General features: G+C 63.2%; 50 protein-coding genes, 1 tRNA gene and 1 pseudogene (2 of these 52 running past the window's edge). 25 read left to right on the top strand and 27 right to left on the bottom strand.

Annotated elements, in window-relative coordinates; genetic code table 11:
- The 4 genes from HOP53_RS16340 to HOP53_RS16325 all read left to right on the top strand — a co-directional run.
- On the top strand, positions 1-1,303 hold the 3' portion of the coding sequence (locus HOP53_RS16340; RefSeq protein ID WP_234271006.1) for an indolepyruvate oxidoreductase subunit beta family protein. Its footprint begins 281 nt before the window's first position; only the last 1,303 of its 1,584 coding nucleotides appear in the window; its start codon lies beyond the left edge, outside the window; the stop codon is at positions 1,301-1,303.
- 107 nt (positions 1,304-1,410) lie between these two features.
- The gene (locus tag HOP53_RS16335; protein ID WP_234271005.1) at positions 1,411-3,696 is read left to right on the top strand and encodes a bifunctional salicylyl-CoA 5-hydroxylase/oxidoreductase; all 2,286 of its coding nucleotides are present in this window, start codon (positions 1,411-1,413) and stop codon (positions 3,694-3,696) included.
- Complete coding sequence (locus HOP53_RS16330; RefSeq protein ID WP_234271004.1) at positions 3,693-4,109, top strand: acyl-CoA thioesterase; 417 nt, start codon at positions 3,693-3,695, stop codon at positions 4,107-4,109. The genes HOP53_RS16335 and HOP53_RS16330 overlap by 4 nt, the downstream gene beginning before the upstream one ends.
- A gap of 12 nt (positions 4,110-4,121) precedes the next feature.
- The gene (locus HOP53_RS16325; RefSeq protein WP_234271003.1) at positions 4,122-4,535 is read left to right on the top strand and encodes a RidA family protein; all 414 of its coding nucleotides are present in this window, start codon (positions 4,122-4,124) and stop codon (positions 4,533-4,535) included.
- Between the two features lie 61 nt (positions 4,536-4,596).
- Here the strand turns inward: HOP53_RS16325 and HOP53_RS16320 are convergent, their stop codons facing one another.
- Entirely contained in the window at positions 4,597-6,552 is a 1,956-nt protein-coding gene (locus tag HOP53_RS16320; protein WP_234271002.1) for a methyl-accepting chemotaxis protein, read from the bottom strand.
- Positions 6,553-7,131: 579 nt separating this feature from the next.
- Here HOP53_RS16320 and HOP53_RS16315 point away from each other — a divergent pair.
- The 8 genes from HOP53_RS16315 to HOP53_RS16280 all read left to right on the top strand — a co-directional run bounded on the left by HOP53_RS16315 (position 7,132) and on the right by HOP53_RS16280 (position 14,279).
- On the top strand, positions 7,132-8,130 hold the full coding sequence (locus HOP53_RS16315) for a DctP family TRAP transporter solute-binding subunit (RefSeq protein ID WP_234271001.1): 999 nt from the start codon (positions 7,132-7,134) through the stop codon (positions 8,128-8,130).
- Positions 8,131-8,191: 61 nt separating this feature from the next.
- Positions 8,192-8,704 carry a TRAP transporter small permease gene (locus HOP53_RS16310; protein ID WP_234271000.1) on the top strand — a complete coding sequence of 171 codons (513 nt, stop codon included), beginning with the start codon at positions 8,192-8,194 and terminating at the stop codon, positions 8,702-8,704.
- Positions 8,705-8,706: 2 nt separating this feature from the next.
- Positions 8,707-9,975 carry a TRAP transporter large permease gene (locus HOP53_RS16305; protein ID WP_234270999.1) on the top strand — a complete coding sequence of 423 codons (1,269 nt, stop codon included), beginning with the start codon at positions 8,707-8,709 and terminating at the stop codon, positions 9,973-9,975.
- Positions 9,976-9,996: 21 nt separating this feature from the next.
- Positions 9,997-10,770: an SDR family oxidoreductase gene (locus HOP53_RS16300; RefSeq protein WP_234270998.1), complete on the top strand. Its 774-nt coding sequence runs from the start codon at positions 9,997-9,999 to the stop codon at positions 10,768-10,770.
- A 19-nt stretch (positions 10,771-10,789) separates the two neighbouring features.
- Positions 10,790-11,725 carry a 3-hydroxyacyl-CoA dehydrogenase gene (locus HOP53_RS16295; RefSeq protein WP_234270997.1) on the top strand — a complete coding sequence of 312 codons (936 nt, stop codon included), beginning with the start codon at positions 10,790-10,792 and terminating at the stop codon, positions 11,723-11,725.
- A gap of 29 nt (positions 11,726-11,754) precedes the next feature.
- Positions 11,755-12,687 (top strand): 3,5-dioxohexanoate:acetyl-CoA acetone transferase, encoded by a 933-nt coding sequence (gene kce, locus HOP53_RS16290; RefSeq protein WP_234270996.1) that lies wholly within the window; start codon positions 11,755-11,757, stop codon positions 12,685-12,687.
- A gap of 88 nt (positions 12,688-12,775) precedes the next feature.
- Positions 12,776-13,801: a LacI family DNA-binding transcriptional regulator gene (locus HOP53_RS16285; RefSeq protein WP_234270995.1), complete on the top strand. Its 1,026-nt coding sequence runs from the start codon at positions 12,776-12,778 to the stop codon at positions 13,799-13,801.
- Positions 13,802-13,814: 13 nt separating this feature from the next.
- Complete coding sequence (locus HOP53_RS16280) at positions 13,815-14,279, top strand: glycerate kinase (protein ID WP_338073306.1); 465 nt, start codon at positions 13,815-13,817, stop codon at positions 14,277-14,279.
- Between the two features lie 46 nt (positions 14,280-14,325).
- On the opposite strand, the pseudogene HOP53_RS16275 reads toward HOP53_RS16280, so the two are convergent.
- The 3 genes and pseudogenes from HOP53_RS16275 to HOP53_RS16265 all read right to left on the bottom strand — a co-directional run bounded on the left by HOP53_RS16275 (position 14,326) and on the right by HOP53_RS16265 (position 15,858).
- Positions 14,326-15,404 (bottom strand): annotated as a pseudogene (locus tag HOP53_RS16275) (IS3 family transposase).
- 40 nt (positions 15,405-15,444) lie between these two features.
- A complete protein-coding gene (locus HOP53_RS16270; RefSeq protein ID WP_234270994.1) occupies positions 15,445-15,618 on the bottom strand; it encodes an Arm DNA-binding domain-containing protein in 174 nt (57 codons plus the stop codon).
- 163 nt (positions 15,619-15,781) lie between these two features.
- A tRNA-Ile gene (locus tag HOP53_RS16265) sits at positions 15,782-15,858 on the bottom strand.
- A 144-nt stretch (positions 15,859-16,002) separates the two neighbouring features.
- Between HOP53_RS16265 and HOP53_RS16260 the strand changes: the two genes are divergently transcribed.
- Positions 16,003-16,596 (top strand): hypothetical protein, encoded by a 594-nt coding sequence (locus HOP53_RS16260; RefSeq protein ID WP_010629576.1) that lies wholly within the window; start codon positions 16,003-16,005, stop codon positions 16,594-16,596.
- 167 nt (positions 16,597-16,763) lie between these two features.
- Complete coding sequence (locus tag HOP53_RS16255) at positions 16,764-17,024, top strand: hypothetical protein (protein WP_234270993.1); 261 nt, start codon at positions 16,764-16,766, stop codon at positions 17,022-17,024.
- An 11-nt stretch (positions 17,025-17,035) separates the two neighbouring features.
- Here the strand turns inward: HOP53_RS16255 and HOP53_RS16250 are convergent, their stop codons facing one another.
- Positions 17,036-18,847: an ABC transporter ATP-binding protein gene (locus HOP53_RS16250; protein ID WP_234270992.1), complete on the bottom strand. Its 1,812-nt coding sequence runs from the start codon at positions 18,845-18,847 to the stop codon at positions 17,036-17,038.
- A 136-nt stretch (positions 18,848-18,983) separates the two neighbouring features.
- Between HOP53_RS16250 and HOP53_RS16245 the strand changes: the two genes are divergently transcribed.
- The 4 genes from HOP53_RS16245 to HOP53_RS16230 all read left to right on the top strand — a co-directional run bounded on the left by HOP53_RS16245 (position 18,984) and on the right by HOP53_RS16230 (position 24,014).
- Positions 18,984-19,859 (top strand): AEC family transporter, encoded by an 876-nt coding sequence (locus tag HOP53_RS16245; protein WP_234270991.1) that lies wholly within the window; start codon positions 18,984-18,986, stop codon positions 19,857-19,859.
- 92 nt (positions 19,860-19,951) lie between these two features.
- Entirely contained in the window at positions 19,952-21,106 is a 1,155-nt protein-coding gene (locus tag HOP53_RS16240; RefSeq protein WP_234270990.1) for a PQQ-dependent sugar dehydrogenase, read from the top strand.
- A 65-nt stretch (positions 21,107-21,171) separates the two neighbouring features.
- The gene (locus tag HOP53_RS16235) at positions 21,172-22,629 is read left to right on the top strand and encodes a sensor histidine kinase (protein WP_234270989.1); all 1,458 of its coding nucleotides are present in this window, start codon (positions 21,172-21,174) and stop codon (positions 22,627-22,629) included.
- Positions 22,626-24,014, top strand: coding sequence for a sigma-54-dependent transcriptional regulator (locus HOP53_RS16230; protein WP_234270988.1), 1,389 nt, complete (start codon positions 22,626-22,628; stop codon positions 24,012-24,014). The genes HOP53_RS16235 and HOP53_RS16230 overlap by 4 nt, the downstream gene beginning before the upstream one ends.
- 251 nt (positions 24,015-24,265) lie before the next feature.
- Here the strand turns inward: HOP53_RS16230 and HOP53_RS16225 are convergent, their stop codons facing one another.
- The 6 genes from HOP53_RS16225 to HOP53_RS16200 form a co-directional block, all read right to left on the bottom strand.
- Positions 24,266-24,892, bottom strand: a complete 627-nt coding sequence (locus HOP53_RS16225; RefSeq protein ID WP_234270987.1) for a hypothetical protein — start codon at positions 24,890-24,892, stop codon at positions 24,266-24,268.
- 107 nt (positions 24,893-24,999) lie between these two features.
- Entirely contained in the window at positions 25,000-25,434 is a 435-nt protein-coding gene (locus tag HOP53_RS16220; RefSeq protein ID WP_234270986.1) for a hypothetical protein, read from the bottom strand.
- Positions 25,435-25,692: 258 nt separating this feature from the next.
- Entirely contained in the window at positions 25,693-26,544 is an 852-nt protein-coding gene (locus HOP53_RS16215) for an ABC transporter permease (RefSeq protein ID WP_234270985.1), read from the bottom strand.
- A 3-nt stretch (positions 26,545-26,547) separates the two neighbouring features.
- Entirely contained in the window at positions 26,548-27,801 is a 1,254-nt protein-coding gene (locus HOP53_RS16210; RefSeq protein ID WP_234270984.1) for an ABC transporter permease, read from the bottom strand.
- A gap of 79 nt (positions 27,802-27,880) precedes the next feature.
- Positions 27,881-29,002, bottom strand: coding sequence for an extracellular solute-binding protein (locus HOP53_RS16205; RefSeq protein ID WP_234270983.1), 1,122 nt, complete (start codon positions 29,000-29,002; stop codon positions 27,881-27,883).
- Between the two features lie 49 nt (positions 29,003-29,051).
- A complete protein-coding gene (locus HOP53_RS16200) occupies positions 29,052-30,197 on the bottom strand; it encodes an ABC transporter ATP-binding protein (protein WP_234270982.1) in 1,146 nt (381 codons plus the stop codon).
- 588 nt (positions 30,198-30,785) lie between these two features.
- Between HOP53_RS16200 and HOP53_RS16195 the strand changes: the two genes are divergently transcribed.
- Together HOP53_RS16195 and HOP53_RS16190 are read left to right on the top strand one after the other, a co-directional pair.
- Positions 30,786-32,465 carry a BCCT family transporter gene (locus tag HOP53_RS16195; protein WP_234270981.1) on the top strand — a complete coding sequence of 560 codons (1,680 nt, stop codon included), beginning with the start codon at positions 30,786-30,788 and terminating at the stop codon, positions 32,463-32,465.
- A gap of 242 nt (positions 32,466-32,707) precedes the next feature.
- Positions 32,708-34,492, top strand: coding sequence for a putative bifunctional diguanylate cyclase/phosphodiesterase (locus HOP53_RS16190; protein ID WP_234270980.1), 1,785 nt, complete (start codon positions 32,708-32,710; stop codon positions 34,490-34,492).
- Between the two features lie 31 nt (positions 34,493-34,523).
- On the opposite strand, the gene HOP53_RS16185 is transcribed toward HOP53_RS16190, so the two are convergent.
- The 3 genes from HOP53_RS16185 to HOP53_RS16175 all read right to left on the bottom strand — a co-directional run bounded on the left by HOP53_RS16185 (position 34,524) and on the right by HOP53_RS16175 (position 37,683).
- Positions 34,524-35,249, bottom strand: a complete 726-nt coding sequence (locus HOP53_RS16185) for a 3'-5' exonuclease (RefSeq protein ID WP_234270979.1) — start codon at positions 35,247-35,249, stop codon at positions 34,524-34,526.
- Between the two features lie 3 nt (positions 35,250-35,252).
- On the bottom strand, positions 35,253-37,172 hold the full coding sequence (locus HOP53_RS16180; protein ID WP_234270978.1) for a DUF294 nucleotidyltransferase-like domain-containing protein: 1,920 nt from the start codon (positions 37,170-37,172) through the stop codon (positions 35,253-35,255).
- Positions 37,173-37,293: 121 nt separating this feature from the next.
- Positions 37,294-37,683: a DUF4168 domain-containing protein gene (locus HOP53_RS16175; RefSeq protein ID WP_234270977.1), complete on the bottom strand. Its 390-nt coding sequence runs from the start codon at positions 37,681-37,683 to the stop codon at positions 37,294-37,296.
- A 212-nt stretch (positions 37,684-37,895) separates the two neighbouring features.
- On the opposite strand from HOP53_RS16175, the gene HOP53_RS16170 reads away from it, so the two are divergent.
- Complete coding sequence (locus tag HOP53_RS16170) at positions 37,896-38,810, top strand: DMT family transporter (protein ID WP_234270976.1); 915 nt, start codon at positions 37,896-37,898, stop codon at positions 38,808-38,810.
- A gap of 56 nt (positions 38,811-38,866) precedes the next feature.
- On the opposite strand, the gene mtgA is transcribed toward HOP53_RS16170, so the two are convergent.
- The 3 genes from mtgA to HOP53_RS16155 all read right to left on the bottom strand — a co-directional run bounded on the left by mtgA (position 38,867) and on the right by HOP53_RS16155 (position 41,718).
- The gene (gene mtgA / locus HOP53_RS16165; RefSeq protein WP_234270975.1) at positions 38,867-39,580 is read right to left on the bottom strand and encodes a monofunctional biosynthetic peptidoglycan transglycosylase; all 714 of its coding nucleotides are present in this window, start codon (positions 39,578-39,580) and stop codon (positions 38,867-38,869) included.
- 24 nt (positions 39,581-39,604) lie between these two features.
- A complete protein-coding gene (gene fghA / locus HOP53_RS16160) occupies positions 39,605-40,459 on the bottom strand; it encodes an S-formylglutathione hydrolase (protein WP_234252759.1) in 855 nt (284 codons plus the stop codon).
- Positions 40,460-40,608: 149 nt separating this feature from the next.
- Positions 40,609-41,718 (bottom strand): S-(hydroxymethyl)glutathione dehydrogenase/class III alcohol dehydrogenase, encoded by a 1,110-nt coding sequence (locus HOP53_RS16155; RefSeq protein ID WP_234270974.1) that lies wholly within the window; start codon positions 41,716-41,718, stop codon positions 40,609-40,611.
- 129 nt (positions 41,719-41,847) lie between these two features.
- Here HOP53_RS16155 and HOP53_RS16150 point away from each other — a divergent pair, with 129 nt between their 5' ends.
- Positions 41,848-42,753 (top strand): LysR family transcriptional regulator, encoded by a 906-nt coding sequence (locus HOP53_RS16150; protein WP_234270973.1) that lies wholly within the window; start codon positions 41,848-41,850, stop codon positions 42,751-42,753.
- 63 nt (positions 42,754-42,816) lie between these two features.
- On the opposite strand, the gene HOP53_RS16145 is transcribed toward HOP53_RS16150, so the two are convergent.
- From HOP53_RS16145 to HOP53_RS16120, 6 genes are all read right to left on the bottom strand, one after another.
- Complete coding sequence (locus HOP53_RS16145; protein WP_234270972.1) at positions 42,817-43,800, bottom strand: branched-chain amino acid ABC transporter permease; 984 nt, start codon at positions 43,798-43,800, stop codon at positions 42,817-42,819.
- 4 nt (positions 43,801-43,804) lie between these two features.
- Positions 43,805-44,692, bottom strand: coding sequence for a branched-chain amino acid ABC transporter permease (locus HOP53_RS16140; RefSeq protein WP_010629602.1), 888 nt, complete (start codon positions 44,690-44,692; stop codon positions 43,805-43,807).
- 60 nt (positions 44,693-44,752) lie between these two features.
- Positions 44,753-45,973, bottom strand: a complete 1,221-nt coding sequence (locus HOP53_RS16135) for an ABC transporter substrate-binding protein (protein ID WP_234270971.1) — start codon at positions 45,971-45,973, stop codon at positions 44,753-44,755.
- 99 nt (positions 45,974-46,072) lie between these two features.
- The gene (locus tag HOP53_RS16130) at positions 46,073-46,825 is read right to left on the bottom strand and encodes an ABC transporter ATP-binding protein (protein WP_010629604.1); all 753 of its coding nucleotides are present in this window, start codon (positions 46,823-46,825) and stop codon (positions 46,073-46,075) included.
- Complete coding sequence (locus tag HOP53_RS16125) at positions 46,822-47,595, bottom strand: ABC transporter ATP-binding protein (RefSeq protein ID WP_234270970.1); 774 nt, start codon at positions 47,593-47,595, stop codon at positions 46,822-46,824. The genes HOP53_RS16130 and HOP53_RS16125 overlap by 4 nt, the downstream gene beginning before the upstream one ends.
- Before the next feature lie 277 nt (positions 47,596-47,872).
- Positions 47,873-49,252 (bottom strand): L-serine ammonia-lyase, encoded by a 1,380-nt coding sequence (locus HOP53_RS16120; protein WP_234270969.1) that lies wholly within the window; start codon positions 49,250-49,252, stop codon positions 47,873-47,875.
- Positions 49,253-49,413: 161 nt separating this feature from the next.
- Here HOP53_RS16120 and HOP53_RS16115 point away from each other — a divergent pair, with 161 nt between their 5' ends.
- On the top strand, positions 49,414-50,343 hold the full coding sequence (locus tag HOP53_RS16115; RefSeq protein ID WP_234270968.1) for a LysR substrate-binding domain-containing protein: 930 nt from the start codon (positions 49,414-49,416) through the stop codon (positions 50,341-50,343).
- Between the two features lie 68 nt (positions 50,344-50,411).
- On the opposite strand, the gene rpoD is transcribed toward HOP53_RS16115, so the two are convergent.
- From rpoD to rpsU, 3 genes are all read right to left on the bottom strand, one after another.
- Positions 50,412-52,280, bottom strand: a complete 1,869-nt coding sequence (rpoD, locus tag HOP53_RS16110; protein WP_234270967.1) for an RNA polymerase sigma factor RpoD — start codon at positions 52,278-52,280, stop codon at positions 50,412-50,414.
- A 228-nt stretch (positions 52,281-52,508) separates the two neighbouring features.
- On the bottom strand, positions 52,509-54,332 hold the full coding sequence (gene dnaG / locus HOP53_RS16105; protein WP_234270966.1) for a DNA primase: 1,824 nt from the start codon (positions 54,330-54,332) through the stop codon (positions 52,509-52,511).
- Between the two features lie 143 nt (positions 54,333-54,475).
- Entirely contained in the window at positions 54,476-54,691 is a 216-nt protein-coding gene (gene rpsU / locus HOP53_RS16100) for a 30S ribosomal protein S21 (RefSeq protein WP_010629611.1), read from the bottom strand.
- A 194-nt stretch (positions 54,692-54,885) separates the two neighbouring features.
- Here rpsU and tsaD point away from each other — a divergent pair, with 194 nt between their 5' ends.
- A complete protein-coding gene (gene tsaD, locus HOP53_RS16095) occupies positions 54,886-55,923 on the top strand; it encodes a tRNA (adenosine(37)-N6)-threonylcarbamoyltransferase complex transferase subunit TsaD (RefSeq protein ID WP_234270965.1) in 1,038 nt (345 codons plus the stop codon).
- A 47-nt stretch (positions 55,924-55,970) separates the two neighbouring features.
- Here tsaD and plsY read toward each other — a convergent pair whose 3' ends face one another.
- A complete protein-coding gene (plsY, locus tag HOP53_RS16090) occupies positions 55,971-56,558 on the bottom strand; it encodes a glycerol-3-phosphate 1-O-acyltransferase PlsY (protein ID WP_234270964.1) in 588 nt (195 codons plus the stop codon).
- Between the two features lie 143 nt (positions 56,559-56,701).
- Here plsY and folB point away from each other — a divergent pair, with 143 nt between their 5' ends.
- On the top strand, positions 56,702-56,955 hold the 5' portion of the coding sequence (gene folB, locus HOP53_RS16085; protein ID WP_234270963.1) for a dihydroneopterin aldolase. The gene runs 112 nt beyond the window's last position; only the first 254 of its 366 coding nucleotides appear in the window; it begins with the start codon at positions 56,702-56,704; its stop codon lies beyond the right edge, outside the window.

Raw genomic sequence — 56,955 nt, 5'->3', positions numbered from 1 at the left:
CATGGAAGCGGGCCGCGCGCTGGAGCGCGGGCTCGTCACCCCGGACCGCACCACGGTGATTGCCTCGAGCCATCGGGTCTACGGCATCACCGAGAAGAGCGCCATGGGCGACGGCATCCTCGACCCAGAACCGGTGCGTGAACAGTTACGGCAGAATGCCCTGCGTTTCATCGAGTTCGACATGGAAGCCACGGCGAGGCGACAGGGGAGCGTGATCAGCGCCGTGCTGCTCGGTGCCTTGGCCGGCAGCCAGACGCTGCCCTTCCCGCGTGAAGCGTTCGAACAAGCGATACGCGACGGCGGCATAGGCGTCACGGCCAGCCTGCGCGCTTTCGAAGAAAGCTATCGCCAGGCTCAAGGCAGAGCGCCACACGCTCAGCCAGACACCACCTCCCCCCGGCCTGGCGAGGCAGCGCCCCGACCAGAGGCATCCGAGCTCGTCGCCTTGAAGGCCGAGATCGATGCCTGCTTTCCCGAGCCGGCACGCGAGGTGATCCACCAGGGCGCACTGCGCCTGATCGACTATCAGGATGCCGCCTACGCCAGCGAGTATCTCGCTCTGCTGCAGCAGCGCCTGCCATTGCTTCAGCAAGAAGCCTGCGATCACAACCTGCTGCGAGAGCTGGCTCGCCACCTCGCCCTGTGGCTGAGCTACGAGGACACCATTCGCGTCGCCGACCTGAAGATCCGTCGCGACCGCGCGGATCGGGTGCGCAGCGAGGTCAAGGCTGATCCGGACCAGATCGTCTATACCGCCGAGTTTATGCATCCGCGGGTCGAGGAGATCTGCGATACCCTGCCGCCGGGCCTCGGGCGCTGGGTGCTGCGTACCGGCTGGGTGCGCCGTCCGCTGGCGAAGCTGACGGAGCGTGGGCGTCGCATCAGCCCGCAGAAGCTGAGAGGCTTTCTGCTGCTGATGAGCGTGGCGAGCCTGCGCCGTTGGCGGCGCAAGACTCTGCGCTACCGTGAGGAGCGTGAGCGCATCGATGCCTGGCTGTCAGCTGTCGACCGCGCGCTTGCCATCTCCCCCGAGGTCGCTACGGAGGTGATCAAGGCCCAAGGACTGATCAAGGGCTATGGCGACACCCACCTCCGCGGCCTGAAGAATTTCGACACCGTGATGCAGGCCTTTGAGCACCACGGTGACGCGTCCGACGCCGCAACACGCCTGCGCCAGTTGCGCAGTGCCTCCCTCGCCGACGAAAAGGGGGAAACCCTCAAGCAAAGGGTTGGCGAATGGCAGCCGACAAAGCCAGGGCAAAGCGAGGAGGATCCGGCGCGGATCACCATCAAGCAGCTCTAGCTGCGCCTTGAAGATTCCAGCTCCACGCATGGGTGGTATGAGTGCCTGAAATGCGCGCAGGTGCTTCAAGCTTAAATATTTCAGGCTTAAGAAAACGGAGAGCAATCATGAGAATCGCCTGCCTGGGCGGTGGCCCCGCCGGCCTCTACTTCGCCATCAGCATGAAGCGCCGCGACCCGGCACACCAGGTCGTGGTGATCGAGCGCAACCGCCCCGACGACACCTTCGGCTGGGGCGTGGTGCTCTCCGACGAGACGCTGGACAATCTGGCCGCCAACGATGCCGTGAGCGCGGCGCGCATCCGCGAACACTTCGCCTACTGGGACGACATCGCCGTGATCCATGACGGCGTCAAGACCGTCTCCACCGGTCACGGCTTCTGCGGTATCGGCCGCCGCCAGCTGCTGCTCCTGCTGCAGGAGCGCGCCCGGGAGCTCGGTATCGAGCTGCGCTTCGAGAGCGACGTGCCGGACGAGCGCATCGACGAGCTGCGCCGCGAGTTCGACCTGGTACTGGCCGCCGACGGCCTCAATTCACGTACCCGTCAGCGCTATGCCGAGCACTTCCAGCCCGACATCGACGTGCGTGCCTGCAAGTTCGTCTGGCTCGGCACCCGTCAGACCTTCAACGACGCCTTCACCTTCATCTTCGAGAAGACCGAGCACGGCTGGGTGTGGGCTCACGCCTACCAGTTCGACGCCGATACCGCGACCTTCATCGTCGAGTGCAGCGAAGCCACCTGGCGCGCCTTCGGCTTCGGCGAGATGAGCCAGCAGGCGTCGATCGCGGTATGCGAGCGCATCTTCGCCAGGCACCTCGACGGCCACGCGCTGATGAGCAATGCCAACCACATTCGCGGCTCGGCGTGGATCAACTTCCCCCGGGTGCTGTGCGCGCGTTGGAGCTTCGACAACGTGGTGCTGATGGGCGACGCCGCGGCCACCGCCCACTTCTCCATCGGTTCGGGCACCAAGCTGGCGCTGGAGAGCGCCATCGCGTTGGCCGACTACCTGCACAGCGAGCCCGACATGGCCAGCGCCTTCGCCCGCTACGAGGAGGAACGCCGCACCGAGGTGCTGCGCCTGCAGTCGGCGGCGCGCAACTCCACCGAGTGGTTCGAGCAGGTGGAGCGTTACCTGGACCTCGACCCGGTGCAGTTCAACTACTCGCTGCTGACCCGCTCCCAGCGCATCAGTCACGAGAACCTGCGCCTGCGCGACCCGGCCTGGCTCGAGAGCGCCGAGCGCTGGTTCCAGGCCCAGGCCGGCAATGAGGGCAGCGCGCGGGCGCCGATGTTCGCCCCCTACCGGCTACGCGACATGCAGCTGATCAACCGGGTAGTGGTTTCGCCCATGGCCCAGTACAAGGCAGTGGACGGTTGCCCCAGCGACTGGCACTTCGTGCACTACGCCGAGCGCGCCAAGGGCGGCGCCGGGCTGGTCTACACCGAGATGACCTGTGTCTCGCCGGAGGGCCGTATCACCCCCGGCTGCCCCGGCTTCTACGCCCCCGAACACGAGGCGGCATGGCAGCGGTTGTGCGACTTCGTCCACGCCGAGACGCCGGCCAAGCTGTGCGCCCAGATCGGCCACTCCGGACCCAAGGGCTCGACCCAGCTCGGCTGGCAGGAGATGGACGCGCCGCTGCCCGAAGGCAACTGGCCGATCATGGCGGCTTCCGCCGTGCCCTGGTCGGCGCGCAATCAGGTGCCCAGGGCCATGGATCGCGCCGACATGGAGCGGGTGCGCGACGAGTTCGTCGCCGCCGCGCAGATGGCCGAGCGTGCCGGCTTCGACATGCTCGAGGTGCATGCCGCCCACGGCTACCTGCTCTCCTCCTTCATCACGCCGCTGACCAACCGCCGCGACGACGACTACGGCGGCTCGCTCGAGAACCGCATGCGCTATCCGCTGGAGGTGATCCGCGCAGTGCGCCAGGTGTGGCCCGCGCACAAGCCGCTCTCGGTGCGCATCTCGGCCAACGACTGGGTCGGCGACGAGGGCGTCACCCCCGATGAGGCGGTCGAGATCGCCCGCCTGCTCCAAGCCGCCGAGGTGGATATCGTCGACGTCTCCGCCGGGCAGACCTCGACCCGAGCGCGGCCGGTTTACGGACGCATGTTCCAGACACCCTTCTCGGATCGCATCCGCAACGAGACCGGCATGGCGACCATGGCGGTAGGCAACATCTACCAGGCCGACCACGTCAACTCGATCCTGATGGCCGGTCGCGCCGACCTGGTGTGTCTGGCTCGCCCCCACCTGGCCGACCCCTACTGGACGCTGCATGCCGCCGCCGGCATCCAGGATGGCGAATGCGAGTGGCCGGCCCCCTATCGGGCCGGGCGCGATCAGCTACAGCGCCTGGCCGAGCGCGGCGAGGGATGGACATGAGTAACAATCACTATTTCACAACTCAACGCAAAGTACGCTTCGAACACTGCGACCCGGCAGGCATCGTTTTCTATCCACGCTATTTCGAGATGATCAACGCCGTCGTTGAGGACTGGTTCAGCGAGGCATTGAATTGCAGCTTTGCCGAGCTGATCTCGTCGGGACGAGGCGTGCCGACGGTATCGCTGCAGACCCAGTTCCACGCACCCAGTCGTCTGGGGGAGATCCTCTGTTTCAGCCTGGTCCCCCAGGCGCTCGGCCGAACCAGCCTGACGTTGGAAATCATTGCCACCCATCAAGACCAGCGCCGCCTGACGGCGCAGGTAACGCTGGTGCTCATCGACCTGCGAACCGGACGCCCGCTGCCCTGGCCCGACCCAATCCGTCAATTCATTTCACCCGACGAAACCTGAAGGAAAATAACCATGAACACCGCGCCCGCTCATCAGCTCCTCCACCCCGCCAACTGGAAACCCGCTGTGGGCTACGCCAATGGCGTCATCGCCTCGGGCCGCACCCTGTATGTGGGCGGCCAGATAGGCTGGAACGGCGACCAGATATTTGAAAGCGACGACTTCGTCGACCAGATCCACCAGGCACTGACCAACATCGTCGAGGTGCTGCAGGAGGCCGGTGCCGGACCGCAGCACCTCGTCCGACTGACCTGGTACGTGATCGACAAGCGGGAGTACCTGGCGCGCCTGAAGGAGGTTGGCTCCGCCTACCGGGAAGTCCTGGGCAAGCACTTCCCGGCCATGACCATGGTCCAAGTCGCCGACCTGATCGAGGATCGCGCCAAGGTGGAAATCGAGGCAACGGCAGTGGTGCCGGGCGAGTGACACTACTCCGAAACTGCCAAGCGAAGTCCCAGGGTGAGCGCGAGACGCCCACCCCTACCCGCTAAGTGAGAATGCTGCAGTCAGTACTTCCTTCCTCGACCTTGAAGCGCTGCACCAGCCTAGCCAGCTCGCGTGCTTGATCACTCAAGGAGTGGCTGGCAGCGGTGGCCTCTTCCACTAGCGCGGCGTTCTGCTGGGTGACCTCATCGAGCTGGCTGACTGCCATGTTGATCTGCTCGATGCCCGACGATTGCTCGGTAGATGCCGTGGCAATCTCGCTGATAAAGCTCGAGACCCGCTTCACCCCCTCGACGATGGTTCCCAATTGATCGCTCGCCGTGCGCACAAGGCGCTCCCCCTCATCGACACTCGCTACGCTGGAGTCGACCAGCTGGCGAATCTTGCTGGCCTCGGCCGCGCAGCGCCCCGCCAGCTGCCGAACCTCGGTGGCGACCACGGCGAAGCCGCGACCATGTTCACCGGCCCTGGCCGCCTCGACCGAAGCATTCAGAGCCAGCAGATTGGTCTGGAAGGCGATGCCGTCGATGGCCTCCACGATGCTTTCGACCCGCCGATTGGCCTCCTTGATGGCGCCCATGGAGTGAGCTGCCTGCTGCCCCACCCCGCTTGCATCGCGAGCCTGCTCGTCAAGCTCGAGGGTCAGCTCACGCGCCTGGGTCGATGATTCCGCCGTCTGTCTGACGGTAGCCGTCATCTGTTCCAGGCTCGAAGCCGTCTCCACCAAAGACGAGGACTGCTCCTCGGTACGACTGGCCAGGTCCTCGTTGCCCTGGGCGATCTCGTTGCTGGCCACGCTGACCGACTCAGCGGTGCGTTTGATATCGCCCATCATGGCTTGCAGATTTCGCTGCATCTCGTGCATGTGGGCCAGCAGGCTGGTGGTGTCTCCCGCCTTGACCGGTACACGCATGGTCAGGTCGCCTTGCACCACGCGGCGCACCACCTCGGCAGCGCGCTCGGGGTCTCCGCCCAGGGTCGTCACCACCGAACGCACCACGCCAAGACTCACCAGCAAGGCAACGGAGACGATGACCGCAGTGATGCCCACCAGGATCCAGAACAGACGTGAGACCTCAGCCAAGGCCTCGCGCTCGGGCACCTCCACCACCAATCCCCAGTTCAATAGTGGCAGGTAGGTGAAGCTGCCGATCACCGCGGTACCGCCAACGTCGGCATAGCGGCCGACGCCGCTCTCGCCGGCACCAATGGCTAACGACGCACGGGTATCAAGTACACGGCTCTCACCAGCCAGTGCCGCCACCGGCGTCACCGGCATGCCGTCGGCCCCCAGCAGATAGGTATCCGAGCTTCCGCCCAGCGACATCTCGGCCATACGCTCGAACAACACGTCGAGACGCACTGCGGCACGCACGACACCCACTACCTCTCCGCTTTCGGCAAACACCGGCGCCACTACGTTGCTCACCTGGTTGCCGGTAGCACGGGAGACCAACGGCTGGGAGAACACCGGCCGGCCCTGGATTGCCTCCCGGAACCAGGCGCGATCCGCCACCTGGAACTCGGCAGCCTCGGTGGAAGACATGATGGTTGCACTGCCATCGAAGCTCACCCCGGCCACCCCCATGCCGTCGGGGCCCACGAAGAAGATCGTATCGTAGTAGCCGTTCTGCTCGGCGAGGCGCGTCAGCAGGTGCTGCAGCGGCTCGATCTCGACCTGGCGCACCGAGTCGAGCCCGGCTACAAAGGCGATCTCGTCCTGGCGGGCATCGAGCCACTGGGTAAAGGTGCCAGCCATCATCTCGCCGGTTCCCTGCAGGCGATCAACCGTCGCCTGGGTAAACGACTGACGGTACTGGACATAGACCAACCCCGCCACCAGCATCACCGAGATCAGCACCAGCGAGACGATCATCAGCGTCAGGCGGCGGCTGAAGCCTAGCCGCTCACGCTTAGGCTGAGAAGGAGAAAGCGTCACATCCTGCGGATCATCCGCATCGAGCGACCCCTGGGTCCTGCTATAGACAATCGAGTTCATCGTACCACCCCTGCTCAAGGTGCCGCGGCGAAAGGCAATGCCAAGCGGCGAAGCGTTTTCATTGTTCTCGGCACGAGAGACGTGCCTCATGATCGTATCGGCACAAATTCGAGGAGTTTGAGGGTAAGAGATGTGAAGCTTGATAAATGTCAAATTTTCATTGCTTCCACCTTGCTCCGTCCCAGCTCGCTGTCCAGTCAAGTTCACCCCGCCGGGCAGATGACCCGCGAGCAACTCGGCCTCGCCCTGTCAACGTATTCAACATCAAGGGAAACGCATAGATGAATGGGCGCCTGGAAAGCGCCACTAGGCCTAGAGTGACACAGCGTCACTAGGTCCAGATTGTGAATACGTATTCATTAATACGACTAAAGTATATTTACATTATTTTCAATTACTTGAAATACCACCTCGGCACCGAATCTCTATGATTAATTGCATACGTATGCCATCTGAACTAGAACTTGCTCTGGGCTTGGCTTATTGGACGGACAAAGACTGCTGAGCCCCCATCGATGCAGATGACAGACACAACGACAACGCGCTCAGCGCAAACGCTGGCTTGATCAGGAGTTTTTCATGAACCGCTTGCAGACCAAGACCCTCACCCTCACCTCCTTGGCAGCCGCCGTCGCCTTGGCCACTTCAACAACCGCTCTTGCCCAGCCAGAGCGAGTCATCGACGTCAGCCTTCCGCTGGGCCCGGAATCCCAGCAAGGCGTTGGCGTTCTCAAGTTCGGCGAGGAGCTGGAGCGCCTCTCGGAAGGCCGCTTGGCTATCGAACCCCACTACGACAACGCCCTCGGTGCAGAACGAGAAGTCGTGGAAGGCATGGGCTTTGGCATCATTGACGCCGGCATCTCTTCCACCGGACCGATGGGGGGCTTCGTCGACCAGTTCATGCTCTTCGACCTGCCCTATGTGTTCGAGAATCATGAGCATGCCTATGCCTTTCTGGACAGCGAGCACGGTGAGTATCTCGCTCAGTTGGCCGAGGAGCACATGAACGTGAAGTTCCTGGCATGGATGGAGAATGGCTTCCGACACAATACGAATTCGGTCCGTCCCCTCGAACATCCCAGCGATCTACGGGGGATCAACCACCGTACCCAGGAGAGCCGCGTTCAGGTCGACACCTGGGAAGCACTGGGTGCCAATGCCACGCCCATGGCCTGGACGGAGGTCTACACCGCGCTGCAGCAGGGAGTGATGGACAGCCAGGAGAACCCTCTGCCCACCATCTACGACGTGAATTTCTATGAAGTTCAGGACTACCTGAACATGACTCAGCACGTCTACTCACCGGCTCCTCTGATGATGAGCCTGGACCTCTTCAACTCATTCAGCGAAGAAGATCAGGCCATCATTATCGAGGCTGCGCAGATAGCGCTTCCCATCCAGCGTGAAGCCAGCCAGGAACTGGAGCAGCGTTACGTCGTGCAGCTTGAAGAGCTGGGCATGACCGTCACACATCCCGATCTCGACCCCTTCCGCGAGGCCGTCGCTCCCGTCATCGAAAAGTGGGCCCCCACCGTCGGTCAGGATCTTGTCGACGCTGCACTCAACTTCGAGTACTGAGCCCACGATGCCCGCAGGGGTACGACTTCCTGCGGGCACTCTACTGATGCATGAGGCAGCCATGAAGACATATCTAATGCTGACCAATAGAGCCATCGAACACTTCAATCGAGTGATTGGCTGGGTGTTGGCAGGTCTCTTGTTGATGATGACCGTCCTCATTTTCTGGCAGGTATTCGCACGATTCGTGGTGGGCCGTCCGCTCTATTTTTCCGACGAGATTGCTCGCTTTTCCATGATCTGGCTGACCTTCCTCGGAGCCGGTTATGCCTATCGTAAGGGGGCGCTGATCTCAGTCGACATCTTGCTGGAATATGCTGGCAAGAAGCTGTCCTGCCTGCTGCGGATCGCCATCATTCTATGTTCCGCCCTGTTCGCCTTCATCATGATCAAGTACGGCTATGAGCTGACGGACCGAGTCTCCAGCCAGACTGCCCCCAGCACCCGCATTTCGATGATGTGGCCCTACATGGCCGTCCCTGCAGGGGGGGTGGTCATTCTGATCAACAGCATTGGGCTGCTAGTGGATGAGGCGCTCGGCGTACCTTACGAGCCCAAGCAGGAGGTGGACTGACCATGGCCATGATCCTGTTTTTCTTGCTGATTTCCCTATTCCTCATCGGCGTACCCATCGCCTTCTCTCTCGGCCTGGCCTCAGCCGTGACCGTATGGCATGGCGATCTGATGCCCATGGTGGTCGTTGCACAGCAGCTCATCGCCTCGGTGAATTCCTTCCCTTTGATGGCGATTCCATTCTTCATCCTGGCAGGGTACTTGATGCAAGGTGGCGGCATCTCCAAGCGCCTTGTCGACTTCTCCAACACACTCGTCGGCAGCATGACGGGGGGGCTGGCGATGGTCGCCATCGTTACCTCACTGTTCTTCGCCGCCATCTCCGGTTCGGGAGCCGCGACCACCGCCGCCATCGGCGCCATCCTGATCCCAGCGATGCTAGCGAAGGGTTACCCCGGCGGCTATGCCGCAGCGAACCAGGCCGCCTCCGGCGCCCTCGGGGTAATCATTCCTCCCAGCATTCCGCTGATCCTCTACGGGATCGCCGCCAACGTCTCGGTAGGCGATATGTTCATAGCCGGTATCCTGCCCGGCATCCTGGTTACCCTCAGCCTTCTGGTATTTGCCTACTTCTTCGCAAAAGCTAACGGCCTGGGGGGCAACGAGAAAAGCTCCTGGACGGAAGTGCTGCGTGCCGGACGCAAGGCGATTTTGGCTATCCTCATGCCGGTGATCATACTGGGGGGCATCTACGGCGGTATCTTCACGCCAACCGAAGCCGCGGTCATCGCGGTGGTGTACTCCTTTCTGGTCGGCTTTGTCATCTACCGGGAGATCAAACTCAGTAGCCTGGTCGATATCCTCAAACAATCGGCCGTCACAACCGCCGTGGTTCTCAGCATCATCGCCGCCGCCGGTCTCTATGGACGAATTCTTCAGCGCCTGAGAGTGCCGAACATGATCTCTGAATACGTCATGTCGGCTATCGACAGCCCCCTTCTCTTCATCATTTTGGCCAACATGCTCCTGCTGATGGCCGGCATGTTCATCGAGGCGGCCGCTGCCATCCTGATTTTCGTGCCGATCTTGCTGCCGATTGCCATCGGCTTTGGCTTCGACCCGGTTCATTTCGGAATCATCATGGTGGTCAACCTCGCCATGGGCATGTTCACCCCACCGGTGGGGCTCAACCTCTTCGTAGCCTCCCAGATCAGCAAGATCGGTATCGCCCGCCTTTCCTGGGCCGTGCTGCCCTTCGTCGGGATTGTGCTCATCAACCTGCTGCTTATCAGCCTGCTGCCTTTCCTTTCCACCTGGCTGCCATCGCTGTAAACCCATTCGAGGAGAAACCATATGAACGTCGTTGAAAGCCTGGCGCCACGCCCTAACCTGAGAGTCCTGATCACGGCAGGCGCGAATGGTATCGGCCTAGCCATTGCCAAGGCCTTTCTGGAGGCCGGAGCGCGCGTACACGTCTGTGATATCGACACCAAAGCGCTAGCTGCCCTGCCCAAAGGCATTACCCATACGCAGGCAGATGTCAGCCAGCACACCGATGTCGACCGGCTCTTCGAGGAGGCCGCCGCCTTGGGCGGGCTCGACGTGGTGGTCAACAATGCCGGGATTGCCGGACCCACCGCGAGCATTGACGAAATCGATGACGAAAGCTGGACCCGAACCATCGATATCAACCTCAACGGCCAGTACCGCGTCGCTCATCGCGCCGCCCCCCTCCTGCGCGAGAGCCAGGGACTGCTGATCAACTTGGCGTCGGTTGCCGGCCGCCTGGGCTTCGCCTATCGCACCCCCTATTCCGCCAGCAAATGGGCCGTGGTCGGCCTGACTAAGAGCCTCGCATGTGAACTCGGCCCCGAGGGAGTGCGGGTAAATGCCATCCTGCCCGGTATCGTCAGCGGGCCACGCATCGAGAAGGTCATCGAAGATCGCGCTGCCAAACGCGGCATCAGCTACGCCGAGATGGAGCAGGAAAACCTGGCCAAGGTTTCCATGCGAAAAATGGTGGAGCCCACCGATATCGCGGCAATGGCACTTTTCCTGTCAGCGCCGGGAGGCGCCAATATCTCAGGCCAGGCGCTGAGCGTCTGTGCCAACGTCGAATCTCTGTGAGCGACGAAGGAGTCACCTAATGACAGCGCGAATAGGTATCGTCGGAGCCGGCCTGATCGGGCGGGCATGGGCCATCGTCTTTGCCAGGGCAGGCATGACCGTAGCTCTCTATGATGTGGATGTCACCGCTCTGGACAAGGCCCGGGAGGCCATCCGCCAATCCCTTGTCGACCTCAAGCAGGCGGGCCTGATCGAGGACGTGGAAGCCCCGTTGGCGTTGATCCAGACGGAGAGCGATCTGCGACGCGCCATGGCAGATGTCGAGTATATCCAGGAGTGCGGCCCCGAGAACATCGCGGCCAAGCGAGGCATCTATGCCGAGCTGGAAGCGGTAGTGGACAGCGATACCGTACTGGCCAGTTCTACTTCGGGCATCGCCGCCTCCCGGTTCACTGATCAACTGAGCCACCCGGAACGCTGCCTGGTAGCGCATCCGGTCAACCCGCCCTACCTGATCCCGTTGGTGGAAGTCGTCCCCACCCCGTCAACGTCGGAGACTGCGGTGAACCACACCATGCGTCTCATGGCGCTGGCTCAGCAGGCTCCCATCATGGTGCGCAAGGAAATCCAAGGATTCATCCTCAACCGTCTGCAAGGCGCCCTGCTCAACGAGGCGCTGCGCCTGTTCCGCGACGGTTATGTCTCCGCCGAGGATCTCGACAAGACCGTCAAGCACGGGCTGGGGCTGCGCTGGTCCTTCATGGGGCCCTTCGAAACCATCGACCTAAATGCGCCGTCCGGCGTGGTCGACTATGGCCAGCGCTATGGCCCCCTATACCGAGATGTAGACCGCCAGCGCGGCGACGACGACCCCTGGGACAGCGTGACGCTCGCCGCACTGGACAAGGAGCGCCGTGAACGGCTGCCGAGCCAAGGGCTCGCCGACCAACAAGCCTGGCGCGACCGTCGACTCATGGCGCTGATGGCGCATCAGCGCACAGTAACCCCTTCCTGACCCCGACGCCCCTAGGAGAGCTCTAATCTATGACTAACAAACGCAAAGTCATCATCACCTGCGCCGTGACCGGCGCCATCCACACCCCTTCCATGTCACCGCACCTGCCGGTTACTCCGGAAGAGATCGCCGAGGCCGGTATCGCTGCAGCCGAGGCTGGCGCCGCCATCCTTCACCTACACGCCCGGGATCCAGAGAATGGCAAGCCAACCCAGGATCCTGCCGTGTTCGAACGATTCCTGCCGCGCATCAAGGGGTCCACGGATGCGGTCATTAACCTCACCACCGGCGGTAGCCCGCACATGACCGTGGAAGAGCGCATGCGTCCAGCCATGGAGTTCAAGCCGGAACTGGCTTCGATGAACATGGGGTCGATCAACTTCGGCCTGTTCCCCATGCTCAACCGCTATGACAACTTTCAGCACGAATGGGAGCGCGCACACCTGGAAAACAGCCGCGACCTGGTATTCAAGAACACCTTCGCCGACATCGAGACCGCCATGACGCTTGGCGGCAAGAACGGCACGCGCTTCGAGTGTGAATGCTACGATATCGGTCACCTCTACAGCCTGCGCAATGTCATGGACCGCGGCATTGTCGGGGGGCGCATCTTCGTGCAGAGCGTGTTCGGCATCCTCGGAGGTATCGGCCCTCACCCAGAAGACGTGATGCACATGCGCCGTACTGCTGACCGGCTGTTCGGCGATGACTATGAATGGTCAGTGCTGGGTGCCGGAAGCAGTCAGATGCGCATCGCTGCGCAGGCGGCAGCCATGGGTGGACATGTTCGCGTGGGGCTCGAGGACTCGCTGTGGCTCTCCCGGGGCAAGCTGGCCGAAAGCAATGCCAGCCAAGTTGCCAAGGTGCGAGAAATTCTAGAAGGCCTATCGCTGGAGATAGCGACCCCCGAAGAAGCCCGTGAGATGCTGCAGTTGAAAGGCGCCGACAAGGTCGGCTTCTAAGGAGACTTGCAGGCTGGGGCAAGCCCACGATCTTCAAATAGTTCCATCGTACTGGTGTGATAAGTCCGGCCCTCTCAGAGAGTGATGAATGAAAAGGAAATCCGTAACCTCCCGCGATGTGGCCAGGCTGGCAGGGGTATCACAGTCGGCGGTGAGTCGCAGTTTTTCATCCGATGCCAAGGTGGCGGACAAAACGCGCAAAAAAGTGATGGCGGCGGCACGCGAGCTGGGATATCGCCCCAATTCGATCGCACGTTCGCTGATCACCCGCTCCAGTCGCACCATTGCCGTGGTCACTTACAGCGTCGAGAACCCTTTCTATGCCTTTATGCTGGAGAAGGCATCACGGTTCTTTCAGCAGCAGGGATATCACCTGCTGCTGTTCTTCGCCCCCTCGGATAGGGGGTTTGCTACGGTCATCGACGATATCATTCGAAGTCAGGTTGAAGGCGTACTGATGCTGGCCATCACTCTAGATGACGCCCAGGCACAAGAAGTGGCGGATTTCGGCATACCGGTAGTCATCATCAACCGCACCGTAAACTATGCGGGAATCAGCCAGGTCGGTAGCGACAACTTCAGTGGTGGGTACTGGGCCGGACGCTACCTCGCCTCACTGGGTCACCAACGCATCGCCTACCTGTCAGGGCTGCCCGACTCTTCTACCGATCAACAGCGGCACGCCGGCTTTATCGAAGGGCTTGCCACCGAAGGCGTCGGCTGCCATGCGCTGGAAGTGGGCAACTACCGCTACACGGATGCCTGTGATGCCACGCGGCGTCTTTTTGCAGCCAAATCGCCACCGGATGCTCTGTTCTGCGCGAACGACGTGATGGCGATTGCCGCGATGGAAACCATCCGCCACGAGTTCGGCCTCACGGTGCCGGATGATGTCTCGGTTATCGGTTTCGACGATGTGCCGATGGCAAGTTGGCCCAGCCACTCCCTGACAACCCTGCAGCAGCCCGTCGATCAGATGATCATGAAAGCCACTGAGCTGCTGATGGCACAGATCCACCAGACAGACACCACACCGGAGCACATCACGCTATCGGTTACGCCTATGCTACGCAGCAGTACTCGGCGCCTGCCGCGCTGCCCCGAGGACAGTTGAAAGGAGGTGCAGCGTGCAGATCTTACTTGCGACGGACAGCTACAAGGACGCCCTACCGGCACGTGACGCCGTCACCGCCCTGGCGGCCGGCATACAGCGAGCCTCGCCAAAGGTGCAGTGGGATGAATGTCCCATGGGGGATTGTGGGGAAGGAACGCTCGATGCCCTGATCGTCTCGACGGGAGCACAGCGGCGTCACCAGTTGGTACAGGATGCCCTGGGAAGAGCCTGCCAGGCAGAGTGGGGCTGGCACGCCGCCACCCGCACAGCCTACATCGAGCTGGCCGAGGCTTGTGGACTCCAACCGCTGGCGCCTCCGGAGCGCACGGCGCTGCATACCTCTACCCATGGCGTGGGTGAGCTGATTCTTGCCGCCCTCGACGCAGGTGCCGAGCGGCTGGTGCTCATGCTCGGCGGCAGCGCAACCAACGGTGCGGGTGCGGGTATGCTGCAGGCCCTGGGCGCCCGGCTGCTGTGACCTTCCCCCTGGTTTAGGTCCGTCATCAATGTGAGAAACCGCTCCTTCAGGCACATTGCTGGGCATAGGCCACGGGTGGCAAATAGCCCAGCGAGCTGTGCGGTCTGACATGGTTGTAGTGGGTTCTCCATTGACTGATTTCGTGTCGTGCATCCGCCAGGCTCAGGAATCAGTGCTGGTTGAGGCCGCTGTCTCGGAACTTGCCGTTGAAGCTCTCGATGAAGGCGTTCTGCGTCGGCTTGCCCGGCTGGATGAACGCCAGTGTTACCTTCCGCTCACGTGACCAGAAGAACATTGCCTTGCTGGTCAGCTCCGGCCCGTTATCGCAAACAATCGAGGCTGGCAGTGAGCGCTGCTGCGCGATCTCGTCGAGGAACCGGGCCAGCCGAGGTCCTGAAATGGACGTGTCCGTCAGTTGCCCGATACACTCGCGGCTAAAGTCGTCCACGATGTTCAGCACGCGAAACCGATGCCCCGAGGCCAACTGATCCGACACGAAGTCCATCGATCAGCGCTGGCTGGGGCGGGCCGGCAGTGGCATCGGTGTCCTTGGCCGAATCAGCCGCTTGCGCCGCCGGCTCCGAACTTGAAGGCCATGCTCACAATACAGCCGGTAGGTACGCTTGCGATTGATCACCAAACCCTCCTGGCGCAACAAGGCATGCAGCAGCAAGTAGCCATAGCGGGGATAGCAGGTCGCCAAGGCTTGTAGGCGGGCCCGAAGCGGCTCATCGTCACGCGGCATGGCCTGGTACCGAGCCACTGATCTCGCCAGGCCCAGCAATCAGCAGACACCTCGCTGGCTGAGCCAGCCGCCTGCCACCAGGTGCTTCACCGCACGCCGCTTCGCTTCGGGCGTCACCACTTTCCCGAGACGATCTCCTTGAGCGCGGCATTGTCGAGGGCGCTTTCCGCCAGCAGGTTCTTGAGCCGGGCGTTCTCGGGCTCCAGCTCGCGCAGGCGCTTGGCCTCCGAGACTTCCATGCCGCTGTACTTGGCCTTCCAGCGGTAGATGGTCTGCTCGGTCACGCCGTTCTGTCGAGCCAGCTCGGCGATCGAGACGCCGCGCTCGTTGGCCTTGAGTATGCTGATGATCTGCTCTTCGGTATGTCGGTTACGCTTCATCGCGAGATCTCCTGCTATCAGGATAATCGTAGCGGAAATCTCACATCGACGGTGGACCGGTTTCTGGGGGAAAGGTCACCTCCAGATAGAGACCGCCCCCATCGGCTAAGCGGTAGGTACTATCGCGGGCTTTGGCGTTGCGCACGCCGGTGGCGGTGGCGGTGGCGGTGGCGGTGGCGGTGGCGGTCAGTTTGTTGGTCTGGCGTTGGCTCATGGGGGCACCAAATGGACATCATGTGGTTGTGCCCCCATTGATGCCCCCTTCGGCGGGGGGCCTGTCAAGAATCATTCTGACATGTCATGAAACCTCGACTAACTCATGAAGCCCATGGTGGCGGGGTTTATGGCTTGTTCTGGGATGGAGCGGGAAGGAAATTTGGTGGGCCCAGCTGGACTCGAACCAGCGACCAAGGGATTATGAGTCCCCTGCTCTAACCAACTGAGCTATAGGCCCTGCATTGCGCCGCCGTATGATAGCGAAAGCTGGTGGGCGTGGCCAGAGCCTGGGCGGCGGCAAATTCGCGCCGCTGCGTCGGGCACTTCCCGGCGTTTGGCGTGTCTTCTGGGTGAGCCTTTCGCTCCTGGAGACGCACCGCTCATGAAACGCCTTTTCGCTTCTTTCTCGCTGTTGCCGCTGGGCGCCACCGCCCTGCTGTTTGCCCTGCCGCTTTCCGCCTGGGAGCTCGACCCGGAGCGTTCGCGGGTGTCGGCCACCGTGATGCAGATCGCCCCCGACGGCCCCATTCCCCGCCAGCACGAGGTGCGCAGGCTGAGCGGCAGTGCCAGTACGAACGGCACCCTGGAGCTGCCGCTGCGGCTCAACCAGAGCGACGTGGTGGAGCGGCTGGGGCCGCTGCCGCCGTGGCTCTCCGGCCTGACCGAGCGGCCCATGGCCACCCTGACCACCCAGTTTCCGCCCGAGCGGCTGGAGCGGCTCGAGGTGGGTGAGTCGCTGGTGGAAACCCTGACGATGACGGTACGTTCAGGAAACAACGTACGCCAGGAGTCGCTGCCGGTACGCTTCACCAAGAGAAGCAGTGCCGAGGTGCAGGTGACCAACGCCGAGCGGGTGGCGCTGGATGGCCAGGCGCTAATGGCGGACCCCACCCTGCGCTCGGTGATGCTGCTGCTCGGTTACGAGCAAATCGGCGATGAGGTGCCGGTCAGGCTCGATGCCCTGCTGGTGAGGTAATCTGCTGATGAGGTAAGGGCACTGGCGCCTGCGTTGCCGGCCCTGCCCCCGCTGGGCTAAATTTGTACTGGACTAGGGTTCGTTAAGCAGTCCGACGTCGAAACGGCTCGACCTGGAGGGTCATCGGGGCCGTTTCGATCCTGAACCATGGGCAGAGGTGGGAGACCGTGCCCGAGTTCGAGCTGTATCAGCTGCAGTTCCTCTACGGTGCCGGGGTCATGCTGCTGCTGAGTCTTACGCTGTTCGTCGGCATCACTCTGTTCAGCGAGCCACCGGAGCGGGAAGCGCTCAAGGAATACGTCTGGTCCCGCGCGGCCTGGCACGAGGAATCACGCGAGCTGGCCGACAAGCCGCTGTGGAAGAACTACCGTGTGCTGGCCGGCCCGCTTGCGGTGGTCACCGTGGTTTGGGTGGCCCTGTTCATCTAGCGAGACTGCCGCTAGGCAGAGCCCAGCACCTCGCTCTCCTCCAGCGCCCCGGTCTGCACCCGCCACTGCGCGGCGTAACGGCCGCCGCGCTGGAGTAGCTCGGCATGGCTGCCCTGCTCCACCACCCGGCCGCCGTCGACGACCACGATCTCGTCGGCGTGAACGATGGTGGAGAGCCGGTGGGCGATCATGATCACGGTGCGACCGTGGCCGATCTTGGCCAGCGAGCGCTGGATGGCCGCCTCGGTTTCGTTGTCCACCGCGCTGGTGGCCTCGTCGAGTACCAGGATCGGCGGGTCCTTGAGTAGCGCCCGAGCCAGCGAGAGGCGCTGACGCTGGCCGCCGGAGAGGCGCACGCCGCGCTCGCCCACGGCGGTGTCGAGCCCCTGGGGCAGCGCCTGGATGAACTCCCAGGCCTCGGCGATGCGCGCCGCCTCGATCACCGCTTCTTCGCTGGCATCGGGCTTGCCGTAGGCGATGTTGTCGCGGATCGAACCCTCGAACAGATAGACGTCCTGACTCACCAGACCGATGGCCTGGCGCAGCGAGGCAAGGCTCACCTCGCTGATCGGCTGACCGTCGATGCGCACCTCGCCGGCCGAGGGGTCGTAGAAGCGCAGCAGCAGCTTCATCAGGGTCGACTTGCCGGAGCCGGTGGCGCCCACCAGGGCCAGGGTATTGCCGGCAGGCACGTGCAGGCTGATGCCATCGACGCCGACACCGCTCGCTGCGTAGCGGAAGCTTACGTTATCGAAGCTCACCTCGCCGCGCACCGGCTCGGCCAGCGGCTGGCCTTCGTTGTCCTTCACCGTGATCGGTACCGCCAGCAGGTCGAGGATGCGCCGCGTGCTGGCCATGGCGCGTTCGAACAGGTCGATCACCTCGGCGAGGCCGGTGAGCGGCCACAGCAGGCGCTGGGTGAGGAACACCAGCACGCCGTAGGCGCCCACGTTGAGGTCGCCGCGCAGCGCCAGCATGCCGCCCACGGTGAAAGTGGCCAGAAAGCCGGCCAGGATCGCCATGCGGATCACCGGGATGAAGGCGGAGCTGACCCGGATGGCGCGGCGGTTGGCCTCTACGTAGGCCTCACTGACCGTGCGCAGCCGCTCGGCCTCACGCGCCTCGCTGGTGAAGCTCTTGATGGTGGCGATACCGGCCAGGTTGTTGGAGAGCCGGCTGGCGAGATCGCCCACCTTCTCGCGCACGTCGGCGTAGAGCGGACCGGCCTTGCGCTGAAAAAAGAACGCTCCCCAGATGATCAGCGGGATCGGCGTGAAGGCGAGCAGCGCAATCAAGGGCGAGATGACGAAGAACACCGCGCCCACCGCCACCACGGTGACGCCGACCTGGATCAGCGAGTTGGCGCCGCCGTCCAGAAAGCGCTCGAGCTGGTTGACGTCGTCGTTCATGGTCGCCACCAGTTGGCCCGAGCTCTTCGACTCGAAATAGGCCATGTCGAGACGCTGGGCGTGCTCGTAGGTGTCCAGGCGCATGTCGGCCTGCAGCCGCTGGGCCAGGTTGCGCCACAGGATCTTGTAGAGATATTCGAAGATCGACTCGCCGGCCCAGATGAAGAAGGTGAGCACGGCGAGCACCAGGATCTGCTCCTGGGGCGTGGTGAAGCCGAGCCGGGCGACGAAGCTGCGCTCCTGGTTGACCACAACGTCGATGGCCACGCCGATGAGGATCTCGGGGGCGATATCGAAGATCTTGTTGATTACCGAGCAGGTGGTGGCGGCAACGATGCGGCGCCGATAGCCGCGCGCATAGCGCAGCAGACGCACCAGCGCATGGAAACTGTTGGCAGAAGCGTTGGCTGACATGAGAGATTCCTGGCGAACAAGATTCGCAGCTTAACGGTTTCACCCATTTGCACCAAGGCAGCGACATGCGGCGAGCTTGCATCGCCACCGCACTCTTCACGACAATACTGGGCTTTCTCACCGCCAAGGATGCTCGATGATCCCCGATCTCTTCGCCGTCATGGCCCCCATTCTGGCCGGTGCCGGACTGGGCTTCACGTGGATCCGCCTGGGACATCCCTTTCCCGTCGACTTCGTCACCCGCCTGGTCTTCAACATCGGCACGCCGGCCCTGGTCATCGCCTCGCTCACAGGGGCCGACATCGATGCCGGCAGCTTCGGGCGCACCATGCTGGCCGCCGCCCTGGTCATGACGCTGATGGGCGGCGCCACCTTCGCCATGGCACGCCTGCTGAAACAGGATTGGCGTGTGCTGCTGGCACCGATGATGTACCCCAACACCGGCAACATGGGCCTGCCGGTGGTGCTCTACGCCTTCGGCAGCTCGGGTTTCGCTTTCGGCATCACGGTGATGGTCACGGTCTCGCTGTTTCAGTTCACCATCGGCGCCATCTTCGCCAGCACCGGCAACCCTTTGAAGACTCTGCTCAGGACGCCTACGGTTTACGCTATCCTGATAGCACTGACCCTGCTGCTGACCGATACCGGACTGCCGCTTTGGCTGGACAACAGCGTCGATCTGATCTCGGGTTTCACGGTGCCGCTGATGCTGATCACGCTGGGCGTATCGCTGGCCAGCATCAAGGTGAAGAACCTCAAGACGGGCATCGGATTCAGCCTGCTGCGCATCCCCATCGCCGCGCTGTTGGCCTGGGGTATCGGCACACTGCTGAACCTGCCGCCGTTGGCACTCAGCATCCTGATACTGCAAATGTGCATGCCGGTAGCGGTGTTCAACTACCTATTCGCTCAGCGCGCCAAGCGAGAGCCGGAGTATGTCGCCAGCCTGGTGTTCTGCTCGACGTTGCTGGCGCTGTTCTACTTGCCCATTCTGCTGGCTATTCTGATGTAGCCGGCAAGCGGGACCGAGGGGTGAAGGGAACACCCCGGCTGCACCACAGTCTCTATTCTTTGGGGCGGCAAAGAAATGCAAGGGAGGAAGTCATGCACGAAGCAAGCAAGCCATTGTCCATCGCTGTGCTGGCAGGTATCGCGACATGCGGCACTGCTCTGGCCACCGTAGCGGTCGGCGCCGAAGTCATCGAAGAGAGTCTCTCCACCGAACACTTGGAATTGCGCCTGGAGCGCATCGCCGATGGCCTCGAGAACCCCTGGGCGGTGACCATGCTGCCCGACGGGCGCTTTCTGGTCACCGAGCGACCGGGACGCCTGGCGCTGATCGACGAGGACGGCAACATCACGCATCTCGAGGGCGTGCCCGAGGTCAGCGCTCAAGGTCAGGGTGGCCTGCTCGACGTCACGCTGCACCCTCGCTATGGCGACGGTGAGCACGACTGGCTCTACTTCAGCTGGAGCAAGCCCGGCGACGGCGGCACGGCAACGGCCTTGAGCCGCGCCAGACTGAGCGACGATGCCCTAAGCGACGTCGAGACGCTATTCGAACAGGACCGCTTCTCCGGCCCCGGGCGGCACTATGGCTCACGACTCGCCTGGCTGCCCGACGAGACCCTGCTGATGTCCATCGGCGACCGGGGCACACCCGAGCGCGCCCAGGCAGCAGACGATCATGCCGGCAGCGTGCTGCGGCTGGCCGCCGACGGCAGCGTCCCCGACGACAACCCCTTCACCGACGATGACGCCACCCTCGCCGAAATTTTCACCCTCGGCAACCGCAACATTCAGGGCATGGTGGTGACCGAACAGGGCGAGGTCTGGGCCACCGAACACGGCCCCTTCGGCGGTGACGAGCTCAATCTCATCGTCGCAGGAGAAAACTACGGCTGGCCCGAGGTCAGCCAGGGGCGCGACTACGGCACCCGCGAGCCCATCGGTGAGGACTCCCTGCCGGGAATGCAGGATCCGATCCACGTCTTCGAAGCTCCCTTCGCCCCCTCCGGCCTGGCTCAGGTGACCTCGGCCACGTTCGGCGAATGGAAGGGGGACCTGCTGGCCGGCGGGCTGCGTGGCGAGCGGCTATACCGCTTGTCGATCGAGGGCGAACAAGTGGCCGACAGCGAAGTGGTGCTGGATGGGCAGATCGGACGCATCCGCGGCGTGCACCAGGGACACGATGGCGCCATCTACCTGATCAACGACGAAGCGCAAGGCAGCCTCTACCGGCTGAGGCCGGTGGAGTGATTCCAGCGCGGCACCGGCCCGTGTGGGCCGGTGCCGCATTCGTCTAACGCTGCCTGCGAGATGCCATGCGCCTACGCAATCTCATCCTCATTACCGTCATAGCACCGCTGTTCCTCGTGCTGCTGATCTTCAGCCTGGTGGCCATCAAGTCGCTAGAGGACAACGTGCGCACTCGCCTCGAGCGGGAAGTCCAAGTCATCACCAACGTCATCGGCACGACCCTCAGCCATGCCCTCAGTCGCAACGCCACCGAGCCGCTCGAGGAGTCGCTCTATTCCGCGTTCTCCTTCCATCGCATCTACGGCGCCTATGTCTTCGATGCCAACGGGCGCGAGATATACGGGCTTGGCCTGGGGCAGGCCCTGTTCAGCCCCGAGACCATCCGCGAAGTCGCCGAGCGCGGCGAGATGCGCGCGGCCTATCGCGAACACGACGGCTGGCATTACTACTCCGCTTTGAAACCGCTGTTGTCCAATACCGGCGAGGTGCAGGGTGTGCTGCAGGTCAACCGGCTCAACACCGGGATCGAGAACTACACCGGTTTTCTCAGCCAACTGGCGCTGCTGGCGTTCGTCGTCGGCGCGGCCGGGATAGTGCTGGGTATCTGGTGGGGCTTTCGGCGTCATATCGAGCGCCCGCTGGAGCGGCTGCTGTCTGTCATGCAGCGGGTGGAGGCCGGCGACCGGGAGCAGCGTGCCGAAGCCGAGGGACCACAAGAGTACGAACGCCTGGCGGTGGCCCTCAATGGCATGCTCGATGCCATGGCCGAGAAGGACGCCGATATCGAGACACGTCGGCGCAAGGAGATCGAACTCGAGAAGCGCCTGCGCAAGTCGAAGAAGCTCGCCGAGCTCGGTGTGCTGGCGGCGGGCGTCGCCCACGAGATAGGCGCACCGCTAACGGTAATCAACGGCCAGGCACAGCGCCTCTCGCGACGCGAGACGCTCACCGATGCAGATCGCACCCGACTTGGGCGCATACGCAGCGAGGTGGAGCGTATCGTCGAGATCGTGCGCCAGCTGATGGAGCTGGGCCGGCGCCACAACGTCGAGAAGGAGCCGCTGCAGCTCGCCGGCCTGCTCGAGACCACCCGCGAGCTGGTCGAGGAGGACTTCGAACAGAGTGACATACGCCTCGAGTTCGACCTGCCCGTGACGACGCCGCCATTACTGGCCAACGGCCAGCAGCTGATACAGGTACTGACCAACTTGCTGCGCAACGCGGCACAGGCCAAGGGCGTCGAACGCGTGCGCATCCGCGTACGGAACAAGGAGAATTGGTTGACACTGTGGATAGAGGACGATGGCCCCGGCATCGCCGATCAGGACAAACCAAAAGTCTTCGACCCATTCTTTACCACCAAGCCCGTGGGTCAGGGCAGCGGCCTGGGATTATCCATGGTACATCGAATCATTAACGATCATGGCGGCACTGTCGGTGTTTACGACAGCGAGCTGGGGGGAGCCGGCTTCGAGATCGGGCTGCCACTGAACGATAGCGAGGAAGGAGGGACTGCCACGTGACAGGAAGCCACACCCAATCCGACCTGCCGATACTGGTCGTCGAGGATGACGCCGCCATCCTGGAGCTGCTCGAGGAGGAGCTGCAGGAAGCCGGCTACCAGACGCTCGGTGTCGGCAGCGCCGAGGAAGCCATGCTCACCTTGAGCCACAGCGAAGTGGCCATGATCATCAGTGACGTGCGCTTGCCCGGCATGAGCGGCATGCAGCTGCTCGAGCAGCTTCGCCAGGAGGGCAGCCGGATCGGTTTCATCGTGATCACCGCGTTTGGCACCATCGACCAGGCCGTGGAGGCGCTGAAGATCGGTGCCGACGACTTTCTGACCAAACCGCTCGATCTGGAAAGCGTGGGCGAAGCGGTCTATCGCGTGCTGGAGAACCGGCGTCTGGCCGAGCGCTTCCAGCAGGGCGAGGCGCCCGGTCATTTCCATGGCATCGTCGGGGAGAGCGAGACGATGCAGGCACTGTTCCACGATGCGGCACGCCTGGCCAAGAGCGACGCGCCGATTCTGATCCTGGGCGAGAGCGGCACCGGCAAGGAGCTGCTGGCACGTGCCATTCATGCCGAAAGCCTCCGCGCCGCCGAGCCCTTCATCGCCGTCAACTGCGCCAGCATTCCTTCGGAACTGATGGAGAGCGAGTTCTTCGGCCACGTGAAGGGGGCCTTCACCGGAGCCAGCGATTCACGCCAGGGCCTGTTTCAGGCGGCCAACGGCGGCAGCCTGTTCCTCGATGAGATCGGCGAGATGTCGCCTGGCCTGCAGGCCAAACTGCTGCGCGCCCTACAGGAGAAGATGGTCAAGGCCGTGGGGGCCGAGAAGGAAGAGTCGGTGGACGTGCGCATCATCGCCGCCACTCACCGTGACCTCGAGCAGGAGATCGAGAGCGGGAATTTCCGCAGCGACCTGTTCTACCGACTGGAGACCTTCTCCCTGCGCATTCCGTCGCTGCGCGAACGCCAGGGCGACATCGAACGCCTGGTGTCGGCGCTGATCGAGAAGCACGCCACGGCCCAAGGCAAGCGCATCGAAAGTGTAGAGCCCACGGCGCTGCAGATCCTGCTCGACTACCCATACCCGGGCAACGTGAGAGAGCTCGAGAATGCCATCATGCGGGCGGTGACCCTGGCCGAGGAGGGGCTGCTCAGCCACGCCGACTTGCCGGAGCGTATTCGCCAGCATGGCCAGGAGCAGCGCGGCGTGGTGCGCCAGATCGAAACCGGCAGCGCTCTGGTAGCTCGAAGTCAGCAGAGCTGGCCAAGTCTCGAGGAAGTCGAGAAACGCTATATCCAGAAGGTTCTGGAAGCCACTGGGGGTAACAAGCGCCGCACGGCGGATATCCTGGGGATCGCCAGACGCACACTCTATCGGCGGCTGGAGGAAGATTGACGATCATTCAGGCGTTGCGACCGAGATCATAAAGCGACCGAAAACGTAAAAAGGCCCCCGTGGGAGCGCGGGGGCGAAGTACGCCATGCAACTCGACTGACGGTGCAAGGGGGGAGGGTGGCGGGCCGTCAGCCAATTGCGACGCGTCATGCTCGGAGGGGAAGAGGCTCGGCGTCCATTACGTTGCCTCTTCCATCCTCGGCAGCGAACTCGGTTACTTCCCTGTTCGTCCGCTGCCAGCGTCGGCTCGATTACTGGTTACTAGTGCTACCAGCGGCACCCGGGCCGATTTCCTCTTCCGGAGAGGTCGCATCGTAACCGTCGTTGCCCGGCATCGGCTCGGTGCCTTCACCGAAGCCAGCCTCACCTTCCTGCTGCATACCCGGAGCGGCCGGATCAGCACCCGGTGCTACGCCATCTTCCATCGGAGCGGGGTCGGCCCCGGGCCCACCAGGCGCTGCATCAGTGCCCGGAGTAGGCTCGGCACCAGGTGCGCCGTCAGTGGCACCGGGCATGGTCTCAGCCCCCGGATCAGTTTGCATACCCGGGTCGGTTTGCATACCCGGCGCAGTACCGGGCGCTGCCTCGGTGCCGGTATCCGGGAAGGCCGGATCGGCTTCACCCGGGGCCACACCATCTTCCATGGGAGCCGGGTCGGCACCCGGACCTGTGCCGGCCCCCGGCGCGGCGTCAGTACCCGGCGTGGGCTCTGCACCCGGAGCGCCTTGAACGGCTTCAGCCGGATCTTGGGCTTGTTCTTGAGTCTGGAACTCGTCCTGCTGAGTCTGGGTCTGCTGGGCCAGTGCGAACGGGCTAGCGGTCAGCCCCATGGTCACACCAACAATGCCTAGCTTCTTCAGAAATTCCTTGGACATCATGATTCCACCTCCTGCGGTATCGCCTTGCGCGAAATGTAATGGGCATCCTGCCCTGAGCCGCCATCGTCCCGATGGCGGCACGAAGCGAAAGGGGTCAGATCGAAGGATCAGTTACCACCTTGCTCTTCTTCCTCTTCAACCAAGGGATCGTCGACCTGTCCTTGGTCCATGGTGTCCTGTTCACCGTCGAACTCTTCCTCGAGCTCATCCTCATCGGGAACCGGCTCTTGCTCGGCTTCAGGCAGCGGATCCTGCTCAGGCGTTACATCGCCCATGCCCTCCGGGCTATCCTCGGCCCCGGTAATCGGCTCTGCCGAGCCGTCGCCAGCGGCCGTATCGGTCTGATCAATGCCGGGATCGGCCGTGGTGTCCTGCATCGGGGAAGTCTGCTCTTCCATTGCCGGACTCTCCTGCTCGACAGGCGGCACGTCATCGTCGTTGCCGCAACCAGCAAGAGACAGCGTACCTAGCGCCAGAGCCACTGCCGAGGCCAAGGCTGTCATCTGCCTGGCAGGTTTGCTTGCACGCGTTCTATGGCTCATCTGGGTTCCTCTCCCTGATTGATTCATCCTCACCTAGATATCAGCACATGGCGTGCCACTCTTCCAGTTAATTCTTATAACGTATAAAAAACAATGATTTATATAAAAATAAGACGATAAAAAGGTTCTGAGAAACGACATGAAGGGTGACTCAAACTGACACATGGGCAGCTTTGCCACAGCTTGAACCGACTGCCCACGACAAGCAGGGAGACGTCACGACGTCTCCCTGCTCGTCTTGCCGAAGCGTGAGATGGTTTATTCCGGTGTGACGCCTCGCAGCCGCTCACTGCGTCGACGCAGCAGCTCCAGCGTCGTCAGCAGCAACATGGAGAGCAGTACCAGCAGCGTGGCGACGGCGAGGATCGTCGGGCTGATCTGCTCGCGGATGCCGGACCACATCTGGATCGGCATGGTGCGCTGCTCGGGACCGGAAATGAACAGCACCACCACCACTTCATCGAAGGAGGTGATGAAGGCGAACAGAGCACCGGATACGACCCCGGGGGTAACCAGCGGCAACACGACCTTGAAGAAGGTTCGCGTCGGATTGGCGCCCAGGCTGTGGGCCGCCTTGATCAAGGTCGTATCGAAGCTCGACAGCGTCGCCGTCACGGTGATGACGACGAAGGGAATCCCGAGTGCGGTATGCGCCAGAATCACGCCGAGATAGGTCTGGGCCAGATTGACCTTGGAGAAGAAGAAGAACATGGCGGCTGCAGAGATGATCAGCGGTACGATCATCGGCGAGATCAGCAGCGCCATGATGACACTGCGAGCCGGCATGTGGCGGCTCGACAGCCCCAGTGCCGCGATCGTGCCCAGGATAGTGGCCAGGATCGTCGAAGCGATGCCGATGATGAAGCTGTTCTTGATCGCGTGCAGCCAGGCTCGTGAGGTGAAGAAATCCTGGTACCAGCGCAGCGAGTAACCCGCCGGATCGAGAGACAACATCTCCTGGGAGAAGGTGAAGTAAGGCTGCGCATTGAAGGACAGCGGGATGATGATCAGCAGCGGCCCCACCAGGAACAGGAAGATGAGCGCGCAGATGCCGAGGAACACGTAGTGCCAGATGCGCTCGCCGCGGGTGGCATAGGAAGGTATGGCCATCGTTTACCCCAACTTGACCTTGTCGACGCCGATCAGGCGATTGAAGACCAGATAGAACACCACCACCACGAACAGCAGAATCGAGGCGATTGCCGCCGCCAGGCCCCAGTTGAGAGAAGTCTGCATGTGGTAGGCAATGTAGTTGGTGATGAAGCGCCCCGACTGCCCGCCGACCAGCGCCGGAGTGATGTAGTAGCCGATCGACAGGATGAACACCAGAATCCCCCCGGCGGCGATGCCCGGAATGGTGAGCGGGAAGTAGACGCGCCGGAAGCACAGGAAGGGGCGGCCACCCAGTGAACGCGCCGCACGCATGTAGCTCGGCGGGATGGTCTTCATCACCGAGTACAGCGGCAAAATCATGAACGGCAGCAGAATGTGGGTCATGGCGACGATGGTGCCGGTCTTGTTGTGGATCATCTGCCAGCGCGCATCATCGGCGACCACCCCGACGGCGACCATCAGGTCGTTGAGCACCCCTTGCGACTGCAGAATGGCAATCCAGGTCGTCGTGCGCACCAGCAGCGACGTCCAGAACGGCAGCAGCACCAGGATCATCAGCAGGTTGGAATAGCGCAGCGGCAGGCTGGCCAGGAGGAAGGCCACGGGATAGCCAAGCAGCAGCGTCAGGCCCGTGATGACCAGGCTCATCCACAGCGTGCGCCAGAACAGAGTGACGTGCAGGCGCTGGGATTCGGGAGCGCGAACGATCTCGCCATCAGGCGTGAGCTGGCGGTCCACCGCCGCCAAGTAGTAGCTGATCGTCAGCGGCGAGGCCTCGCGCTGGATCAGCTTCCAGGTATCGAGCTCGCCCCAGGTGTCATTGAGTTCGATCAGCGCTTCACGGTAGGGCGGCTCGAGCGCGCCAAGGCCGCGGGCAGTGCGGGTGATGGTCGAACGCATGCCCGACTTCTCGTAGTTCAAGCGGCTCGACAGCAGCCCCAGGTTACGTGCTTGCTGCCCTTCACGCAGATCCTCGGCCAGCGCCGCGAAGACCTCCTCCCCGGGCAGCGACTCTCTGTCCCAGCCCTCCAGGGCCTCGACGGTGCGCGAAAGGTGAGTCGATACTTCGGGGTTGTCGACGCTGCGCCACAGCATCTCGAAGATGGGCATGACGAAGGCGACAACGAGAAACAGCAGCAGCGGCGATACCAGCAGGAAAGCCTTGATCTTCGAGCGTCTCACGGCGCGGCGCAGGCTGACCTTGAGCGGCACGCCATCAGCAGTGGTCAACGGGGTTGCAGGAGAATCGGACACTCTGGCCCTCCGGAAGGCAGCATGACGACGAAGGCAGTGGTTAGCGCCGCCCGGTCAGCAGCCGGGCGGCGATCACACCTTACTGAGCCAGCCAGGCGTCGAAGCGCTGATTCAGCTCGTCGCTGTAGTCGGCCCAGAACTCATCGTCTTTCTGGAGCGCGGTCGCGAAGTTGGGCCCGTAGGTGGGCATGTGCGGCTCCATCTCGATGCCGGTCTCGGCATGGGTGGAGACATACTCGGAAGACGAGAGACGCGCCGGACCATAGGAGATGTACTGGGCTTGATCGGCCAGCCGCTGGGTGTCGGTGGCGAAGTAGAGATAGTCGCGTACCTTGTCGAGCTTGCCGGTCGGCACCACCCAGCCATCCAGCTCGAATACCTGGGCGTCCCAGATGATCTCGAAGGGCTGATTCTCGCTCACCATCGCATCGAAGATACGACCGTTGTAGGCCGAGGCGAAGGCGACCTCACGGTCCGCCAGCAGCTGCGGTGGCTGCGAGCCCTCTTCCCACCAGATGACGTGGTCCTTGATGGTGTCGAGCTTGGCGAAGGCGCGCTGAATGCCCTCTTCCGTCTCGAGCATGTCGTAGACGTCCTCACGGTCCACGCCGTCGGCGATCAGGGCCCACTCCATGTTGTTGATGGGCCGCCGCATCAGCGCACGCTGGCCCGGATAGTTTTCCAGGTCGAACACATCCTCGATGGTGCTCGGCTGCTTGTCCTCGGGGAACATCGAGCTATTGAAGGCAACGATGTTGGAGTAGACGATCGAGGCCACGAAGCACTCGCCCAGCGCGCCATCGACGAAGTCTTCACTGGCAGGTGTTCCGTCGGGTGCCGGCGCCAGCAGCTCATCGTGATCGAGTGGCTCGATCAGACCTTCGGCACAGGCGATCATGGCATCCGCCGGCAGCATGTCGACCAGATCCCAGGTGACGTTGCCCGCCTGGGACTGGGCGCGCAGGCCGGCCAGGGCGTTGGCGCTGCGGTCGATGTTGACGATATTGTCGCCGGTCTTCTCCATCCAGGGCTCGTGATAGGCCCGCTCCTGACTCATGCTGTAGGCCCCGCCCCAGGAGACGATGTTGAGCGTCTGCTGAGCCTGGGCAACGCTCGCCAGCCCCAAGACCGAGGCGCCGGCCACGGCACATACCATCAGCTTGAGTGCCGGTTTCCCTGCTTGTTGAGTGTCACGTTTCATCGTCCACCTTCCTCTTTTTCTTGTTGAACTGCCATGGGTTCGACGTAGGTCAGGCGTCCAGCGCCCGACAGTCGCTGCTGGACCAGCCGATATCGACCGACTGCCCTGGCCTCAGCGAGGCATAGTGTTTTGCATTGGGGGTCTTGAGGATGAACTCGTCGGTGCCACATACGCTGACCCGTGTGCGCAAGTGGTCGCCGAGGTAGATCACCTCTCTCACCTCGGCGCGAAAGCGGTTGTCGAAAGACACTTCGGCATCACTCGATAAGATGTCGACACGCTCGGGGCGCAGCGAGAGCGTGGTACGCGCACCAATTCCACCAGCGGCAACGGGCTTGGCCAGCACCGTTTCCCCGCTGTCGAGACGCACCTGGCACTTGTCGCCAATCATTTCCGTCACTTCGCCGTAGAGCCGGTTGTTCTCACCGATGAAGTTGGCAACGAAAGCGTTCTCAGGAGCTTCATAGAGAGTTTCCGGGGCTGCCAGCTGCTGCACGACGCCATCGTTGAACACGGCGATACGGTCGGACATGGTCAAGGCTTCGGTCTGGTCGTGGGTCACGTAGATCATGCTGACCCCCAGTTCGGCATGGATGCGCTTGATCTCGTACTGCATCTCCTCACGCAGATTCTTGTCCAGCGCGCCCAGCGGCTCGTCCATCAGCACCAGCTCGGGCTCGAAGACCAGCGCTCGGGCCAGCGCCACCCGCTGCTGCTGACCGCCCGAAAGCTGCGCCGGCCGGCGGTCACCAAAATTCTCAAGACGCACCATGGCCAACGCCCGCGCTACCTTGCGCTTGATTTCCGCCTTGGAGAGACGACGAACCTCGAGCGGGAAGGAAAGATTTTCGGCTACCGACATATGGGGAAAGAGCGCATAATTCTGAAACACCATGCCGATGCCCCGCTTGTGCGGCGGCAGGTCGTTGATGGGCTCTCCCTTGAGCAGAATCTGGCCATGAGTGGGAGTCTCGAAGCCCGCCATCATCATCAGACAAGTGGTCTTGCCCGATCCGGAAGGCCCCAGCAAGGTGACGAATTCGCCCTTGTGGATGTCTAGGTCGAACCCCTTCACCACCAGTTCGACGCCGTCGTAGCTCTTCTGGACATTGATGAAACGGACGAAGTGCGCTTCCGCTGCGTGACTGACTTCTCTTGCGCTGTCATCGCGCGCTTGTTGCAAACTTTCGTTCATGCAGGGTTCTCACTCACAACCAGATCCGGCAAAGCCGTGTGACTTCGCTCACGCAAGCTGGCTGGTTCTTTATCATTGTAGCTACTTACCCTATGCGCTACTCGCTCTCCACCGCAATCCCCACTGTGTCCAAAAAGCGTTGAAGCCAAGGCGGGACAGACGAGACCTTATCGATTACGCATAGTTACCCAATAAAACCTGATGATTACGCTCAATTTCCCCGTTTGATCCTAATTAAAGCAAGCGAGCGGGGGCGCCTCGGCAGGCCAAGTGATTTTCGTGTATAGTTTCTGTCCACAATTAATGCCGCTATGCGTACGGTTCGATAGCGCTATCAGGCTGGCATGGCTCGCCAACGATGCCAGACTTGACGTGGGGGGACTACGGTGTCGTCTTGCACGCCTCGGCATACCTCTTCGATTGCATCGGCTGATTGCATCTACTACACGGCATGCAAAGCAAGGTCATGATTTCCATCGACCTGACCAACTAGATAGAGGGACTTACGCCCTCTTGTTGGTCGCCGGTTCGTCCGGCAACACCGCAACAAACATCACAACACCACCATCCTCGTACCAGGACGTTTCAATGGGAGAGCGTAACGTGGACAACACTTCTCGCGATGAACGCCACAAGGTGGCCGAGACCTCCGAAGGCGTGCCAGCTCCGGAAGGACCGGCCAACTTGATCGATACCGACTACGTCATTGGCCAGGACAATCTGGCCACCGACAAGCTCGGCTTCAGCATCGACCTGCACGGCAAGGTATTTACCATCTCGGCACTGGTCACGGTGTTCTTCGTGGTAATCACCCTTGCCCTGCAGGCCGAGGTCGAGCCGCTGTTCAACGCCATGCGCGACTGGCTTACCGGCAACCTGGCATGGTTCTTTCTTTTGGCCGGCAACATCTTCGTGCTGCTGTGCCTAGCACTGATCGTGTCGCCGCTGGGCAAGGTGCGCATCGGCGGCATGCATGCCAAGCCCGATTTCAGCTACACCGGCTGGTTCGCCATGCTGTTCGCCGCCGGCATGGGTATCGGCCTGATGTTCTACGGGGTATCCGAGCCCATGTCGCACTTCGGGGCGGCCCTGGGCGGTACCACCGTCGAGGATGGCATGCGCACCGACTGGGCTCCTCTCGGCGCAGCCGCCGACGACCCGGAGGCAGCAGCCAGGCTGGGCATGGCCGCGACGATCTATCACTGGGGGCTGCACCCCTGGGCAATCTACGCCGTGGTGGCACTGGCACTGGCCATTTTCTCCTTCAACAAAGGCCTGCCGCTGACCATGCGTTCCATCTTCTATCCGCTTTTGGGCGAGCGGGTGTGGGGCTGGCCTGGGCATGTCATCGACATCCTGGCGGTGTTTGCCACCCTGTTCGGTCTCGCCACCTCGCTGGGGATCGGGGCCTCGCAGGCCTCGGCCGGCCTGAGCTATCTCTTGGGCTTCCCCGAGGGAGACACCACCATGGTGCTGCTGATCCTGGGCATCACCGCCGTGGCCATCGTGTCGATCCTCGCCGGGGTCGACAAGGGGGTACGCCGTCTCTCCGAGATCAACATGATCCTGGCCGTGATGCTGCTGCTGTTCGTGATTCTGGTAGGACCGACCCTATTGATCCTCACCGGTTTCTTCCAGAATCTCGGTGCCTATGTGGTCAACCTGCCAGCCCTCTCCAACCCCTTCGGGCGCGAGGATGCCAACTTCACCCAGGGCTGGACCGCCTTCTACTGGGCCTGGTGGATCTCCTGGTCGCCCTTCGTCGGCATGTTCATCGCCCGTGTCAGCCGTGGCCGCAGCGTGCGCGAGTTCCTGATCGCCGTGCTGCTGGTGCCCTCGCTGGTGTCGGTGCTGTGGATGACCGCCTTTGGCGGCACTGCCATCGACCAGCTGGTCGGCGCCGGCTTCGAAGGCGTGCAGGACGCCGCCCTCGAGCTGCAGCTGTTCGTCATGCTGGGCGAGTTGCCGCTGACGGCGATCACCTCGTTCGTGGGGATCGTGCTGGTAGTGGTGTTCTTCATCACCTCGTCGGACTCCGGCTCGCTGGTGATCGATACCATCACCGCCGGCGGCAAGGTCGATGCGCCCAAACCACAGCGCGTGTTCTGGGCCATCATCGAAGGTGTCATCGCCATTGCCCTATTGCTTGGCGGCGGCCTGATCGCCCTGCAGGCGATGGCGGTCTCCACGGGGCTGCCCTTCACCCTGGTCCTGCTGGTGGCATGTTATGCCATCGTCAAGGGTCTGATGAGCGAGCCTCGCGGCTGATCCTCAAGTCGCCCTGCCAGCGCGGCCACGGAAGGCCGCCCGGTCCCCAGTCTTGTGTCGCGTCAAGTCCAGCGAAGCAACTTCAACCAGCCGAAGCGATAACACGACGCGACCATGGGGATTGAGAAAAAACCCAATAGTCAAGTGGTTCATGCACCATACGGCCACTAGTAACCCGCCACCGCTTCGGGCATATTTCGAATAGATCATTACAACTATGCCGAAGGAGCCGTTCTACGCCCATGATGGCACCCGAAGACGCCTTTCGTCTGCTCGCCGATGGCTTGGGCAAGGCCGGCACTCCCCTCGCGTTCGACCATCTCGTCGAACGGCTCTCTGCCATTTTCGATGGGGAGCATGTGCTTATCGGCAAGCTACTTTCCGATAACGCCACCATCCGCACCGTCGCTTTCTGGTCGCACGGCTCGCTGCAGCCCGCCGCCGTCTACACGCTGGCCGGCACGCCCTGCGAGCACGTGCTGAACGACGAGGTGTGCGAATTCAGCGAGGACGTCTGTCAACGCTTTCCGGACGATGTCATGTTGCGGGAGCTGGGAGTCGAGAGCTACGTGGGCGTTCCGCTGCGCGCCCCCCAGGGCCACCTCGTCGGCCTGCTGGCCGTGCTTTCGAGCCGGCCGCTTGACCTTGCCGCCTATGGTTCGGAGGTGCTGCGGATTGCTGCGGCCCAGGCCGGCGCGGAGATGGCACGCCGTTCCGAGGAGGAAAAGCGGCGCAGCAGTGACTATCGCATCCAGCAGCTCATCTATTGGGACAGCGTCACGGGGCTACCCAACCGGCGCTGCCTGATGGAGCGACTGGAAGAGGCTTGCGAGCAGGCGCGGCTGCGCGACAGCTGCCTGGGCCTGCTCTATCTCGACCTGCAGCGTTTTCGTCAGATCAACGATACTCAAGGCCACGAGCTGGGCGATCAGGTGCTCGCCGAGATCGCCAGCCGCTTCAGCACCCAGGCCGAGGCGGGTGAATTCCTTGCCCGCCTGGGCGGGGATGAGTTCATGGTGCTGCTAACCGATACCCGGCCGGCCGCCATGGCGCACGCCATCGAGCGCTACCGCAACAGCCTGCTGGCGCCGATTCAGCTCTCGGAGCGCAGCTTCTCGATCTCCGCAAGTGTCGGCGCCGCGCTGTTCCCACGCGATGCCGACAACGCGCAGTCACTGTTCCAGCACGCCAGCATTGCGCTCAACCATGCCAAGCGCGACAGCAGCCGCACGCGTTTCTTCACCGCCACCATGGCCGATGAACTGCAGCAGCACGAAATATTGCAGCTGCGATTCAGCGACGCCCTGGCCAAGGACAAGCTGTCGCTGGCCTTCCAGCCTCAGTTCAGCCTCAAGAACGGCAAGTTGATCGGTGCCGAAGCTCTGTGCCGCTGGCACGATGAGATCCTCGGCCAGGTCAGCCCCGGCACCTTCATACCCTTGGCGGAGGAGCAGGGTCTCATCCGGCCGCTGGGCGAATGGGTGCTGGAAGCCGCCTGTCAGCAGATCGAAACCTGGGAGCGACGAGGCAAACCGTTTCCGGGCCGGCTCAGCGTCAACGTGTCCGCCCAGCAGATGGATGACCCACGTCTGGCCGAACATATCCAGCGCATCGCCACCCGGGTTCCCCCCGGCAAGCTAGGACTGGAACTGACGGAAAGCGGCCTGATGCGCAACCCCGAACAGACCGTGCGCATCACACGCGCCCTGTGCAAGGCCGGTTTCAGTCTGGCCATCGACGACTTCGGTACCGGTTACTCCTCTCTCACCTACCTCAAGCGCTTTGCCGCCGACACCCTCAAGATCGACATGTCCTTCGTTCAGGACATGCTCAAGAGCAGCCACGATCACGCCATCGTTTCGACCATCATCGCCATGGCTCAAACCCTGGGCATGCAGACCGTTGCCGAGGGTGTCGAGGAGGCCGAACAGGCCGAGGCGCTACGCGCACTGGGCTGCACCGGCGTACAGGGCTTCCATTTCGGCCGCCCCGTGGATGGCGATACCTTTGCCGAGCTGTGGCTGTAGTCGAGCTTGGCCATCTGCCGAAGGCTCGGCGTCAGGTCCAGAGCTTGCTTACAGGCGTCGCGGCGTCGTAGTGCCTGGCTACCTGCGCCTGGAACAGTTCGGCAGTTGCCAGAGCATCGATCAGCGCATGATGGCCTTGGTAATCCGGTAGCCCATAGCGCCGCCGACTGTCTCCCAGGCGTATCGAAACCGGCGGCCGCCGCATCCAGCGCTGCAGGCGCGCCCACAGCGAGAGCCGGTGCAGCCGCGCTTCCAGCGACATGGTATCGATCATCGGAAACCGCGCCCCTTCCCCCAACCGCGCCTTGATCGCGTCGGCGAGAAAGGGCCGCTCGATATGGCGGAAGTGCACGACGACGATGCGCCCGGCCAAGGCCTCAAGGAGCTCGGGCAGGATCTCGCCGAAATCGGGCGCCTCGGCCACTTCGGTATGCGTGATGCGGTGCAGGGTGATGGAAGCATCGGAGAGCGCCCGGCTGGGGCGCACGACCCAGTAACGTCGCCGTGCCAGCGGAATGCGCGACAGACTGAAGGGCACCAGACCGATGCTGACGATGGCGTGACGCTGAACGTCGAGCCCGGTGGTTTCCAAGTCCAAAGCGACCAGCGGTGCCTCGCCGATCGGCGTCTCGGGCGCGGGACAACCGGCGGCGAAAAAGGTTTTCAGTAGCGGATCGTGGGCTGCGTCGGCACGCTGTTGCAGGTAGGCGGGCCACTCCTGCCCCTGTGAACGCGATGCCAGGCGATGGGACAGCATGCTTCAACGATCCCGGCCGCTGGGTCCCGGTATCGGGTAGCGATACTTGAGGAACTTCTGGGCACGGCTGAGGACCTGAAACGCATCCTTGAGATGGTGGCGCTCGCTGTCGGCGACGTTTTCCGGCTCGATGTTGTTGTCCGGCTCGTGCTCCTGCTGAAGATCGATGACCTGATGGCGAATCCGCACCATGGAGAGCAGCTCCATGGCATGACGCAGCTTGGCATCGACGCCCGGCGCCAACAGCTGTGTAGCGGCAATGTCGTCCAGCCGCTCGAAGCTGTTCTGGGCCCGTGAGCCACAGGCCAGGGCGTGCACGCGGATCAGATCGACCAGCGGCGCCGTGCCCCGGCGCTTTAGGTTGATGGAGTTGTTGTGCTTGCCATCCTTCTCCATCACGAAGGTACGAAAGAAGCCCAGCGGCGGCGTGCGGTTCAGCGCATTGCGCGCCACCGCGGCCAGAAACCGGGGGCTGCGTGGCGCCTTGTCGGCGATGAGGTCCTGTAGCTGCTCGATGTAGGCTTCCTCGCCGAAGGCGCTGTCGAGGTCGAAGAAGATCGAACAGTGCAGCAGGCGCTCAGGGGTGGGCGAGTCGATCCACTCGCTGAAGTAGCGCTTCCACACTTTGAGTGGCTGGCGCCATCTGGGGTTGGTGGCCATGACCTCGCCCTTGCAGTAGGTGTAGCCGCAGGCCGCTAGCCCATCGCTGACGAACTTCGCCAGACTGGCGAAATAGTCGTCATGCCGGGCCGAGTCGAAGTCGTCGGCCAGGATCAAGGCATTGTCCTGATCGGTGACGACGGTCTGCTCGTTGCGCGCCATGGAACCGTTGACCATGAAGCAGTACGCCACGGGCGGTGGACCCAGCGACGCTTCGCCCAGCTCCAGCAGCCGCCGCACGAAGCTGCGCCCGATGGTGGAGAGCGCCGTTCCCACCATCTGGGAGTTGGCCCCCTCTTCCACCATACGTACGAAGGCGACGCGCACGTCCGGGGCCAGCCGCGCCAGCCCTTCGACGCTGGACTGATGAAAGATATTGCTCACCAGGTAGAGGCTGCTGTGCGTCTCGTAGCGGATGATGTCCGAGAGATGGACGATGCCCATCGGCCGCCGACGGTAGAGCACCGGCAGGTGATGGATATTGTTGCGCAGCATGCACAGCATTGCTTCGTGCACGGACTCGTCGGACTGAATCGTGATCAGTCTGCCCCCCGTCAGCTCTCCCACTGGGGTGTCGGGCGGCAGCCCTTCGGCCACGATGCGCGTACGAAAGTCGCTGTCGGTGAGGATGCCCCGCAGCCGCCAGGGGCGGTCCTGGCTGTCGGTGAAGGTGTGGCGGGGATCGTGATCGTCGCCGGGTTCATCGAGGATCAGCGCCGACGATGCCTGAGCCTCGGTGATCTGGCGCGCCGCTTCCTGCACCGTGGCGCTGGCCTCGACCATCACCGGGTAGCGGGTGAGCAGCTTGCGCACCCGGGTGATCATCATATCGTTGGCCTTCTTGTGCTGCTCCACCGCCGCTTCCAACCGCGGGCGCTCCAGCTCGACGAAGTCGGAGAAGTGTTCGTCGGCCTCGCACAGGCGCACGAAGATATCCTCGGGAATGAAGTAGATCAGGGTGTCTTCCAGGGCGCGGGCGGGAAAACGTACCCGATTGTTCCTCAGCAGGCTGAAGTGGCCGAAGATGTCCCCTTCGCCCAGACGATTGTACAGATCGCCCGTGCGGCGCCGCACCTCCACGGCTCCGCTACGGATATAACAGAGTTCATGCAATTCCTGATCGAACTGCAGAATGTCGGACCCCGCCTGGAAGTAGCCCACCTCGACCTGCCCGGCCACCTCGTCGAGCAGCTCATCGTCCAGGGCTTCGAAAGGCGGGAAGCGCCCCATGTGCTGGCGAATCTCGAGTACTTCCGCATCCATGTCGCAGCGGGCTCCCTGTGGCGGTAACGACGTGCCCCGACAGAGTAAAGGGGGGCGAATGCCAAACACAAGAAAGGCCGCTCGAAGCGGCCTTTCCAGTCAGCTTGGCTGATAGCGTCGTTTACGACTGCTCGGCCATCTGCTGCACGCGCTGCATCAGCTCAGGATCCTGCTGGATGGCATGGCCGATGGCATTGAAGGTATCCACATCGAGGCCGTTCTCCTCGACCACTTCGACCATGCGGTCGTTGGCTTCCATGCGCACTTCCTGCTGGGTCTGCTCGTCTTCGGCCGCATGCAGACGCTCGGTATACTCCTGCGAAATCACGGCGATTTCCTGGGAGGCATCGGCAAACTGCTGAAGCTGATCATCGGAGAAGTCCTGAGCGGGTGCCTGCGCTTGCGGCTGGGCTGCCGGGTCCTGGGCGGGATCTTGCTGAGCGTGCGCCTGTGCGGTCATCAGCCCGGCAGTGAGCAGGGCGGCCGAGAACAGTGCAGTCATCCGTTGCATGAATACCTCCAAGGGTGTTGCGGTGAATGTAGGGAGTCTGACGAGCGTAAGCGCTCGGAGTTCAGTTTTTCATGTTACAGAGTGTAATTTTTGACCGTTTCAGTGCGGCGCCCTGAAACAGCGTGGAAAAAGTTAACCTGCTAGCTTTCGCCCCCAACGGCAACCAAGTATCGTCGATATCCCCTCGACTGCATTTCAAGGAACTACTGCCGATGCCAAGCACCGCCACTTCACGCTTCGATGCCGCGTTGCTGGCCAGCATGCCGATACTCTTCGTCGCTCTGTGGAGTACCGGCTTCATCGGCGCAAAGTTCGGCCTGCCCCATGCCGAACCCTTCACCTTCCTGTTCATCCGCTTCGTGCTGACCCTGGCCCTGTTGATTCCCTTGGTCAAGCTGATGGGCAGCGCCTGGCCCACCGGCTGGCGGCTCAAGGGTCATATCGCCGTCTCGGGGCTGCTGGTGCACGGTGCCTATCTGGGCGGCGTCTTCTACGGTATCTACCTGGGCATGCCGGCAGGTCTCACGGCCCTGCTGGTCGGTCTGCAGCCGCTCCTGACCGCGACCCTGGCCGGGCCGATGCTGGGCGAGCGCATCGCCGCCACCCAGTGGCTGGGACTGGCGCTGGGCCTGGTCGGCATCACGCTGGTACTGGGCAGCAAGCTCGACCCGGGCACTGCACTGTTCCAGGGCTTCGGCCTTGGCGCGCTGGCCTGCGTGCTCGTCGCCCTGGCCGGCATCACCCTGGGCACCCTCTATCAGAAGCGCTTCTGCACCGGCATGCCGCTGCTCTCGGGCACGGTGGTGCAGTACCTCTCCTCCGGCACCCTGCTCGGCCTCGGCGCCCTACTGCTGGAGGAGCGGCGCGTCGAATGGACGCTCACCTTCGTGCTGACCCTGGGCTGGCTGGTACTGGTGCTGTCGATTGCCGCCATCCTGCTGCTGATGGCGCTCATCCGGCGCGGCGAAGCCTCGCGTGTGGCCAGCCTGTTCTACCTGGTTCCCCCCGTCACGGCACTACAGGCCTGGTGGCTGTTCGACGAGCGCCTGCCGCTGGTAGCACTGGCAGGCATGGCCGTGACCATCGTCGGGGTCGTGCTGGCAGCTCGCGGTCAGGGGCGGCGCTAGCGGGTAATGACAGATCGGGGCGATCAGAGGGGTAGCGTCAGATACAGAAGGGCGTGTCAGTTGGCGGCCAGCTGCTCGAGATAGCTCGGCCCGCCAAGGTTGCGCATCTGCTGACGAATCCACTGGCTGCGACGCTCAACGTGGGGGCCGGGCCGGGCAGCGTCCCAGGCTCTCGGGTTGGGCAGAATCGCCGCCAGTCGGCTGGCCTGCACTTCATTGATGCGGCCGGCCGAGACGCCGAAGTAGTGCTGGCCGGCCGCCTCCAGACCGAACACGCCGTTATCCCACTCGGCAATGTTGAGGTAGACCTCGAGGATGCGCTGCTTGGGCCACAGCGCCTCGATCAGCACGGTGAACCAGGCCTCCAGGCCCTTGCGCATCCAACTGCGTCCCGTCCACAGGAACAGATTCTTGGCCGTCTGCTGACTGATGGTGCTGGCACCGCGCAGGCGCCCGCCATTGCGGCTCGCCTCCCAGGCTCGGCGCATCTCGTCGACATCGAAGCCGCGATGGATCGGGAAGCGCTGGTCCTCGGCGGCGATCACCGCCAGCTTGGCATGATCGGAGAGCTCATCCCAGGGCCGCCACTGATGCTGGATGGCCAGCGACTCCCCGACCACCCAGGACTGCACCTTGCGCTCCAGCATCACCATGGAGCCGTACACGGGTACATGGCGCAACAGCATGACCGCGAGGATCGACAAGATGACGAAGGCGGCCCCGGCAAGGGCCGCCCATCGCAGCACGCGGCGAAGCAGGACACCAATCATGCAGTGCCCTTTACAGGGGGAGAGTCAGCGCTTGGAGAGATGCTCCGCATGGTAACGCAGGTGCTCCTCGATGAAGCTGGCAATGAAGAAGTAGCTATGATCATACCCCGGCTGGCGGCGCAGCGTCAGGGGGTGATCGTGCTCTTCGCACACGGCCTCGAGCCGCTCGGGCTTGAGCTGCTCCTCGAGAAACTGGTCCGCCTCGCCCTGATCGATGAACAGGTGCTGTGTCGAAGCTCCCTTGGCCACCAGCTCGCAGGCGTCATACTGGGTCCAGGCGCCGGGATCGTCGCCCAGGTAACCACGGAACGCCTTGCGTCCCCAGGGGCACTGGGTGGGATTGACGATGGGCGAGAAGGCCGACACCGAGCGATAGTGGCCGGGTCGGCGCAGCGCCAGTATCAGCGCACCGTGACCACCCATGGAGTGTCCGCTGATCGCCTCACGACCATTGAGCGGGAAGTGCTGGCGCACCACCGAAGGCAGCTCCTCCGCCACATAGTCGTACATGCGATAGTGCTTCTTCCACGGCTCCTGGGTCGCGTTGACGTAGAAGCCCGCCCCCGAGCCGAAGTCGTAACTGTCGTGCTCGCCGGGCAGATCGGTACCACGTGGGCTGGTGTCGGGGCAGATGATGGCGATGCCTAGCTCGGCTGCCACACGATGCGCCCCGGCCTTCTGCATGAAGTTCTCGTCCGTGCAGGTCAGCCCCGACAGCCACCACAACAGCGGCACGCGTTCGGTCTCGGCCTGCGGCGGCAGGTAGATGGCGAACTCCATCTCGCAGTCCAGCGCCCGCGAGCGGTGCCGGTAGCGCTTGTGCCAGCCGCCGAAACTCTTGTTGCTCGAGATCGGCTCGAGGTTCTCGGTCATGCTCATCGTTCGGTCTCCTTACCCTCGCCGCCCAGCGCTATAGGCTGGGCGGCTCGTCAGTCTGGGCGCGAGCGCCTGCTATAGGCGCGACACGCGGCTTCGGGCGTGGCTAAAATGCGGCGCCTGTTAATAGTGGGCGCAGCGCCGGGCGCCTATCAAAAGTGAAGCACCGTACGAATGCTCTTGCCCGCATGCAGCAGCTCGAACGCCTCGTTGATCTGTTCGAACGGCATGTCGTGGGTGATGAACTCGTCGATCTTGATCTCGCCGTCCATGTAGCGCTGCACGTAGCCGGGCAGCTCGCTGCGCCCCTTCACCCCGCCGAATGCCGAGCCGCGCCACACCCGCCCGGTCACCAGCTGGAACGGCCGCGTCGAGATCTCCTCGCCGGCACCGGCCACACCGATGATCACCGATTCGCCCCAGCCCTTGTGGCAGCACTCCAGCGCCGAGCGCATCACGTTGACGTTGCCGATGCACTCGAAGGAGTAGTCGACCCCACCGTCGGTCATGTCGACGATCACCTGCTGGATCGGATCGGAATGCTCCTTGGGATTGACGAAGTCGGTGGCGCCGAACTGCTTGGCCAACGCGAACTTGTCCGGGTTGACGTCGATGGCGATGATGCGACTGGCCTTGGCCATCACCGCGCCCTGGATCACCGCCAGGCCGATGGCGCCGAGGCCGAACACCGCGACGGTGGCGCCCGGCTCCACCTTGGCGGTGTTGAGCACCGCGCCGATGCCGGTGGTCACGCCGCAGCCGAGCAGGCAGATCTTGTCCAGCGGCGCCTCCTTGGAGACCACCGCCAGGGAGACCTCGGGCAGCACGGTGTACTCGCTGAAGGTCGAGCAGCCCATGTAGTGGTGCAGCATCTTGCCGTCGAGCGAGAAGCGCGAGGTGCCGTCGGGCATCAGCCCCTGGCCCTGGGTGGCGCGCACCGCCTGGCACAGGTTGGTCTTGCCCGAGCGACAGAACTTGCACTTGCCGCACTCGGCGGTATACAGCGGGATGACGTGATCGCCGGGCTTGAGGCTGGTGACCCCTTCGCCCACTGCCTCGACGATGCCGGCGCCCTCGTGGCCCAGCACCGAGGGGAACAGCCCTTCGGGGTCGGCGCCGGAGAGCGTGAAGGCGTCGGTGTGGCACACGCTGGTCGCGGCAATACGCACCAGCACCTCACCGGCCTTGGGATCCTGTACATCGATCTCGGTGAGTTCGAGGGGCTTGCCCGCTTCCAGCGCAACGGCGGCACGCGACTTCATACCTTTCTCCTGATGGTTTGGCGTTCCAGTGTGTAACGATTCCTATCAGTCTAGGTGCGTCAGGCGCTATGATGATACTGAAACAGCGACACAACATTATTCCTGCTGTGCAATAATCACGGTGCGCACATGGCTCATTGGGATGGTATCGAAGCTTTCGTGGAAGTGGTCAAGCTGGGCACCTTTGCCGCCGCGGCACGCCAACTTCATGTCTCGAACTCGCACATCAGCCGACAAGTCGCTCAGCTCGAACAGGAGCTGGGGGTTCCGCTGCTCTATCGCACCACGCGACAGATCCATCTCACCGATGCCGGAGAGCGCTACTACGCCCGCTGCCGTGAACTCCTTGACGGCTTTCGCGAAGCCGAAGCCGCTCTGCAGAGCCTGCAGGAAAAGCCTCATGGCATTCTTCGGCTCAGCTGCGCCACCGCCTTCGGCGAGCGCTTCATCGCTCCTCTGGTCAACGACTTCCTCAAGCTGCACCCCCAGTTGGAGATGCGCCTGCATCTCACCAACCGTCAGGTGGACGTCATCGACGAAGGCTACGACGTGGTCATTCGCATGGGCACCCTGCAGGACTCCACGCTGGTGGCTCGGCGGCTGTGCGAGCGGCACGAATATGTGGTCGCCTCGCCCAGTTATTTCCAGAGCGTGTCGCAGCCCCATTCGATAGCGGAATTGATCCATCATCGCTGCCTGATCGGCACCCGGGACCAATGGCGCTTCGATGTCGACGGGCTGCATCGCGAGGTACGCGTGAGCGGCCCGTGGCAGGCCAATTCGGGGCCCGCGCTGCTCGATGCCGCGCTCAAGGGGCTGGGGCTGGCGCAACTGCCGGATTATTACGTCATGCCCTATCTCGCCAGCGGCGAGCTGGTCGAAGTGCTGACGCGGTTTCAATGCCGCGACGCCGGGGTATGGGCGGTCATGCCGCGCCACCGCCAGCATGCCGCCAAGGTGCGCCAGTTCATCGACTTTCTGGTCGAGCACCTACCCCAACGATTGGAGGATGCCTGCGCCACGGAAGTGCAATGAAAGAAGGCACAATAAAAAAAGGCGCCCCTACAGGGCGCCAGGAAGAGGTCTTGCCGACGGCCTTCACTTGAAATTCTTGCGGTACATCTTCATCGCCTCGCCGACGATGCCGCTGCGGAAGCTGAGCACGCAGACCACGAAGATGACGCCGAGAATCGGTCCGACCCAGTTGCCCAGCGGCGACTGCGCCAACATGTGCTGCAGGCTGACCACCAGCCCCGCGCCCACCACCGGGCCGAACAGGGTGCCGACACCCCCCAGCAGGGTCATCAGAATCACCTCACCGGACATGTGCCAATGGGCGTCGGTCAGCGAGGCCAACTGGAACACCACGGTCTTGGTGGAACCGGCCAGGCCGGCCAGGCCAGCGGAGAGGATGAAGGCCACCAGCTTGTAGGCATCGGTGTTGTAGCCCAGTGATACCGCACGCGGTTCGTTCTCGCGGATGGCCTTGAGCACCTGCCCGAAGGGCGAATGCACCGCACGCTGGATCAGAGCAAAGCCGAACAGGAAGATGGCGAAGACGAAGTAGTACATCGCCAGATTGCTGCGCAGGCTGATGACGCCGAACAAGTGACCCCGCGGCACCCCATGCAGGCCATCCTCACCGCCAGTGAAGGGCGCCTGAATGTAGAAGAAGAACATCAGCTGGGCCAGCGCCAGCGTGACCATGGCGAAATAGATGCCCTGCCGACGTATCGACAGCGCACCGAACGCAGCCCCCAGTACCAGGGCGGCAGCCGTACCGATGAGAATGCCAAGCTCCGGGGTCAGCGCCGGGTAGCTCGCCAGCAGATAGCCGGTGACGTAACCGCCGGTAGCCAGGAACGCCGCATGCCCGAAGGAAAGCAACCCGGCATAGCCCAGCAGCAGATTGAAGGCGCAGGCAAACAGCGCGAAGCACAGCACCTTCATCAGAAACACCGGGTAGGCGAAGAAGGGTGCTACCAGGCCAATCGCGATCAGTGCCAGGTAGAAGGCATTGCGACGCAGGTTGGCGCGGCGCTCACGCTTCATGGAGGGCGTCATCGTTTGAGTCGTGGCCATGTCGTCATGCCTCCTTGCCGAACAGTCCGGCGGGTCTTAACAGCAGCACCAGGATCATTACCAGGAAGATCACGGTATTGGCCGCCTCGGGGTAGTAAACCTTGGTCAGGCCTTCTATCAGGCCCATGGCCAACCCGGTGACGATGGCCCCCAGAATGGAGCCCATGCCGCCGATGACCACCACGGCGAAGACCACGATCAGCAGGTTCGAGCCCATGGTCGGCGACACCGGATAGAGCGGTGCGGCCAGCACGCCGGCGAAGGCCGCCAGCGCCACGCCGAAACCATAGGTCAGCGTCACCAGCAGCGGCACGTTGACCCCGAAAGCCTGCATCAGCGCAGGATTCTCGGTGCCCGCGCGCAGGTAGGCGCCGAGACGCGTGCGCTCGATGATGTACCAGGTGGCAAAGCAGACGACGAGAGCCGCCAGCAGTACCCAGGCGCGATACTTGGGCAGGAACATGAAGCCGGTCTGATAACCGCCCTGCAACGCCTCGGGGGTGGGGTAACGCGCACCGGATACGCCGAAGAAGTTGACCAGCGTACCCTCGAAGATCAGCGCCAGGCCGAAGGTCAGCAGCAAGCCATAGAGATGGTCCAGGTGGCCGATGCGACGTAGCAGCACGCGCTCGATCAGCATGCCAAGCAGCCCCACGAAGAGCGGTGCCAGCAGCAGCGCCGCCCAGTAATTGATGCCCAGGTAGCGCATGCCCAGCAGAGTGGCGAATGCCCCCAGCATGTACATGGCCCCATGGGCGAAGTTGACGATCTTCAGCAGGCCGAAGATCACCGCCAGCCCGAGGCTCAGCAGGGCGTAAAAGGCGCCGTTGATCAGACCCAACAGAAGTTGGCCCATGAACACCGCCAACGGCACGCCGAATATCATCGTCATGTCAGATTCTCCTCGCCGTCAGAGGGGCGGCGACCGTGGTCGCCGCCGATCTTGCTCGCTTCAGTTCTGCACCAGCTTGCACTGGCTTTCGGAAAGCGGGCGGTAGGCCTCTTCGGCGGGAATGGTGGCGAGAATCTTGTAGAGGTCCCACTCACCTTCGGACTCGGCCGGTGACTTCACTTCGGCAAGGTACATGTCGTGGATCATGCGACCGTCTTCACGCAAGCGACCGTTACGGGCGAAGAAGTCATTGATCTCCTGCTCCATCATGTATTCACGCACCGTAGCTGGATCATCGCTGCCGGTCGCCTCGACTGCCTGCAGGTAGTGATAGGTGCTCGAGTAGATGCCGGCCTGGACCATGGTCGGCATGCGACCGACGCGCTCGAAGTAGCGCTCGGACCACTCACGGGCCTCATCGTCCATGTCCCAGTACCAGCCGGTGGTCAACAGCAGTCCCTGGGTGGCGTCGAGCCCCATGGCATGCACGTCGTTGAGGAACACCAGCAGACCGGCCAGCTGCTGCCCGGCCTCTACCACGCCGAACTGACTGGCGGTGTTGATGGCATTGACGGTATCGGCACCGGCATTGGCCAGGCCGATGATCTTGGCGCCGGAGCCCTGGGCCTGAAGGATGTAGGACGAGAAGTCGTCGGTGGGGAACGGATGACGCACGCCGCCGACGATCTGGCCGCCGTTCTCTTCTACGACTCGCGTCACATCGCCCTCCAGGGCATGACCGAAAGCGTAGTCGGCGGTGAGCATGAACCAGGTATCCCCACCCTGCTCGACGACTGCCTTGGCCGTGCCGTTGGCCAGCGGGTAGGTGTCGTAGACCCAGTGGATATGGTTGGGCGTACAGTGTTCGTTGGTAATGCTGGAGGCAGCCGAAGCGGAGACGATGCCGAAGCCATTGTTCTCCTCCAGCACCCGGGTAACGGCTATGGTCACCGAGGACGCCACCAGGCCGGCCACCATGTCGACGTTGCGGGTATCGATCCATTCGCGCACGGTGTTGGCGCCGACGTCGGCGCTGTTGCGGTCGTCGGCGCTGAACACCTGGATGGGTGCGCCGTTGACGCTGCCACCGAAGTCCTCGACCGCCATGCGCAGGGCTTCGAGACCGCCGGGTCCGGCCAGGTCTCGATAGGTGCCGGACATGTCCGCCAGGTAGCCGATGCGGAGCTCACCGTCGCTGATTTCCGCCTGAGCGGCAGCCGTCATGGTGGCGGTAAAGGCAAGAGCAACGCTGCTGGCGAGGGTCTTCTTGATGAAGGTCATTTTCGTCTCCATAGCCCGGTTGGGCGGCTTGTTGTTGTGATGCTTCGTTGTGACAGGTACCGCAGATGAGTCGCGCTTCGTCATGGTCACGAAAGTTGTCTACACGCCCAAGAGGGAGTTGAGGTGGTCGCGCTTGGAGGGCAGCTGTGCCGCGCTGATCTCCTCGATGATGCGCCCGTGCTCCATGACGTAGTGCCGGTCGGCCAGCGGCGCGGCGAAGCGGAAGTTCTGCTCCACCAGCACGATGGTCATGCCACGGTCGCGCAGCTTGACCAGTACCTCGGCCAGTTTCTGCACGATGACCGGTGCCAGCCCTTCGGTGATCTCGTCGAGCAGCAGCATGCGCGCACCGGTGCGCAGGATGCGCGCCATGGCCAGCATCTGCTGCTCCCCGCCCGAAAGCCGGGTGCCCTGACTGCGGCGCCGCTCGTACAGGTTGGGGAACATCTCGTAGATCTCGTCGATCGACATGCCCCCCGAACGCACGGTCGGCGGCAGCAGCAGATTCTCTTCCACGTCGAGACTGGCAAAGATGCCACGCTCCTCGGGACAGTAGCCGATGCCCAGGCGCGGAATGCGGTGCGCCTTCATACCGACCGTCTCGGTGCCGTTGATCATGATCGAACCGGTGCGCCGGCCCACCATGCTCATGATCGCCTTGAGCGTGGTGCTGCGCCCCGCCCCGTTGCGGCCCAGCAGGGTCACCAGCTCACCGCGACGCACCTCCATATCGACCCCGTGTAGGATGTGCGACTCGCCATAGAAGGCATGCAGATCGCGGATGCGCAGCATCTCGGCGCCATCATGATCGTTGTATTCGCTGCGTGATGGTTGTTCGACGACCTGGTTCATGCGCTGGTCTCCTCTGCCGCGGCCTCGCTACCCATGTAGGCTTCGCGCACCCGTGGGTCGGCGGAGACCGTCTGGTAATCCCCTTCCGCCAGCACGGCGCCGCGCGCCAATACGGTGATGCGGTCACACAGCCGGCTCACCACGCTGAGGTTGTGCTCCACCATCAGCACCGTGCGGCCCTGCGCCACGCGGCGGATCAGCGCAACGATACGGTCGACGTCTTCCGCCCCCATGCCTTGGGTCGGCTCGTCGAGCAGCATCAGCGTCGGGTTCATGGCCAGGGTCGTGGCCACCTCGAGCGCACGCTTGCGCCCGTAGGGCATCTCCACCGTCAGCACGTCGGCATACTCACGCAGGCCAACCTCATCGAGCAGCTCGATGGCGCGGTCATTGAGGTGGTCGAGGGTGCGCTCCGACTTCCAGAAATGAAAGGAGGTGCCGATGGGGCGCTGCAGCGCCACGCGCACGTTCTCCAGCGCGGTCATGTGGGCGAACACCGCCGAAATCTGGAAGGAACGCACCATGCCCATGCGGGCGATCTCGTTGGCCTTCATGCCGGTGATCGGCTTGTCGCGGTAGAGAATTTCGCCACGGGTCGGCGGCAGGAACTTGGTGAGGAGATTGAAGACGGTCGTCTTGCCGGCACCGTTGGGACCGATCAAGGCGTGGATATGCCCCTCCCGGACCTGCAGGTTGACCTCGTCCACGGCGGTGAAACCGCGGAACTGCTTGGTCAACCCGCGAGTTTCCAGTATGAACTCCTGGGTCATGTGACGTCCTCTCTGGATCGCCCACGCGATCCATGCTGATTTGTTGTCGTTGTCGTGAAGGCTGTGGCGGCGCTTGGCCCAACCTGGGACTTCTAACCTTTACGTTAACGTAAGCTAGAGGAGACACAACCGCGGGGCAACCGTTCAAGAGTCGAACTCGACCAATGGTGTAGATCTAAAAGCATGTTGTTAGTTTGCAAACGAAAACGCGATGCCGCAGGGGCATCGCGTCACGCTCTTCACTATTACAGCCAAGGGGCTGTTCTGACGACCTCTTTCAGCACTCGATGGCGTTCACGGCCAGGCCACCGCGGGACGTTTCCTTGTACTTGTCCTGCATGTCGCGCCCGGTATCGCGCATGGTGCGAATTGCCTTGTCGAGTGAAATGAAATGCTCGCCGTCCCCACGTAGCGACATCTGAGCGGCATTGATCGCCTTGACCGAAGCGATGGCGTTGCGCTCGATGCAGGGGACCTGAACCAGGCCGCCCACCGGGTCGCAGGTCAGTCCAAGGTTGTGCTCCAGGCCGATTTCGGCGGCATTCTCCACCTGTGCCACGCTGCCCCCCATCACCTCGGCCAGTCCGGCGGCAGCCATGGCGCAAGCCGAGCCGACTTCACCCTGACACCCTACCTCGGCGCCGGAGATGGATGCGTTCTTCTTGCACAGGATTCCCACCGCACCGGCGGCCAGCAGGAAATCGACCACGTCGCGTTCGCAGGCGCCGGGCTGGAACTTCATGTAGTAATGCAGGACGGCCGGAATGATGCCAGCCGCCCCGTTGGTGGGTGCCGTGACCATACGCCCGCCCGCAGCGTTCTCCTCGTTCACCGCCAGGGCAAAGACGTTGACCCAGTCCATGGCGCCGAAGGTCGAAGCAATCAAGCTCTGGTCGTCACGCGTCGCCAGCAGACGGCGATGCAGCGCAGCGGCACGGCGCTTGACGTTGAGCCCGCCGGGAAGCACGCCTTCCTGCTGCAATCCTTTGTCGACGCAGGCCTGCATGGCCTGCCAGATCTGCCACAGGCCGTCACGAATCTCGGCTTCGCTGCGCCAGGCCTTCTCGTTCTCCAGCATCAGCTCGCTGATTCGCATGTCATGCATGCGGCACAGCGCCATCAGCTCGGCGGCGGAGTTGAAGTCGTAAGGCAGCACGGTGGAATCCTGATCCAGCTCACCGCGCTCGGCCTGGCCCTCGTCGATGACGAAGCCGCCACCCACCGAGTAGAAAGTGTTGCGCCACAGCTCCTCGCTATGACCGTGTGCCACCAGCGTCATCGCATTGGGGTGATAGGGCAGGCACTCTTCGTACCACTGCAGGTCGCGGGTCCAGAGGAACGGAATGGCCAGGCGCCCGTCCAGCATCAGCGTGTTGGTTTCCAGCAGCTCTTCGATGCAGGGCGTGACGATGGCGGGATCGATCCGGTCAGGGCGTTCGCCCATCAGTCCCATGATCACTGCGCGGTCGGTGGCGTGCCCCTTGCCGGTGGCGCTCAGCGAGCCGAACAGCTTCACCTCGATACGGGCCACGCGCTCGACCAGGTCCCGCTGGCGCAGCTCCTCGACGAAGTCGTGGGCAGCCCGCATGGGCCCCACGGTATGAGAGCTGGACGGACCGATACCGATCTTGAACAGGTCGAACACACTGATGGCCATGATTCACCTCGCAAGTCGCCAGTCATGCCAGGTACCATGACGCCCATGGATCAGCCTGACTAAAACATGTTTGCTTGTAAGCAAGTATGGCATAAGGTTGACGTCGAAGGGCTCGCCGAGCAACCGAGAATAACTCCTTCCAGCTATAGCAAAACTAAACCATGAGTCGACTGCTGCATGCCCAAACCCACGCCTGGCTGAAAGTCTTCGCCATCAGCGCACGCCACCTCTCGTTCACCCGGGCGGCAGAAGAGCTGCACGTCACCACCGGCGCGGTGAGCCAGCAGATCAAGCAACTGGAGGAGCGGCTCGGCTTCAAGCTCTTTCGGCGCCTGCCACGACGCCTGGAGCTCACCGAGGAGGGCAAGCGGCTGGCCGCCGTGGTGGACGAGGCCTACCAGTCGGTCGGCCTCGAGGTGAAGCGCCTGCGCAGCGGCGTGATGAGCGGCGAGATTCGCTTGCGCAGCGTGCCGGCCTTTCTCAGCAAGTGGCTGATGCCGCGCCTGCCGAGGCTCCAGGCCCGTTTTCCCGATATCGAACTGCAGGTCATCGCCGAAGACAGCAGCCTGTCGCTACGCGAAGGCGAGTTCGATCTGGCGATCGACCTCAACGACGGCCACTATCCGGGCCTGGCCATCACTCCACTGATGGAGGAGGTGATCTTCCCGGTCTGCGCCCCCGGCCTGATGCGCCGGCGCCCGCCGCTTTCCAGCCCCAGCGACCTGGCCTGGTACCCGCTGCTGCACGATATCACCGCCTGGCGCGGCGGGAGTCCCTATGCCGAGTGGGAACACTACCTGCAGACCATCGAAGCCCCACCGCTCAACGTGCGCCGCGGCTACACCTTCAATCGGCACCGGCTGGCCCTGGAGGCGGCCGTCGCCGGCATGGGAGTCGCCATTGCACGCCAGGCGCTGCTCACCGACGAACTCAAGACGGGGGCGCTGATCGCCCCGTTCCCCGCCCGCATCCCCACCGGCAAGCGTTACGGCATCGTGCATACCAGTGGCGCACTGGACGATCGTCGCGTCGCAGCCGTGCACGACTGGATCGTGGAAGAGGCCCAGCGCCACGTAAACTCCCATGCTTGACGCCCCGGCACCGCCAAAAAAAAACCGCGGCCGTCGGGCCGCGGTTTTTCCACATCGGGTGATCGCGCTTACTCGTCGAGGAACGAGCGCAGCGGCTCCGAGCGACTCGGGTGGCGCAGCTTGCGCAGCGCCTTGGCCTCGATCTGACGAATCCGCTCGCGGGTCACGTCAAACTGCTTGCCGACCTCCTCGAGGGTGTGGTCGGTGTTCATGTCGATACCGAAACGCATGCGCAGCACCTTGGCCTCACGAGCGGTCAACCCGCCGAGCACGTTGCGGGTGGCCTCGATCAGCCCCTCGCCGGTGGCGAGGTCGACCGGCAGCTGCATGGTGCTGTCCTCGATGAAGTCGCCCAGGTGCGAGTCGTCGTCGTCACCGATGGGGGTCTCCATGGAGATCGGCTCCTTGGCGATCTTGAGCACCTTGCGCACCTTGTCCTCGGGCATCTCGAGACGCTCGCCCAGCTCCTCCGGCGTCGGCTCGCGACCCATCTCCTGCAGCATCTGGCGCGACACGCGATTGAGCTTGTTGATGGTCTCGATCATGTGCACCGGAATCCGGATGGTGCGCGCCTGATCGGCGATCGAGCGGGTGATCGCCTGACGAATCCACCAGGTGGCGTAGGTCGAGAACTTGTAGCCGCGGCGGTACTCGAACTTGTCCACCGCCTTCATTAGACCGATGTTGCCCTCCTGGATCAGGTCCAGGAACTGCAACCCGCGGTTGGTGTACTTCTTGGCGATGGAGATCACCAGACGCAGGTTGGCCTCGACCATCTCCTTCTTGGCCCGGCGCGCCTTGGCCTCGCCGATGGAGAGGCGACGATTGATCTCCTTCAGCTCCGGCACGGGCAGCTGCACCATCTCCTCCTCGAAGGCGATGCGCCGCTGGGCGCGCTGAATGTCGGCCCGCAGCGGCTCGAGGCGCTCGGCGAACTTGGCATTCTCTGCGATGAACTCATCGAGCCACTCCTGGCGCGACTCGTTACCGGGAAACGCCTTGATGAAGCTCTTGCGCGGCACCTTGGCCAGCTTGACGAAAAGCTGCATCACCGCCTTTTCCTGGGTGCGAATCTGCTCGACGCTGATACGCACCTGGCCGACCAGGCGCTCGAAATGCTTGGGCACCAGCTTGATCGGCGAGAACAGCTCCGCCAGGCGATCCATCTCGACCCGTGCCTGTTCGCTGCCACGGCCATGCTTGGCCAAGGCTTCCCGCACCAGTTCGTTCTGCTCACGAATCTGCTCGAAACGCGCCCTCGCCTCTTCCGGGTCGGGGCCGCCGGAGCTCTCCTCCGCTTCGCTGGTGTCCGCGTCGTCTTCGGCATCGTCGGCATCGGCATCGGCGTCATCGGCGTCGCTGTCGTCGCTGACCAGCTCTTCGGGCACTTCAGCCTCGGCCACGCCCGGGATGCCTTCGTCAGGATCGATGAAGCCGGAGAAGAGGTCGGACAGTCGTCCCGGCGCCTCTTCGTCCTGGGTGGCATCGTAGGCCTCGAGAATCGAGTCCACCGCGCCCGGCAGCCAGGCCAACGCGGACATCACTTCGCGGGTGCCTTCCTCGATGCGCTTGGCAATTTCGATCTCACCCTCGCGGGTCAGCAGCTCCACGGTGCCCATTTCGCGCATGTACATGCGCACCGGATCGGTGGTCCGGCCGACGTCGCTCTCCACCGCCGCCAGAGCAGCCACGGCCTCCTCGGCGGCCGACTCGTCGGCGGAGTGATCGGACATCATCAGGGTATCTTCATCGGGCGCTTCCTCGACGACGCTGATACCCATGTCGTTGATCATGCCGATGATGTCTTCCACCTGATCGGGATCGGCAATATCCTCGGGAAGATGGTCGTTGACCTCGGCATAGGTCAGGTAGCCCTGTTCCTTGCCACGCGCGATCAACTCCTTCAGACGTGACTGCTGCTGCGCATTTCCAGCCATAGAAACCCTATCTCGACGAAGAAGAATGAAGCACCTGAAGCGCTGGGGTGGAGAAAACTCATGAAGCCCAATAGTATAGCGGGAAACAGTGCGAACCCGCCAGTACGGCCCATTTGCTCGATCACTCAGGTGTGTTAGTTTAATCGGTTACGCCGACAGCGCCCGGCCATGTTGCCTAACATGGGGATGCAAAACGGAAAATCAATCCGTTGACCTCAATACACCGGGTCAACGTTTCAGCTCCAACAGCAACTCCTGCAGCCGCTGCCTCGCCTCGAGGGGCAGGCGTTCACCGCCCCGCTCTTTGGCCAGCAGCGCCTCGAACTCCTCCTGCGGCGACTGGCGCTGCCGATGACGCCTCAGGTACTCGACCAATCCCTCGAGCTCCTGGCCTCGCGCCTCCCGCGGAATCAGCATCTCTCGCTGTACCAGGGCCGCCAGCCGCTCGCCCTGGGCGCTGCCCTGGAAGTGAGCCAGCAACACATGCGGACTACGATAGCGTCCCGCCCGCAGCAGACGCACCAGCTCGCGGCACAGCAAGGCATCCGTCCCGTCCTCCGGACACCACTCCTCCACCGCGGGCAGGCGCTCGACCAGCGCCGGCTCATGCACAAGCAGCTGCAGCACCCGCGCCATCAGCCCCAGTGCTGCCCCCTCGCTGCGCGGCTTCTGTTCCGCCACACTCGGTGTGGAAGCAGACGCAACAGGCGGCGAGGCGGGCTCGGCCGCCGGCAAAGCCGCTTCCTGCTCGCTGGCCAGGAGCGCGTCGAAGCGAGACTGGTCGACCCCGGTGCGCCGCGCGAGTTCCCCCAGTAGCACGGTCTTCAGCATGCCCTGAGGCAATCGCGACACCGCCTTCAGCACCTGGCTGGCAAAGCGCTCGCGCTCCTCGACCCTTGCCAGGTCACGCCCCCGCGCCGCCTGATCGAACAGGAACTCCGATAGCGGGCTGGCGCAGGTGATGCGATCCTCGAAGGCCTCAGGCCCTTCGCGACGCACCAGCGTATCCGGATCCTCGCCCTCCGGCAGGAACAGGAAGCGCGCCGTGCGCCCATCGATCATCTGCGGCAGCACGGTTTCCAGCGCGCGGCTGGCGGCCTGCCGACCGGCGCGGTCGCCATCGAAGCAGAACACCACCTCGTCGACCATGCGAAACAGCCGTCCTAGATGCTCCTCGCTGGTGGAGGTGCCCAGGGTCGCCACGGCATTGCGAATGCCGAACTGGGCCAGCGCCACCACGTCCATGTAGCCCTCGACGATCACCAGCCGCTCGAGCCGTGGATTGGCCTGCCTGGCTTCGAACAGCCCGTACAGCTCCCTGCCCTTGTGGAAAACCGGCGTCTCGGGCGAGTTCAGGTACTTGGGCTTGGCATCGCCGAGCACCCGGCCACCGAAGGCGATGGTACGTCCGCGCACGTCACGAATCGGGAACATCACCCGATCGCGGAAGCGGTCGTAGGTGCGGCCGCTCTCCTCGCGCTGCACCAGCAGGCCGTATTCGACCTGGACCGCTTCGGCGACGCCTCGCGCACTCAGGTGGCGCTTGAGCGCTTCCCAGTCGTCAGGGGCGTAGCCAATGCCGAAGTCTCGCTGCACCTCTTCGGAGAGGCCGCGCCGGGCGAGGTACTCCCGCGCCTGCTGCCCCTCAGGCATCTTCAGCCGCTCGCGAAAGAAGCTGGCCGAGAGTTCGAGCAGGTTGACGCCCTCCTGGCGCTTGCGCTCGCGCGCCTGAGCGCGAGGATCGTCGGCGCCTTCTCGCGGCACCTCGAGCCCCAAGCGTGCCGCCAACTGCTCCACCGCCTCGGGGAAGCGCAGCTTGTCGTACTCCATCAGGAAACGCAGAGCGCTGCCGTGGGCACCGCAGCCGAAGCAGTGATAGAACTGCTTGTCGGCACTGACGGTGAAGGAAGGCGTCTTTTCCTGATGAAAGGGGCACAGGCCGGAGTAGTTGCGCCCAGCCTTCTTCAGCTGCACTCGCTCGCCCACCACCTCGACCACGTCGATGCGTGCCAGCAGGTCATCGATGAAGCGCTGCGGAATCTGGCCGGCCATGTGGGTCTTGCCACCTCCCGGCGGGGCAGATGAAAAGGAGCAGTGAAACGGACTTGAAAGACAAGCGGCCACCTGACGGCAGCCGCTTGGTCATCCTTCCAGGAGCCGAGATGCACGAAGCATCAGGACTCCTCGAGTACGGATCAATAGAGCCGTTCGAAACGCTTGCGCTCACGCTGGAGCTTCTTGGCGTGACGCTTCACCGCGGCGGCAGCCTTGCGCTTGCGCTCTGCGGTCGGCTTCTCGTAGTGCTCGCGACGACGCACTTCAGAGAGGATGCCGGCTTTTTCACAGGAACGCTTGAAACGGCGCAGCGCGACGTCGAACGGCTCGTTATCACGTACTTTGACAGAAGGCATTAAGCACTCACCTACCTTGAATTCTTGAGTTCGGTTCGAACGTACACCCGGATGTGGGTGCACGACCCAATTGTACAGCGCACGGTAGTTTAGTCGCCGATTCCAAGCTTTGCAAATTCCCGACACAGGAAGGCGGGATGGCCAGGCACCGATTTGCTAGAATACGGCCTTTCTCTTATCACGAGCTTTGCACCATGCGCGTCCTTGGCATCGAGACCTCCTGCGACGAAACCGGCGTCGCGATCTACGACACCGAACGCGGCCTGCTGGCCGATGCTCTCTATAGTCAGGTCGCCATGCATGCCGAATATGGCGGCGTGGTGCCGGAGCTGGCCTCCCGTGACCATACCCGCCGCCTGCTGCCGTTGATACAGCAGGTGCTCGAGGAGGCCGGCATGCAGCGCAGCGAGCTCGATGCCATCGCCTATACCGCCGGCCCGGGGCTGGTCGGCGCACTGATGGTGGGCGCCAGCACCGCGCACGGCATGGCCCGTGCGCTGGGCATCCCCGTACTGGGGGTTCACCATATGGAGGGGCACCTGCTGGCGCCCATGCTCGAGGAGTCGCCGCCTGCCTTCCCCTTCGTCGCCCTGCTGGTCTCCGGCGGCCATACTCAGCTGGTCGAGGTGCACGGGCTGGGCCTATACCGCCTGCTCGGTGAGTCGGTGGACGACGCTGCCGGGGAAGCCTTCGACAAGACCGCCAAGATGCTGGGCCTGAGCTACCCCGGCGGCCCTCAGGTCGCCCGACTGGCCGAGACGGGCAATCCCGGGCGCTTTCGCTTCCCCCGGCCGATGACCGACCGGCCCGGCCTCGACTTCAGCTTCTCCGGGCTCAAGACCCATACGCTTACTACCCTGCGCCAGTTGGAACAGGCCGGCGAGCTCGACGACCAGGCCCGCGCCGACGTTGCCAGGGCCTTCGAGGAGGCTGTGGTCGATACCCTTACGATCAAGTGCCGTCGTGCGCTGGATGACACCGGTCTCAAACGTCTGGTGATGGCCGGCGGGGTGAGTGCCAACCAGCGCCTGCGCGAGAGGTTGGCCACGGAGGTGGCGAAGCGCAACGCACAGGTGTTCTATCCCCGCGGCCGCTTCTGCACCGATAACGGTGCCATGATCGCCCTGGCCGGCGCCTTGCGCCTGCAGGCCGGCGAACGCGACGAGACGGGGCAGATGAAAGCAGTACCGCGCTGGCCGATGGATACCCTGACGTCACCGGCCAGCGCCTGAACACTACTACCCTGATGCGGCCAGCCGGGCCAACGACACCACAGCGCTCAAAGCGCGTGCTCGTCGCCCTTGCCCAGCCGACGTATGTTGAGCAGGTGACGAACCAGCACCAGCAGGGTGAATACCAGGATCACCAGGACATAGTCCGGCGCCAGCCACAGGCTGGCCAGCGGCGCGATACCGGCACTGGCCAGCGAGGCCACCGCCGCGGTGCGTACCCGCCAGGCCAGCACCACCCACAGCGCGGCACAGCACAGCGCCACCCAGGGAGTCAGCACCAGCAGCACGCCGAAAGCGCTGGCCACCGCCTTGCCGCCACGAAAGCGATGCCAGGGCGGAAAGCTGTGCCCCAGCAGCACGGCCAGCCCGACCATGCCCTGGCCCCATGGCGGCATGCCCAGCACCATGGCGAGCCACAGCACCGGCATCCCCTTGGCCGCATCGAGCACCAGCGTCGCCCCGGCAAGCCGCGGGCCGTAAAGGCGCAACACGTTCGAGAAGCCCGGATTGCCGGAGCCTTCCCCGCGCGGATCAGCGACGCCTGCCAGCCGGCAGACCCACAGCGCGCCCAGCCAGGAGCCGCTGAGATAGCCCAGCGGCACCAGACCCCATAGCGGCCACAGCTCTTCGCCCAAATCCGCCCCCCGCGCTAGTTCGTCGTCACCATCGGTGATTCTGCCAGCCCCCGCACGCCAGGGACAGCACTGCAGGCCTGTCAATCCGTCCCGACGCTCACGTACAATCGTGCCTCCTTCTTCGGCCTGTTTGGGAGCTGCACATGGATTGCGTGTTGATCGAGTCGCTGGAACTCGAGACGGTCATTGGCGTATACGACTGGGAGCGCACCATTCGCCAGCGGCTGGTGCTCGACCTGGAGCTGGCCACCGACATTCGCCCGGCAGCCGCCGACGACGACCTCACCAAGACTCTCGACTACGCGGCCATCAGTCAGCGCATCCAGCACTTCGCCGACGAGCACGACTTCGCTCTGGTGGAAACCTTCGCCGAACGTCTCGCTGAGCTGCTGATGAC

The organism is Billgrantia ethanolica, from assembly GCF_021404305.1.
Classification (GTDB): domain Bacteria; phylum Pseudomonadota; class Gammaproteobacteria; order Pseudomonadales; family Halomonadaceae; genus Halomonas; species Halomonas ethanolica.
The sequence above is the reverse complement of the archived record's forward strand: the minus strand, read 5'-3'. Positions and strand labels throughout refer to the sequence as shown.

Bases quoted from the DNA above. Each gene is read 5' to 3' on its own strand.
- tsaD (WP_234270965.1), top strand. From the start codon at position 54,886: ATGCGCGTCCTTGGCATCGAGACCTCCTGCGACGAAACCGGCGTCGCG.
- HOP53_RS16315 (WP_234271001.1), top strand. From the start codon at position 7,132: ATGAACCGCTTGCAGACCAAGACCCTCACCCTCACCTCCTTGGCAGCC.
- HOP53_RS16250 (WP_234270992.1), bottom strand. From the start codon at position 18,847: ATGTCAGCCAACGCTTCTGCCAACAGTTTCCATGCGCTGGTGCGTCTG.
- HOP53_RS16215 (WP_234270985.1), bottom strand. From the start codon at position 26,544: ATGGCCATACCTTCCTATGCCACCCGCGGCGAGCGCATCTGGCACTAC.
- HOP53_RS16240 (WP_234270990.1), top strand. From the start codon at position 19,952: ATGCACGAAGCAAGCAAGCCATTGTCCATCGCTGTGCTGGCAGGTATC.
- HOP53_RS16185 (WP_234270979.1), bottom strand. From the start codon at position 35,249: ATGCTGTCCCATCGCCTGGCATCGCGTTCACAGGGGCAGGAGTGGCCC.
- rpoD (WP_234270967.1), bottom strand. From the start codon at position 52,280: ATGGCTGGAAATGCGCAGCAGCAGTCACGTCTGAAGGAGTTGATCGCG.
- HOP53_RS16135 (WP_234270971.1), bottom strand. From the start codon at position 45,973: ATGACCTTCATCAAGAAGACCCTCGCCAGCAGCGTTGCTCTTGCCTTT.
- HOP53_RS16335 (WP_234271005.1), top strand. From the start codon at position 1,411: ATGAGAATCGCCTGCCTGGGCGGTGGCCCCGCCGGCCTCTACTTCGCC.
- HOP53_RS16270 (WP_234270994.1), bottom strand. From the start codon at position 15,618: ATGAGCCAACGCCAGACCAACAAACTGACCGCCACCGCCACCGCCACC.
- HOP53_RS16235 (WP_234270989.1), top strand. From the start codon at position 21,172: ATGCGCCTACGCAATCTCATCCTCATTACCGTCATAGCACCGCTGTTC.
- HOP53_RS16330 (WP_234271004.1), top strand. From the start codon at position 3,693: ATGAGTAACAATCACTATTTCACAACTCAACGCAAAGTACGCTTCGAA.
- HOP53_RS16260 (WP_010629576.1), top strand. From the start codon at position 16,003: ATGAAACGCCTTTTCGCTTCTTTCTCGCTGTTGCCGCTGGGCGCCACC.
- HOP53_RS16170 (WP_234270976.1), top strand. From the start codon at position 37,896: ATGCCAAGCACCGCCACTTCACGCTTCGATGCCGCGTTGCTGGCCAGC.
- HOP53_RS16225 (WP_234270987.1), bottom strand. From the start codon at position 24,892: ATGATGTCCAAGGAATTTCTGAAGAAGCTAGGCATTGTTGGTGTGACC.
- mtgA (WP_234270975.1), bottom strand. From the start codon at position 39,580: ATGATTGGTGTCCTGCTTCGCCGCGTGCTGCGATGGGCGGCCCTTGCC.
- HOP53_RS16195 (WP_234270981.1), top strand. From the start codon at position 30,786: ATGGGAGAGCGTAACGTGGACAACACTTCTCGCGATGAACGCCACAAG.
- HOP53_RS16130 (WP_010629604.1), bottom strand. From the start codon at position 46,825: ATGAACCAGGTCGTCGAACAACCATCACGCAGCGAATACAACGATCAT.
- HOP53_RS16140 (WP_010629602.1), bottom strand. From the start codon at position 44,692: ATGACGATGATATTCGGCGTGCCGTTGGCGGTGTTCATGGGCCAACTT.
- HOP53_RS16295 (WP_234270997.1), top strand. From the start codon at position 10,790: ATGACAGCGCGAATAGGTATCGTCGGAGCCGGCCTGATCGGGCGGGCA.
- rpsU (WP_010629611.1), bottom strand. From the start codon at position 54,691: ATGCCTTCTGTCAAAGTACGTGATAACGAGCCGTTCGACGTCGCGCTG.
- HOP53_RS16305 (WP_234270999.1), top strand. From the start codon at position 8,707: ATGGCCATGATCCTGTTTTTCTTGCTGATTTCCCTATTCCTCATCGGC.
- HOP53_RS16125 (WP_234270970.1), bottom strand. From the start codon at position 47,595: ATGACCCAGGAGTTCATACTGGAAACTCGCGGGTTGACCAAGCAGTTC.
- HOP53_RS16325 (WP_234271003.1), top strand. From the start codon at position 4,122: ATGAACACCGCGCCCGCTCATCAGCTCCTCCACCCCGCCAACTGGAAA.
- kce (WP_234270996.1), top strand. From the start codon at position 11,755: ATGACTAACAAACGCAAAGTCATCATCACCTGCGCCGTGACCGGCGCC.
- HOP53_RS16285 (WP_234270995.1), top strand. From the start codon at position 12,776: ATGAAAAGGAAATCCGTAACCTCCCGCGATGTGGCCAGGCTGGCAGGG.
- HOP53_RS16180 (WP_234270978.1), bottom strand. From the start codon at position 37,172: ATGGATGCGGAAGTACTCGAGATTCGCCAGCACATGGGGCGCTTCCCG.
- HOP53_RS16175 (WP_234270977.1), bottom strand. From the start codon at position 37,683: ATGCAACGGATGACTGCACTGTTCTCGGCCGCCCTGCTCACTGCCGGG.
- HOP53_RS16245 (WP_234270991.1), top strand. From the start codon at position 18,984: ATGATCCCCGATCTCTTCGCCGTCATGGCCCCCATTCTGGCCGGTGCC.
- fghA (WP_234252759.1), bottom strand. From the start codon at position 40,459: ATGAGCATGACCGAGAACCTCGAGCCGATCTCGAGCAACAAGAGTTTC.
- HOP53_RS16155 (WP_234270974.1), bottom strand. From the start codon at position 41,718: ATGAAGTCGCGTGCCGCCGTTGCGCTGGAAGCGGGCAAGCCCCTCGAA.
- HOP53_RS16205 (WP_234270983.1), bottom strand. From the start codon at position 29,002: ATGAAACGTGACACTCAACAAGCAGGGAAACCGGCACTCAAGCTGATG.
- HOP53_RS16300 (WP_234270998.1), top strand. From the start codon at position 9,997: ATGAACGTCGTTGAAAGCCTGGCGCCACGCCCTAACCTGAGAGTCCTG.
- HOP53_RS16320 (WP_234271002.1), bottom strand. From the start codon at position 6,552: ATGAACTCGATTGTCTATAGCAGGACCCAGGGGTCGCTCGATGCGGAT.
- HOP53_RS16190 (WP_234270980.1), top strand. From the start codon at position 32,708: ATGATGGCACCCGAAGACGCCTTTCGTCTGCTCGCCGATGGCTTGGGC.
- HOP53_RS16150 (WP_234270973.1), top strand. From the start codon at position 41,848: ATGGCTCATTGGGATGGTATCGAAGCTTTCGTGGAAGTGGTCAAGCTG.
- HOP53_RS16200 (WP_234270982.1), bottom strand. From the start codon at position 30,197: ATGAACGAAAGTTTGCAACAAGCGCGCGATGACAGCGCAAGAGAAGTC.
- HOP53_RS16120 (WP_234270969.1), bottom strand. From the start codon at position 49,252: ATGGCCATCAGTGTGTTCGACCTGTTCAAGATCGGTATCGGTCCGTCC.
- HOP53_RS16145 (WP_234270972.1), bottom strand. From the start codon at position 43,800: ATGGCCACGACTCAAACGATGACGCCCTCCATGAAGCGTGAGCGCCGC.
- dnaG (WP_234270966.1), bottom strand. From the start codon at position 54,332: ATGGCCGGCCAGATTCCGCAGCGCTTCATCGATGACCTGCTGGCACGC.
- HOP53_RS16115 (WP_234270968.1), top strand. From the start codon at position 49,414: ATGAGTCGACTGCTGCATGCCCAAACCCACGCCTGGCTGAAAGTCTTC.
- HOP53_RS16310 (WP_234271000.1), top strand. From the start codon at position 8,192: ATGAAGACATATCTAATGCTGACCAATAGAGCCATCGAACACTTCAAT.
- HOP53_RS16220 (WP_234270986.1), bottom strand. From the start codon at position 25,434: ATGAGCCATAGAACGCGTGCAAGCAAACCTGCCAGGCAGATGACAGCC.